Origin of the sequence: Lentzea miocenica, assembly GCF_033949945.1 — a bacterium.
In the GTDB taxonomy this organism is placed as follows: Bacteria; Actinomycetota; Actinomycetes; order Mycobacteriales; family Pseudonocardiaceae; genus Lentzea; species Lentzea miocenica.
The window spans coordinates 1-55,577 of the sequence record NZ_JAXAVW010000046.1 but is presented as its reverse complement, the minus strand read 5'-3'; the positions used below and the strand labels follow the sequence as shown (position 1 = coordinate 55,577).

Genomic DNA, 55,577 nt, shown 5'->3' with positions numbered 1-55,577 from the left:
CTGCTGCGGCTGACCGCCGAACTGGTTTCCTGGCGGCTGCGGAGCGTTCATCCGGTTTCCAACCCCCTTGGCTGGGCCGTGTACGAGTAAGACTGATGATGATCTGGGGCGTCACGCTATCGGACGCACCCGCCTCTACGCTCAGCGACCAGCCAAGAACCCCAGAATGTCCTGCCGAGTTACGACTCCGGCAGGCTTTCCGTCCTCCAGGACGAGGGCCGCGTCCGCGTTCGAGAGCGCGTTCATGGCGATTCCGACGGGCTCACCGGCGCCGAGCGTGGGTAGCGGCGGCGACATGTGCTTGTCGAGCCGGTCCGACAGCTGGGCCTTGCCGGTGAACAGCGCGTCGAGCAGGTCGCGCTCGTTGACCGCGCCGGCGACCTCTGCGGCCATGATGGGCGGCTCGGCGTTGACGACCGGCATCTGCGAGACACCGAACTCGCGCAGGATCGCGACCGCGTCACCGACGGTCTCGTTCGGGTGCGCGTGGACCAGGTCGGGGAGCATGCCGCCCTTGCGCCGCAGCACGTCGCCGACGGTCGCGCCGGTCGAGTCCGGCGGGAGGAAGCCGTAGGACGCCATCCAGCGGTCGTTGAAGACCTTGGACAGGTAGCCGCGGCCACCGTCGGGGAGGATCACGACCACGACGGCGTCTTCCGGCAGGTCCCTCGCGACGCGCAACGCCGCGGCGGCCGCCATCCCGCAGGAACCGCCGACCAGCAGGCCCTCCTCGCGGGCGAGGCGGCGGGTGACGTCGAACGAGTCCGCGTCCGAGACCTCGACGATCTGGTCGCAGATGGTCTTGTCGTAGGCCTCCGGCCAGAAGTCCTCACCGACGCCCTCGACGAGGTACGGGCGGCCGGTGCCGCCGGAGTAGACGGAGCCTTCCGGGTCCGCGCCGATGACCTGCACGGCGCCGTCCGAGACCTCCTTGAGGTAGCGGCCGGTGCCGGAGATCGTGCCGCCGGTGCCGACGCCCGCGACGAAGTGCGTGATCTTGCCTGCGGTCTGGCGCCAGATCTCGGGGCCGGTCTGGTGGTAGTGGCTCGCCGGGTTCTCGGGGTTCGAGTACTGGTCCGGCTTCCACGCGCCGGGGATCTCGCGGACCAGCCGGTCGGAGACGTTGTAGTACGAGTCCGGGTGCTCGGGCGCGACGGCGGTCGGGCACACCACGACCTCGGCGCCGTAGGCCTTGAGGACGTTGCGCTTGTCCTCGCTGACCTTGTCGGGGCACACGAACACGCACTTGTAGCCCTTGCGCTGGGCGACCAGCGCGAGCCCGACTCCGGTGTTGCCGGAGGTCGGCTCGACGATCGTGCCTCCTGGCTGAAGCTCGCCGGACTTCTCCGCGGCCTCGACCATGCGCAGCGCGATGCGGTCCTTCACGCTGCCGCCGGGGTTCAGGTACTCGACCTTGGCCAGCACCGTGGCCTTGATTCCCGTGGTCAGGGAGTTGAGCTTCACCAACGGCGTGTTGCCGACCAGATCGACGACGTGCTCGACGTACTCCACCGGACTACTCCCCACTCCCACTCTTCGAGATAGCGGAACGAAGCCTAGCTCTAGTCGCTGCGGAGGCTAATTCGAACAGCGGAACCGACGATTCCCCTGGAAAGGGGGTGTTGCGGATGATCGGACTGAGGACACTGCGAGCGGTGGCGATGACCGCCGCGACGCTCGGAGGTCTCTCGGGCGCGCTGGTCGGGTTGCTGAACGAGCAGGGCAGACGTGCTCGGACGGCCATCGGCGTGCTGGAGCACCTGTGGCCCGCACCGGACGGCGTCTACCGGGACGACGGCAGCGATCCGCTGCGGCTGGCGGTGCTCGGCGACTCGATGGCGGTGGGCGTCGGTGTGACGCATCCCTCGCAGATGCCGGGTGTGCTGCTGGCCGGCGCGCTGGCCGAGGAGGCCGAACGGCCCGTGCGCCTGTCCACCTACGCCATCAGCGGCTCGACCACGCGCGACCTGGTGCCGCAGGTCGACGCGGCCGTGCAGGACGCGCCCCAGGTGGCGCTGATCATCATCGGTGCGAACGACGTGACGTCGAAGATGGGCGTCCGCGAGTCCGCTTCGCTGCTGGGCGAGCAGGTGCGGAGGTTGCGCGCCGCCGGGTGCGGTGTCGTCGTCGGGACCTGCCCCGACCTCGGGATCGTGCGGCCGATCCCCCAGCCGTTGCGGATGATCGGGCACCAGTACAGCGTGCGGCTGGCGGCGGCGCAGACCGCCGAGGTGTCGCGGGCGGGTGGCGTGCCGGTGTCGCTGGGCAACCTGCTGGCGCCCGAGTTCATGGCACGGCACGTCGACATGTTCAGCTCGGACCGCTTTCACCCCAGCGCGGCCGGCTACGAGGCAGCGGCCGGCGTGCTGCTGGCACCGTTGTGCCAGGTCGCGGGACTGTGGTCGGTCTGGATCGCGCCCGCGTTGCCGGTGCGATCGGCGGCCGCCCTGGCCGTGCGGCCGTCACGCCTGCCCGGATGGCTGCAAAGACGGCACGCGTGAGTTCCGGAATTCTCGTCACGTGCGCTGGCCGGGGTGAGCGGGCGTTAACTAGGCTCGACGGCAACCTTGACTCTCAACGAGGAGTTTCGTGATGCCTGAGGCCGTGATCGTCTCCGCCGCCCGCTCCCCCATCGGCCGGGCGGGCAAGGGCTCCCTGAAGGACCTGCGCCCGGACGACCTGGCCGCACGGATGGTGCAGGCGGCGCTGGACAAGGTGCCGCAGCTCGACCCCGCGCAGATCGACGACCTGATGCTCGGCTGCGGCCTGCCCGGCGGCGAGCAGGGCTTCAACATGGCGCGCGTCGTGTCCGTGCTGCTCGGCCAGGACTCGCTGCCCGGCACGACCGTCACGCGGTACTGCGCTTCTTCGCTGCAGACCACGCGCATGGCCCTGCACGCCATCAAGGCGGGCGAGGGCGACGTGTTCATCTCGGCCGGCGTCGAGATGGTGTCGCGGTTCGCCAAGGGCAGCTCCGACTCGTGGCCGGACACGCACAACCCGCTCTTCGGCGACGCCGAGGCGCGCACGGTCGCCACCGCCACTTCGGGCGCTTCGGAGTGGGTCGACCCGCGTTCGCTGGACGTCGTGCCGGACGTCTACATCCCGATGGGCCAGACCGCCGAGAACCTGGCGCTGCTCAAGGGCGTCTCGCGCCAGGAGATGGACGAGTTCGGCGTCCGCTCGCAGAACCTCGCCGAGAAGGCCATCGCCGACGGCTTCTGGGCCCGCGAGATCACCCCGGTGACGCTGCCCGACGGCACGGTCGTCTCTTCCGACGACGGCCCGCGCGCCGGCGTGACGTACGAGGCCGTTTCCCAGCTGAAGCCGGTCTTCCGCCCCGACGGCCGCATCAACGCCGGCAACTGCTGTCCTTTGAACGACGGTGCCGCGGCCCTCGTGATCATGTCCGACACGAAGGCGCGCGAACTCGGCATCACGCCGCTCGCCCGGATCGTGTCCACGGGCGTCTCCGGCCTGTCGCCGGAGATCATGGGCCTCGGCCCGGTGGAGGCGTCGAAGCGCGCACTGGCCCTGGCCGGGTTGTCGGTTTCCGACATCGACCTCGTGGAGATCAACGAGGCGTTCGCCGCCCAGGTGATTCCGTCCTACCAGGACCTCGGAATCGATTTGGATCGTTTGAACGTGAATGGTGGCGCAATTGCCGTCGGTCACCCGTTCGGCATGACCGGCGCGCGCATCACCACGACCTTGATCAATTCGCTGCAGTTCCACGACAAGCAGTTCGGCCTGGAGACCATGTGCGTCGGCGGTGGTCAGGGCATGGCGATGGTCATCGAGCGCCTCAGCTGAGTTGGAATTTCCGCTCAAGATCTGCAAATTGACGCTTGCAAGTAGCTCCGCTTCACCCGAACGGAGCTACTTGCCTGCCCCCTTTCTGCCGATGAGATGAATCGTCGCGCAACGGCGTCATCCGGCGAGGGGAAGTCCGTCCCTACCGTTGAGCAAGGAGGGTCGGACATGCCGTACGTGTGGTGGCAAAGCGAATACGACCTGCAATGCCATGCTTTCTCCCTCGACCAAGCCAACGACGCGCGCAGCTTTTACGAGGCCGTCTGCGAACACTCCGTGCCTGATGAACGGGTGTCGCGGGCCCAGGTGGGCGCCCTTTGCACGACCTGCCTGATCAAGGTGGGCACCGAGATCCCGGACGTGCGCTGGCGGGCCTAAGCCCGTTTCATGCCGACCGAGACCGGTGCGCTCTCGACGAATCCGTGCCGCTCGTAAAGCCGACGGCCGGGCGGGTCGGCCAGCAGGTTGACGTACGCGTTCGGCGCCACTTCGCCTATGCGCTTCAGCAACGCGGCCATGATCGCGTCGCCGATGCCTTTGCGTTGATGGTCGGGCAACACCGCCATGTCGATGATGTGGAAGTACCAGCCGCCATCACCGAGCACGCGTCCCATGCCGACGGTTTCACCGGATTCCACGTGAATGACGCATGCGCTCGCCCACGCGCCGTTGATGCCGTTCTCGGCTTCCTCGCGCGTTCGCGCACTCAGGCCGGACTCCTTGCGCAGACGCAGGTAGTCGTCGACGGCCGGCGGTTCCATCTCCAAGCGGTACGCATGATCCACGCGTTCCAGCCTACAAACGCCGGAGGGGCGCCCCGCCGCAGCGGAACGCCCCTCCGGGAAACCCTGACGTCAGTCCGAGTTGAAGTACGACAGCAGGCGCAGGATCTCGGTGTACAGCCACACGAGGGTGACGGTGAGACCGAACGCGATCTGCCACGCGTACTTGGCCGGCACGCCGGCCCGGATCGCCTGGTCCGCCGCGTCGAAGTCGATCAGGAAGCTGAACGCCGCCAAGCCGATGCAGACGAGGCTGAAGATGATGGCGATCGTGCCGCCGGAGCGGATGCCGATGCCGCCGCCACCGTTGAAGAAGCTCAGGATCAGGTTGAAGAGCATCAGCACGCCGACGCCGATGATGGCGCCGGTGATCCACTTGGTGAACTTCGGGGTGACGCGGATCGCGCCGGTCTTGTAGACCACGAGCATGCCGAAGAACACGCCGAGCGTGCCGATCACGGCCTGGCCGATCACCGCGATGCCGTTGCCGGGCACCACGTTGTCGAGCGCGCGGCCGATGATGTAGCTGATGCCACCGAGGAACACGCCCTCGGCGACGGCGTACGCCAGCACGAGCGGCGGGCTCGGGACGCGCTTGAACATGATGATCAGCGCGAGCACGAGACCGATGATCGCCGCAGGGAACGCGAGGGCGTACAGGCCGGTCACGTAGGTGGCGACGGCACCCGCGGCCACCACGCCGAGCGTGATGCCGGTCTTGGTGACGACGTCGTCGATCGTCATGGGCCGCTCGCTGGTCAGCGGCGGCGGCTGCTGCTGATAGCCGGCTTCTGGCTGGCCAAAGCCTGCGTAGCCTCCGTACCCGCCGCCGGTCGGCAGGTTACGGAAAGCCGGGTTGCTGCTGGAGCGCACCTGGTCCTCCTGGGGCGTTGCTTTACGCCGTCACGGGTACAACGAGCACGCAGCGTGCCAGGTTCCCCGTCGGTAAAGGCGACTTTACCCCCGACAACGATCACACGTGCGCAAATACTGCGGTAACTCCGGAGCGTTATGAGACTACGGCGTGTCGCGGCGTGTCCTACTCAAAGTGCGTAAGCCCCGTCACATTCCAATCACGTTCACACTCTCCGTAGCGCCAGACTGCCCCCTTGTGGCGGCTTGCCCCCGATGTGGGGTACCGACAGGCTTGCGCGGGATTACCACAGGTCAGAGGGGATCACGATTCACCATGGGCTGGAAACGTCTGGCCGCCGTGGCGATGGTTTCGGGGCTCGCGCTCCTGACCGTCCCCGCGACGGCGACAGCAGTCGGCGTCAAGGGCATCGGCCACAACGCGTCAGGGCTCCAGCCCAACGCCACACCGGGTAGCGAGTGGCACGGGTCATACATCTGGCAGGACAAACAGGTGTGGTGCGTGCAGTACGCACTGCCCGCGCCGGACAGCAACGTCGGTTACAAGGAAGGCGACGCGCTGCTCACCAAGGCGGGCAAGGCGCTCGCCCCGGACATCGCGGCGAACATCTCCTACCTCCTGCTGCGCTACTCGACGACCAAGTCGCCGGACGAGGCCGCCGCCCTCGCGCACCTGCTGCACACCTGGACCTCCCCCGTCGACGGCGCGGTGAACCTCGACGCCAAGGACGCGGCGCACCTCGCCTACGACACGGCGTTCTACGCCTCGAAGCTGCCACCGGTCGTCATGGAGACGGTCGCGCGCCTGAAGTCCGACGCCGAGGCCAACCGCGGCCCGTGGTCGCTCAGCGCCGCCGCCCCGAAGGAACCGCTGATCATCGGCACCGAGTCCACCTGGACCGTGTCTCTGGTCAAGGCCAACGGCAAGGGCGTCACGAACGCCCCGATCGCCTTCACCCTGACCGACGCCACGCTCGCCGACGGCAAGACCACCGGCCAGGCCACCACGGGCGCCGACGGCGGCCCGGCCGTCGTGAAGATCGTCCCGACCGGCCCCAAGCCCTCGATCGCGGCCACCGCGGACTCGCCCGCCGACAAGCCGGTCGTGCACTTCCCGATCCAGACGGAGAACATGCAGCGCATGGTCACCACTGGTGGCGAGAAGAAGCTGAACGCCGCCGCCAACGGCCAGGCCAAGACCGCGCCCGGCATCGTGAAGATCACGAAGATCGACTCCGAGACCAAGAAGTCCATCGCGGGCGTCGCGCTGCGCGTCACGGCCAAGGACCAGACGAGCCCCGCGGTCAAGCAGGACGACACCCCGCTGGTCGGCACCGACGGCAAGCCGCTGGTGCTCCAGACCGGTTCCGACGGCACGGTGGCCGTTCCCGACCTGCGCACCCCGCAGGAGATCTGCCTGGTCGAGGTGGCCGCGCCGAAGGGTTATGAGGAGTTCTTCGACCCGAAGGCACCGCCGGCCGCGTGCGGCACGGTCGCGGCCGGGCAGACGCTCGCGCTCGAACTGGTGAACAAGCCGAACAAGCCGGTCGTGCCGAGCACGATCCCGGCGGGTGCGGACGGTCAGACGCCGATCGCCACCGCCTCGTTCGACACGCAGCTGCGTCCGGGTCTGATGCTCGCGGTGGGTGGCCTGGTGCTGCTCGGTGCGGCGCTGGCAGGCTTCCTGGTGTGGCGCAGGCAGTGAGTCCCAAGGCTTTTCTGACCGGCGTGCTGGTGGCGGGAGTCGCCGCCACCAGCGTGCTGGTCACCACGTCCGAGACCGCGGTCCTCAAGGGGCACGCGATCGCGGACGAGATCCCCGTGGTCGGACCGGGGCCGGTCGCTGACAGCCTCAGCACCGGCCGCGGTGCCGACCTCACCGGGCTGATCGGCGGGGCGAACACGAACAACGCCATGCCCGCCGAGCCCACCGCGCAACAACCCGCGCCACCCAAGGCAGGTCCCGGCTCGGTCCGGCTGCCCTCCGGCGGCTCGGCCACGCTGGTCCGCCGCGAGGTCAAGGACGGCGTGCTGCCCGTGCCCGACGGCATCGGCGAGGCCACCTGGTGGGGCGCCGAGCTGGCCGGCGCGGAAGGCGCCACGGTGCTCGCCGGCCACGTCGACTGGAAGGGCGCCAAGGGCCCCTTCGCCGAGCTGTGGCAGGCGCAGAACGGCCGTGAGGTCGTCATCGCCGACAGCGCGGGCAAGCAGTTCAAGTTCCGCATCAAGCAGATCGAGACCGTGCGCAAGGAAGAACTGCCGGCCCGTGCCGTCGAGTTCTTCGGCCCGCGCGGGCCGCACCGGTTGGTCCTGGTCACCTGCGGCGGCACGTGGATCGGCGGGCAGCAGGGTTACGAGGCGAACCGAGTGGTGATCGCCGAACCCGTTGTGTGACCAGTTGCTCTCATCGCGCAACCCCTTCGGGTGACCAGTCGTCTCCTTAAGTGTGAAACGGTGGGGATGGTTGACCACGGGCCTGGCACTCGTACTGGTTCTTGTGATGGTGGTGACCTTGGGGTCGCACGAGGACCCGGAGAACCAGGCTGATTCCGGTCCCTTACCGATGGCGCCGCGGTTGCCGGCGCCCAAGGACGTCGGGCCCACGCCCACAGTGCCCGCGCCCACCCCCGAACAGCTGCAGAAACAACCCTGGATGCACAAGCTCGGGCCTGGCGAGAAGCCGCCGCAGTTCGTGCTGTTCTCCTTCGACGGCGCGGTGTCCAAGCAGCACTGGGACAAGGTCCTGCCGATCGCGAAGGCGAAGAACGCGCACGTCACCGGTCTGCTGTCCGGCGTGTACATGCTGGCCGACCAGGACGGGAACCAGTACCAGCCGCCGGCCGGGCTGAAGCGAGGTCTCTCGGACATCTCGTTCGGTGGCACCAGGCAGGACATCGCCGCCCGCATCAGCTACCTGAACCAGGTGATCGCCGACGGGCACGAGATCGGCACGCACTACAACGGCCACTTCTGCACCAGCGGCAGCCAGCCGTCGGTCGACAAGTGGGACACCGCGGCGTGGAACGCGGAGCTCGACCAGTTCAAGCAGATCGTGGACAAGGCCCGCGCCGCCGGGTTCACCCTGCCGGCCGACGCCGTCCGGGGTGGACGGACGCCGTGCCTGGAGGGCAACTGGGACCAGGCTTTCCCGGCGATGGCATCGCACGGCCTCGTCTACGACACCAGCAAGGTCGCGCTCGGCGTGCAGTGGCCGTCCGTCCAAAACGGACTGTACGAGTTCCCGATGCCCGAGGTGCGGGTTCCCGGCCTGGGCAAGCAGGTCGTCATGATGGACTTCAACCTCTGGTACTCGCTCAACCAGGCCAAGGACGAGCCTGCCCGCGCAGCTGAGTTCACCCAGATCGTCTTCGACACCTACAAGTCGGTGCACCTCGCCGCGCTGAACGGCAACCGCGCGCCGATCGTCGTCGGCAACCACTTCAACGAGTGGAACGGTTCGGCGTTCTCCACGGCGATGGAGCAGTTCCTCGAGTACGTGTGCGACAAGCCGGAAACGGTGTGCGCCACCTACACCGAGGTGATCCAGTGGATGCAGCTGCAGGATCCGGCGGTGCTGGATCAGCTCCGCCGGATGCCCGCAGCGCGCAACTAGATCATCCGTCGGTGGAGATGATCCGGTCGTCGTTCGCACCAGGCGAACCGTTGGCGTCCTGGTTGGACGTGCCGAGCCACAACGTGCCGTCCGGCGCCGGAGTCACCGCGCGCACCCGGCCGTAGCTGGTGAACACCGCCTGCGGGGTGCCGAGCGAGGTGCCGTTGACCGGGATCTTCCACACGCGCTTGCCGGTGACCGCGCCGACGTACAGCGCGTTCTTGTAGTAGCCGATGCCGGCCGGACCGGCCTGGCTGGTGGACCACGTCTTCACCGGGTTGGTCATGCCCGCGGTGTTGCAGTTGCCTTCACAGGTCGGCCAGCCGTAGTTCTTGCCCGCCTCGATCCTGTTGATCTCGTCGGTCTGACTGTTGCCGAACTCGGTGGCGTACGCGGTGGTGCCGACCCAGGTGATGCCCTGGACGTTGCGGTGGCCGATCGAGTAGACGACGCTGCCGGCGCGAGGGTTGCCGGCAGCGGCCTTGCCCGCGGTGTCGAAGCGCAACACCTTGCCGCCCAACGAGTTCCAGTTCTGCGCGTTGCTCGTGTTCTGACCGTCTCCCGTGGTCGCCCACAGGAAGCCGTCCGGGCCCCACTCCAGGCCGCCGCCGTTGTGGTAGCGGTTCTTGGGAATCCCGGTCACGATCGGCTGCGGCGTACCGCCCAGCGCCAGCTTGGCGATGCGGTTGTCGCCGGCCGTCGAGTAGTAGATGAAGACCGAGTTGTCGGTCGCGAAGGTCTTCGACACGGCGAGGCCCAGCAGGCCGCCCTCACCGTTGGTCGTCTGGGCCTGTTCCACCGTGTCCAGTTCGGTCACGGTCGTACCCTTGATCTTCTTGATCTTGCGGGTGTCCCGCTCCGTGAAGATTCCGCTGCCGTCCGGCAGGAACTCGATGTCCCACGGGATGTCCAGCTTCGTGGCGAGCGTTCGCTCGGCCAGTGCCGACGGGCCGTCCTGTGCGGAGGCTCCGGGGATCACGCAGAGGGATGCGGCCACGGCAGTACAGGCTGCCGCCACCGCGATACGACGAGCACGCATGTGTGCTCTCCTTTGGGTCCGCTCGTGAATTAGTCTGCGGCGGCGGTGTTGCAGGGCGTATTTACCCAATCACACGCCGGAGTAACCCACAACGGTCATCGGATGTTCCGGGACGCCCCTCGCCTCCGAGCGGGTGAAGCGAGGGGCGTTCTCAACTACCTCAGGTAGCCGAGCCGGTGTGGTCAGCTGCCGTCGGCGAGGTGGATGCCGCCAGGCGTGATCACCCACAGTGAACCGTCGGGGCCGGCGACCTCATCACGGGTGCGACCGAGGTTGGTGTAGATCTTGCCGCCCGCACCGCTGGTGTTGATCTTGAACGTGCCGCCCTTGAGCGAGGCCATGTAGAGCATGCCCTTGTAGGTGGTGAGGCCGGACGGGGTGGCCTGCGAGGTCGGCCACTGCTTGACCGGATTGGTCATGCCCGCGGTGCCGCAGGAGCCCTCGCAGGTCGGCCAGCCGTAGTTCTTGCCGGCGTCGATCTTGTTGAGCTCGTCGACCTTGCTGGCGCCGATGTCGGAGATGTAGAGCTGGCTGCCGACCCAGGTCAGGCCCTGCACGTTGCGGTGGCCGTAGGAGTAGACGAGCGAGTTGAACGGGTTGCCCGGCGCGGGCTTGCCGTCCTTGGTCATGCGCAGGACCTTGCCGCCCAAGGAGTTCTTGTTCTGCGCGTTGTTCCCGTTCTGGCCGTCACCGGTACCTGCGTAGAGGAACCCGTCCGGACCGAACTTGATGCGGCCGCCGTGGTGGAACTGCGAGCCGCGCGGAATTCCGGTGACGATGGGCTTCGGGGCGCCGCCACCGATCTGCCACGTGGCGATCCGGTTGTCGTTCCCGGTGGTGTAGTAGAGGAAGAGCGTCTTGTCCGCGGCGTACGAGGGCGACACCGCGATGCCCAGCAGGCCGGCTTCCTTGGTCACCGAGACGCCGGGGATGTCGCCGACCTTGGTGACCTTGCCGTCCTTGGTGATGGTGGAGACGGTCTTGGCGTCCTTCTGCGTGAAGATGCCGGTGCCGTCCGGCAGGAAGTCGATGCTCCAGGCCTGCTTGAGACCGCTGGCGATGGTTTTCACGGCCATCGTGCCGACTTCGCCGCTCTCGGCCGCGGACGCCAGCGTGCCGCTGGACAGTCCTACCGCAAGTGCGAGGACGCCGACGTAAGCACTTCGACGAGCACCCATTGTGCTGACCCCTCAAACTTTCGCGTCGTGCGGCGACGGAGGAGGGCCTCCAGATACAACCACGGTGTGTAGTCGAGCCCGCATCCGCCGATCGGGTAACCCATCCGATGACTTTAGGTAACTTTATGTACGGTCTAGACCGTGACGGGGCGGAAGACATACCGTGTGGTTCGCCGCCGCGCCCCACGGAATAGAGCCGCGCGTGCCCACTTCGGGCGCGCAGGCCGGAGACCCGAGGAGTTGCGCCATGAACGTTGCCGTCACCACCACCGAGACGAAGCTTCCCGAGGTCAAGCGCGAGTGGGTCAAGCCCGACTTCCGCGACTTCGAAACGCCCATGGAGGTCACCGCCTACGCAGCCCGCAGCTGACGTCAGGCTTCGCCGGGGTTCCTGCTCTGCGCGGGAACCCCGGCCCCACTCCGAGGAGTTTCCGCCAATGACCGCCGTTCCTCCCGCGGAGTTCGTCGCCGAACTCCGCGCCCTCGCACCCCGGTACTGGGACAGTCATCCGTTCCACCTGCGCATGCACGCGGGCCAGCTGAGCAAGCACGAGCTGCAGGCGTGGGCCGCGAACCGCTGGTACTACCAGCGTTGCATCGCCCAGAAGGACGCCGCGATCCTCTCCAACTGCCCGCTGCCGGACATCCGCCGCCAGTGGCGCGAGCGGATCATCTGGCACGACGGCACGAAGCCGGGCGAGGGCGGCGCCGAGAACTGGATCCGCCTCGCGGAAGCCGTTGGGCTCACTCGGGAAGAGGTGCTCGACGAACGCCACGTGCTGCCCGGCACCCGGTTCGCCGTCGACGCCTACGTGAACTTCGCGCGCACCAAGCCGTGGGTGGAGGCCGTCGCCTCCGGTCTGACCGAGATGTTCTCGGGTGCGTTGATGCGCAAGCGTTTGGCGGCCTTGCGCGAGCAGTACCCGTGGATCGCCGAGGAGGGCTTCGCCTACTTCACCAACCGCATCCAGGCGGTCGCCGGTGAGGGGCGGGCCACCGTGGACATCGTGGTCGAGCACTCGGTTTCGCGTGAGCAGCAGCTGGCGGCGCTGTCCGCGCTGTCGTTCAAGTGCGACGTGCTGCGGGCCGTGCTGGACGCGGTCGACTACTACTCGGGCAAGGGCAAGCCATGACGTCGGTCGTCGCGCTGGACGCCGTGCCGCACATCCGGCGCGGCGTGAAGTGCACCTACGACCAGATCCGGTCCGCGCACGTCGTGCTGTTCCCCGAGGGTGTGCTGGTGCTCAACGAGACCGCTGCTTCCGTTGTGTCGCTGTGCGATGGCGTTCGGTCCGTCGGCGACATCGCTTTGGTTCTGGGTGACCAGTACGACGGCGTGCAGCCCGAGGACGTGGTCGAACTCGTGGTGCGATTGGTCGAGCGCAGGGTGGTGGACGTCGATGGCTGAGGCTCCTTTCGGTCTGCTGGCCGAACTGACGCACCGTTGCCCGTTGCAGTGCGGCTACTGCTCGAACCCGGTGGAGCTGGTGCGCCGCAACGCGGAGCTGGACACCGAGTCGTGGCGCCGGGTCTTCGACCAGGCCCGCGCGCTGGGCTGCCTGCAGATCCACCTGTCCGGCGGCGAACCGTTGCTCCGACCGGACCTGCCAGAGCTCGTGGCGCACGCGAACAGCCTCGGCTGTTACGTCAACCTGGTCACGTCAGGAGTAGGTCTGTCCCGGGACCGGTTGCGGGATCTGGCTTCGCGCGGTGTCGACCACGTGCAGCTCTCGCTGCAGGACGCGACTCGTGCCGGGAACGACCGGATCGCGGGCATCAAGGCGTTCGACCGGAAGGTGGAGGCCGCGGCGTTCATCCGCGACGAAGGCCTGCCACTCACCGTCAACACCGTGCTGCACCGGCAGAACCTCGACAACATCGCCGGCATCATCGCGATGGCAGAGGAGATGGGCGCCGAGCGCCTGGAGCTCGCCAACACCCAGTACTACGGCTGGGCGCTGCGCAACCGCGCGGTTCTCCTGCCCACCCGCGAACAGCTGGCGGTGGCCGATCCCATCGTCGCTGAGGCCCAGGCACGGTTGCGCGGGCAGATGGAGATCGTCTACGTCATCGCGGACTACCACGAGGCCCACCCGAAACCCTGCATGTACGGGTGGGGCGCACGACAGCTGACGGTGGCGCCGAACGGCGACGTGCTCCCCTGTCCCGCCGCCACGGTGATCTCGTCGCTTTCGATCGAGAACGTGCAGAACTCGTCGCTGCACGAGATCTGGCACAACTCGTCGTCGTTCAACGCCTTCCGCGGCTTCGACTGGATGAAGGACCCCTGCCGTTCGTGCCCGCGCAAAGAGATCGACTTCGGCGGCTGCCGCTGCCAGGCGTTCCAGCTGACCGGTGACGCCGCCGCCACCGACCCGGTTTGCTCACTGTCTCCTTCGCGGTCCACTGTGGACCTGATTCTGGAGACCGAGATGACGCCGGGCGTCGTGCCCGCGATGGCCATGAGGAAGATGAGTTGAAAGCGGTTCTGCTCGGCACGACGGCCGGTGGCGGCTTCCCGCAATGGAACTGCGCGTGCGACCTGTGCGTGCGCGCCCGTTCCGGTTCGCTGCCCTCGCGCTCCCAGGACTGCCTGGCGATCAGCGGCAACGGCACCGACTGGTGGCTCGTCAACGCGTCCCCGGACATCCGCACCCAGATCGCCGCCTGTTCCTTCTTGAACCCCGGGCCAGGCCCGCGCGACACGCCTCTGCGCGGTGCCCTGTTCACCGATGCCGAGCTGGACCACACGCTGGGCTTGCTGACGTTGCGCGGCGGGGCAGGCTTGACGGTGTGGGCTCCCGGCGCGGTCCTGCACGCGTTGAAGGACCAGTTCGACCTGCGCACGGTGATCGACGGGTACGCACCTGTGGCGTGGCGGGAGGTCTCAGACCAGTTCGATCTCGGCGGTCTGCTCGTGACGGCGATCCCGATCAGCGGCAAGCGCCCGAAGTACGCCCGTTCGTCCACTGTGGACGGCCCATGGGTGGTGGCTTACCGTTTCCAGGACCTCGTTTCGGGCGGTGTGCTGGTCTACGCGCCGTGCCTGGCGTCGTGGCCGGACGGCTTCGACGAGGTGGTGGCCGGCGCTCATTGCCTGCTGCTGGACGGCACGTTCTACGCGTCGTCGGAGATGGGCACCGCGACCGGCAGCTCGTCCGGGCAGGCCGCCATGGGCCACCTGCCGATCACCGCGAGCCTGCCCACGCTACGGCGGTTTCCTCACGTGCGGCGGATGTACACGCACCTCAACAACACCAACCCGGTGCTGGATCCTGAGTCCTCGGAGTTTTCGGCGCTGCGGGAGGCCGGTGTCGAGGTTCCGCTCGACGGCACGGTGATCGAGCTCTAGACAGGGCAGAATCGGCGGATGTCCTTTGTGATCGGTGGACGTCCGCTGGCCTCGCGTCTCCTCGCGGAGCTGCCGTCGTTCGTGCGGCTGGTGCTCGCGGAGATCACCGAACGCGTGCCCGCCTACCAGCAACTGCCCGCCGAGGAACTGACCGGCGACATCACCCGCGTGATCGAGGGAACGCTACGTGCGTTCGCAGAAGTACTACGCACCCGCGAGCTGCCGTCACCCGACGAACTGCGCTTCCTCCGCGAGTCCGCGGCACGACGCGCCGAGGAGGGCGTGCCGATCGACGTGGTGCTGACGGCGTACCACGTGGGCATCCAGGTGGTCTGGGACGTGCTGGTGCCCGAGGCGCGCCCGGAAGAGGTGGGCGAGGTGCTGGCGCTCAACTCGCTGGCCATGCGCTACCTGCAGGTCGTGACGCCAGTCGTGAGCGCCGGCTACCTCGACGAGCGGCAGACCATGTTCGACGACGAGCGGTCCGCCCGGCACACGTTGCTGACCGGCCTGCTGGACGGCACCCGCGACGCCGACGGCCCGATGGTCGTCCTGGCGATGCACGTTGCCCCGCACCCCGACGAACTGACCGACGGCGTGGACGCGGCGGTCGCCGGACGACGCAAACTCAGGAGGCTGCGCACCGAGCTGGAACGCCACAGTCGCGAGCCCGTGCTGTCCTCGCTCACACCCGCGGGCGGCCTGGCCCTGGTGCCCGGTGACGACACGCGCCTGGATCAGGTGGTGGCGGATGTGGGAAAGGCAGCCGACGCGGCCTTGACGGTGGCGGCGGTCGCGGCCCCTCCCTCCGGGGTCGCGGCCGCCGCTCGCCTTGCCCGCGAGGTGCTTGACGTCGCGGTGCGCTCAGGCCCCGGCCTGTACCGGCTGACCGACGTGCTGCTCGAGTACCAGCTGTCCCGGCCGAGCGCGGCGCTGGAGCCTCTGGCCGCGGTCGTCGCCCCGCTGTCCGACGAGCTGGTGGAGACGTTGGAGGTCTATCTCCAGCGCGGGTCGCGCCGGCCTGCGGCTACGGAGCTGCACGTGCATCCGAACACGGTGGACTACCGGTTGCGGCGGGTGGCGGAGCTGACCAGGCTGGATCCGACGCGGATCGAGCACGTCACGCTGCTGGCCGCTGCGTTGGCGGCGCGCCGGGCACGCTCTGGACAGCCGAGCTGACCGGGCTCGGCCCGACGCGGATCGAGCACGTCACGCTGCTGGCGGCGCGCCGGGCACGTTGACGCACGGGTACATCCTCCGGGAACACACTCATCCGCCAAGCGCCGAAAACTGGTCGGCTCGCCGTTGCACCCGCAGCCAAGAACGACGAGCTGCCCCGCCGACGAGCCGAAGCCGATCAAGCTGCGCCGCCCGCCCCGCCGTCGTCAGGCCGCGGCCTTCGCGGCCCCAGGCACGCTGACGCAGGGGTACCCCCTTGCTGGGAACCCCTGCGTTTCAACGTACTCACGGGGTCCGACAAGATCAGCCACCCAGCAGCGGCCACACCGGAGTCGAGCAGTCCGGCACCCGCGCGTTCGGCGGATCCAGCGCGCTGAGCACCTCGCGCAGCGCCACGTGGTCGAAAGCCAACGCCAGATGGTCGGCGAAGTCGTTGGCGCACAGGTCCTGCAGGACGATGTTGCGCCCGCCCTCCAGGAACTGCGACCGGTACGGCGTGACGATGCCGTCGTAGCGGGTGGCGATCGTCGTGTACCGCACGCCCGGCACAACGTCCGGCGTGCTGTTCATCCGGTTCATGAACGGCGAGCCGCGCAGTTGTTGCAGCGCAGCGGGATCGGTGGCGCTGATAATCCCTTCCAGCGCCGGGAACACCTGGAGCAGGGACCAGATCCACCTGTCGAAGCCGGCCGCGTCCGAACCGTGGCTCGTGGGCGCGAGTCCGACGACGTCGTGCACCTTCGCGGCGCCACCGAAGAATTTCACGTAGTACTGGGCGAGCAGTCCGCCCTGCGAGTGTCCGACGAGGTCCACTTCGGACACTCCGGACGCAGCCAGCACCCTGTCGACGAACGCGGCCAGTTCCGCGCCCGAGTCCTCGATCGGACCGGTTCCCGCGACCTGGCCGAACCGCAGGCCGCCGTAGTTCAACGCGAAGACGCAGTAGCCGTTGTTCTTCAGCAGAGGCGACAGTGCGTTCCAGTTGAGCGCCATGTTCGCGTGCGTGCCGTGCAGCAGCACGACCGGACGCTTGGAGCTTCGGCACGCCCAGTCGTTCGCACCGGGCGGCGCCGCACCGGGGTGGCTGATGCTGACGGCGACCGCGGGCAGCGAGTGGTAGGTGACCGGCAGCGGGACCAGGGTCAGCCCCGCCGCGAGCAGTAAGCCGATCACTTGGCGGCCTTGGCGACCGCGGTCCCGAACGCCTGCATGCCCGCCGCGTTCGGGTGCAGCGGCGCGGCGATCGTCGTCGGGATCAGGCCCTCCAGGTAACGGTCGGCGGGCGCCGCGCAGATGTCGTGCCCGACGGTCACCGCGGCGAAGTCCACGAACGTCGCGCCGCGCTTGGTCGCTTCGGCTTTGGCCGTCGCGCTGATCCGGTTCATCACGCTCTGCAGGTAGTCACCGTCGCGGCCCCACACCGGCTGGCGCGGGTAGCAGCCACCCGGCCTGATGTAGGTGCCGTAGCCGCTGACCAGCAGCTTCGCGTTCGGGGAACGGCGCTTGATCTCGTCCAGCGCGGCGCCGAACTCCGGCGCCCACGCCGCGACGGCGGCGGCGAGCTGGTCCGTGCCGCCCGCGTTGTAGCGGTCCTGACAGGAGAGGCCTGCCGGTTCGGGCAGGAGGTTGATGCAGCTCAACGCGGTCTGGAACAGGCCGATGTCGTTGGCGCCGATCGTCAGCGACACGAGGTCGGTGGACGGCTTCAGCGCGTCGTACTGCGGCGCGACGAAGCCGAACTGACGGCCCGCGAAGTCATCGGTCTTGGCGCCGGAGCAGGTGACGTCGGTGAGCGTCGCCCCGAGCTGTTTCGCCGCGACCTGCGGGTAGTTGCGGTCGCTGCGCAGGCACCACAGGGCCGGATCCTGGTTCGGAATCAGCGGACCGGCCGCCGCCGAGTCGCCGAGTGCCACGTAGTCGAAGGTGTCCGCCTGTGCTGTGGTTGTTCCAGCGACCAATGCCGCCACGAACACCAACCCGGCCACGATCCGCATCCCGAACCTCCAACATCATCGTCAGGTCTGCTCATCGTGGTGGCTCTGGTCACTTGAGCGGGTGGGACGTTGCCCAGAGTCATCCGGTCGTGTTTGTGACGCATCACAATGGAGCCGTGACTCCTGGGGAACTCCTCGCGCTGGCCGCGCAGTCCTGCGTGGATGCGGCGAAGCTGTTGCACGACATGCCGGTCGACGTCGCGTTGAAAGGCACGTTCGACCAGGTCAGCTCCGCGGACCTGGAAGTGGAGGCGTTCCTGCGCCAAGCACTCGTGGCCGGAGCCCCCGGCTCGGCGGTGGTCGGCGAGGAGCTCGGCAGCTCCACCGCGCGGACCACCTGGTACGTCGACCCGATCGACGGCACGCGGAACTTCGTGCGCGGCATCCCGCTGTCGTGCATCTCCGTCGCGGCGGCGGTCGACGGCACGCTGGTCGCGGGCTGCGTGCTCGACCCGTTCCGCGACGAGCTGTTCACGGCGGCTCATGGTGTGCCGTTCAGCGTGCGGTCGAGCGGCCTGACGATCACTCCGGGGGCGAGCCCGCGGCCGCTCGTGCTGACCGACATCCCGTTGCCCGGCAGCCCGTACCACGGCGAGATGGCCCTGCTGGGCGAGCTCATGGACATCGCCGACGTGCGCCGCGTCTACTCCACCGCCCTGTCACTCGCCTGGGTCGCGGCGGGCCGGGCGGACGCGGCGGCGAACCTCGGCATCCACCCGTGGGACGTCGCGGCAGGCGCCGTGCTGGTCCGCGAGGCAGGCGGCGTGTTCACCGACATCGGCCACAACGGGTTCGTGGCCGGCCGAGGTGACATCGTCGACTGGCTCACCGAACGACTGGAAGGCATCGTCACGTGATCGATCTCAGCGGCAAGGTCGTGCTGGTCACCGGAACCGACGGCACCATCGGCACGGGCATCGCGGCCCGATTCGAAGCAGCGGGCGCACACGTCGTGAAGCACCGCAGCATCGCCGACGGCGACCTGCGCACCGAAGCCCAGCGCGTGGTCACCACCGCCTTCGAACAGCACGGCCGCCTCGACGCCGTCGTCAACAACGCAGGCGTCCAACCCGTCGAACCGTTGCCGGACATGACGATCGAACAGTGGCAGTCCGTTGTGGACACCAACCTGACCGCCCCGTTCGCCGTCACCCAGGCCGCGGCACGTCTCCTTCCAACCGGCGGCTCGGTCACGCACATCGCATCGATCGAAGGCTCCCAACCAGCCCCAGGCCACGCCCACTACGCCGCGTCGAAGGCCGCCTTGATCATGCACGCGCGTGCGGCGGCGCTGGAGTACGGCCCGCGCGGCATCCGCGTGAACACGGTCTCGCCAGGCCTGATCGCCCGCCCCGGCATCGAAACGCAGTGGCCGGAAGGCGTCGCGCGATGGCAGGCGGCAGCACCGTTGAGCCGGCTGGGCTCTCCGGAGGACATCGGCAACGCGTGCGTGTTCCTCGCGTCGGACCTGGCGTCGTGGATCACCGGCCACGACCTGGTGGTGGACGGCGGCGTCACGTCCCGCCCGACCTGGTGACGTGACTACTGCGCGAGACACCCGCTGGCGGCGCCGGTGACGACGCACGCCTTGCCGGTGACGATCATGAGTTACTCCGCAACGAGATACCGGTATGTCATGGGCGTCAGGTTGGGCACCACGATCTGCCACGGGTGAATCACCTGCAACTCGCCGCCCGAGGCCGATGGCCGCGTGACGGAGCGATCGAGCACGATGCGACTGACGATCAACAGCATGTTGTTCGGATGCTCACGCAGGTGAAGATCGACCTCGTTCTTCGTCAAGATGATCTCGGACCTGTCCGTCCACGCAGTGGTGGTTCCCTTTACCTCGACGAAGAGCCGCTGGTCGCCGCGACGAGCATCAAGATCGTAAGACTTCGTGGCTCCGACGTCGGTGACCGCGTACCCCTGCTCTACGAGGTAGTCCGTCGCCACCGCGACCGCTCGACGTTCGATCGCGACGCGTTCCGCCGCGTTGAGCCGAAGCCCCTGCCCCCTGCGCGCCTTTCCTGCTGACCGATCAGCCTCGACCATCGCGTCAGCGATCTCGGGAGGCACTTCGCCAGGAAGATCGATCGCCTGCTGGACAAGCGGGTAGAGCTCGCTGAGGACGGCGACGAGGAAGCTCAAGTCATCTCTGAGCACGTCGTCGGAGGGCAACTCGTGCAGCGAATACTCAAACGCCACAACATTTCCAGCCTCGTACGCCCGCCCGAGATTCGACTTGCGCGCTTCGAGCGCGATCACTTCGACCAGGTCGGGACGTGCACTCAGAGGCGTTGCCAGCACTTCTCGCGCCCACCGTGCACGGCGACGAAGCTCCGACTGAGGGCGGGAGCGGAACTCTCCGTTCTGCCACTCGGTCGCACCCTGCATCAACGAGAGATAGACGCGATCACCCTGAGCTCCGAACAGGTAGACGACGTACCAGCCGGTGGTCGCGGACGGCGAGAGGCCGACCGAATGCACTCGCACCCACGGAATCTCAGACTTGAGTCCCGTGCCATCACGCGCTTCCACACTCCAGTCATCGATCTCGACTGGTGCGGCCGACTTGAGCGCGGGCAACTGTTCCCGCAGCCAGCCCGCTACTTCGTGTCGGACCAGCCGACCACGCTCCTGCATCGCAGGCGTGTTCTCAGAGGTCCACTTGGGCTGAAGCAGGAGGACATCCCGAAGAAGCTCACGCATGGGGAACGGGCCACCACCCTCACGACGGCTCAGGGCCGACCGTTGGCACGATCAGTAACCACAAGATCGCACATAACCCATCTAGGTGTTACCCGACAGAGTGAGGCTCGCCCGCCAGGCGGCACGTGCGTAATCGCTCCAGCGATCTCGCAGCGGGTTGTGATCACCGCCATAGGCGGCGATGGGCGGCACGAACTCGGGCGCCACTTCGGCGCAGATGGCTGCGAGAAGCCGCGCACCGCAGGTGTCACCAGGAGTTACAAGATCATCCCGAAGCCGCGTCTACGCAGGTCAGAGGGTGATCCATACAGGTGAACGGTGGTGCCCCCGACACGGTGCGCCCTGCGTCCTTCCCAACTCGCACCCGACGTGAACTGCAGATATCTGCCACCGTTCCGATCACGCATCGCCGTCGACGCCGTAGCGGTGGTGGTACCCGATGAGGCGTCGGGACTGGTCGCTGCGGCTCCAGTGCGCCTGTACTGGGCTAGTCGCACTCGGCGCGGCGTACGCGTCGTATCGCCATGGCCGGGAGTTCGCGCTTCGATACGGCGCCGATGCGACAACCGCGGCGATCTGGCCACTGATCGTGGACGGGCTGCTCACCTCGGCGACGGTCGAGCTGTGGAAGAGCGGTGCCGGCTCCCGCTGGAAGGCGTGGTCGGCCTTCGGGTTCGGCATCGTGCTGTCGCTGTGCGCCAACATCGCATCGGCTCCCGAACTGACGGTGTTCGCGGTCGCGGTTGCTGCCTGCCCGCCGCTGGCCCTGCTGCTCGCGGTCGAACTGCTGAACCACTCGCTCAAGCGCCGCCGAGCCGAGATCTTGACCGAGACCAGCGACGAGACGACCGAGACAGACCCGGTGGTGCGTCTCGCCGACGGCTCGGACACGGAGGCCATCCGCGAACCAACCGCCGAAGAGCAGATGTGGGCCTACTTCCAGATCCAGCGCGCCCGTGGCCGTTGGCCGAGCGGTGCCGAACTCGACCGCGTTGCCGGGACCAACAACTACGGCCGAAAGCTGCTCCGCCGCTGGAAGGAGGAAGGCCGCGCGGAGAACGACTGCGCACCGACGATTCAGAACCACTCGAACGTGTGAGCAAGTACTCGGTGCATCGGTTGCACTTGTTGGGCGATCCCTTGCGGGATCGAACGACAGACCGACAACGTCATGTCATGGTCAAAGAGGTGGTCAGCAGCCTGTGCTCCGGGTGAAGGTGGTGCGCCATGTCGAAAGGCACGTCGTCTGGCTTGCTCGACACGCCGAAGGCGCAGTCAGTCTTCAAGCACGCCATCCTCAAGCGCTACGTGATCCCGTTTGCCGTCATGACGGCCTCGAAGATCCCCGATCGGCGGGCAGTGCTCCTGGACGGCTTCGCCGGCCGTGGACGCTACGACGACGGTCGACCCGCATCGGCGGAGCACCTGCTGATGGCTGCTGAAAAGACGAGCAGCTCGACAAACGTGGAAGTGTTCCTCGTTGAACGGAACAAGAGTGACTACGAGCTGCTTACAGCTGTCGCCGACGAGTACCGACACTGTGGCGTGAAGGCCACGACTAGACATGGGGTAGTCCAGGACCACCTTCCAGAGGTACTGGCACAGGCCTCAGAAGCGCCGCTGTTCCTGTTCCTGGATCCGTGCGGTGCGAACCTTCCGTTCGCGACGTTGACCAAGATCCTTGGCCAAGATCGCCGCAACGAGTGGCCTCGAACTGAGGCACTGCTCAACATCAGCGCTGAGCTGATCCGTCGCGCAGCCGGTGCGGTCGCCAAGGGACTCGCCGACCACGACTCAGTCCCCGTGTTGAACGCAATGTGCGGCGGAGATTGGTGGCAGGAAACCGCTCTAAGAGCACATGCGACTTCGCCGACACCCGACTGGGAGTCGGCCGCTGACGCCGTAGTGGACGAGTACACCGACCGTCTAGCTAAGGCGTGTCGGATGAAGACCGTCGTGGCGCCGGTTCGCCGTAAGACACATCACCAGCCCGTGTACTACCTGGTGTTCTTCACGAGAAAGAACCACGGGTTGTGGGTCTTCGGCGATGCAGTAGCTGAAGCGCGCCACAGGTGGCTTGAGTTCCTCGGCCCAAGCGACGAGGAGGTTGAGGGCATGCTGTTCAACATGGTCGAGAGCCAGATTGAAGCCGAGACTGAAGCGGCACTCCGCAAGATCAAGCAGAACCTGCTGGACCTTGCTACGCGAGGGTGCAGGCAGAAGCTGGTCGACCATACGGAAGCGGTGTTCGACGGCTTCTACGGAACTGCGCTAGAGAAGACAGTCCGCACGGCCATGCGTGAGCTACAGCGGGAAGGGGTCCGAGTCGACACCACCCCGAGGCAAGTCCGAGATTGGCTGATCGGCTAGACCTACAACGCAAGCGCACCAGGCATCTCATCCCAGAGACGCCCATCGAGTTCACGTCCCAGAGCCTTCGGTGTCCTTCCGCCCCACTGCTTGAAGAAGAAGGGCACGCCCGCATCCTGGCAAGCATCACGGATGCCACGTGCCCAAGCGAGCTCCATTGGGCGGTATCGAGGTCCCGATTCCCCTCCGGCAATGACCCAGTTGATTCGATCGAGGTTGATGTCATCCAGCGCACCGAGCAACGGCTCACAGGAGAGGAAGCGCACCGCAGCCGGGACCGCTCGCAGATCGTCCACACGAGACAAGACATCGGCGCTCTCGACTGACACACCCATCCACAGGTTCGTAGGCCAGTCAAGCTTGTCCGCGACCTTCTTCAAGCGTGCAGAGCGTTTGGTGAGCACCTGGTAGGTGTGACGCGGGGTCTCGGCGATCACTTGGAAGACATCGCGCACAAAGCCCAGCGGCACCTTCGCGTGGAAGAGATCGCTCATGGAGTTCACGAAGACGGTCCGCGGATTGCGCCAGCGATAGGGTTCCTGCAGCGCCTCAGGATGGATCGTCACCCCGAACCCAGGCCCAGAGGTACGTGGATCGCCGTCGTTCTGATACTTGTCGGCACCCATGGCCTTCAGCCGCTTCGCGAGCGTCAACGCGTAGCAGTTGTCGCAGCCTGGGGACACCCGGTCGCAACCGGTCGTCGGGTTCCAGGTGACTTCGGTCCACTCGATCGCGGTCCGCTGCTTAGTCATCGCGTGATGCCTTCTCCCGCTCGTCCACGTCGAGCCGCTTCTCGGCTTCACGGCCAAGACGCAGCCACTCAGTGATGCGCTCCACCGGCACTATCGCCAGAACTCCGGGGTTCCGCTCGTCTTCCAGGACATACACCTGGTCGCCTGGCTGCAACCTCACACGGTCGGTGAGCGCCTTGGGCAGCGCGATCTGGCGATTCACGCTGATCTTGATAGGCCCGTGCGGCTCCGACACATCGAAATCATACAAGTTTTCGTAGTACTTGTATTCACAAGCCGCGAGGTCCGCTGATCCGCCAGTTGCGGACGTCAACGATCGCCAGCGAGCGCGAGGAGTCGATCAAGCAGGGGCGTGCCCGGTGAAGCACACAGGCGATGGACCGTCAGGCCCTAACGCTTACCAAAGCGACGGCAGAGCTCACGAATGATCAGCAACGAGCCGAGCAAGGCCGCGAACACACCCCATCGGGGCGACCGCGCGCTGTTGGGAAGCCCAGATACGGCCGCGCGTGGCAACCGCTCTTGGCCTGGGACCGAACCAGTGGCAGGAGACGGCACAGCTACTCCGAAACGAGTCTTCACCACCTCGAACAGCATGCTCGCGAGCAAGGAACCGCCGAGCCCCAGGGCGATGCCCGCAACAGCGAGCAGGTCTTGCCTACCAGCCATTGCATCGACGTTCGTGATCCGAACCGTCGCTGCGATCGGGCTAGTTTGGTCCCAGGCAATCGAACTAGCGTTGGACAGCGGTGGAACGGCAACGTCGACGACTGCTCTGGGGAGAAGTGGGCCTACGGTCACTTTTGAACTTAACCGTCGGGGTATCAACCAAGATCCCCGAAGGGGCCCGTCACCTTCGAAGAAGCCACGATGTGCGTCCGCCACACCGGGAAGCCCACCCACACGAGGCCAAACCTGGCTATGCCGCCCGGTCTCCAGTCCCATATAGGTCGCCGGGCGCTGGATCGGCGCTCGTACGCGACCTGAGACTGAGTAGCCAGAGCCAACAAAGTCCTTGCTTCCCAGCTCGGAGACGCAAGGTGTCGCGGGAGCAATGTTGACCTCCGCAATCTGGACGGAGCCAAGGTCGATCTTCTCCTGAGAGCCTGTCAACGATCCACTTTCAAGTTCTACGAACTTGGCTGCGGCCTGATCCGGCGAAGACGTAAGCAGAGGCTGGTCCAGACGGGCTTGTCCTCCAAGCAGGAGCACCCCGTGGAACGGCTGGCTCCCACAGATAAGGAGTGAGTACTCCAGGAACGGGCGGTCTCCCGCAACGTCTGTTCCAGCCGGCCGCACCGACAGAACGACCTGCTCAGGTCCTGTTTCATCCCTCATCTGAAGAGCCGCCACCCAGCCATCGAACGGCTGCGTCTGCGGCTGCGCATTCACTAACCCGGCGGCAATGACATAGAAGAAGACAGAACCGAATCCGATGACCAGCACGAGCGTCACAGCGGTAGCCCGCAGCCACTTCATCGCGCACATGCTCCCTAGTGGTGAGCAACGAGATACTCAATCAGTCGCGCGCCGTCGACACCGCGTTACTGCTGCAGACCAGCACCGGCACGAGTGGGAGCACCCGTCTCGCCAGAGAGCGCTTCAGTGGTTCAGTCCCTTCGGCCCCCATGTCACCGTGCATGTTTTCGATTATGTCGGGCCGGTCACCGCGTTCCAGCACTCTGCAGACTTGCATGGAACGGTGCAGCCAGAGGAAATGGCAACTTTAGCCGATCAATGGCACTTCCCACGACGCAACTTTCGCAATAGCCTTCTTCGCGGCAGATGTCCTTTTACCTGAGAGGTCAAAAACGACACAATGCCAGGGTTCCGCGCCCGTAGGTGAAAATTTGATTCCCTGCGGACACGGAGAGCCGTCAAGCTTGCGGAGATTGCGAAGATCCCCAGCCTTCACTCTTATCAAGCCATAACCATCAAATCCATCGAGCAAATCTACAGGCTTCTTGTCTTTTTGAAGCAAAACGAGACCAAGACCGACAGACATGCAAGCCCCTGGGTAGCCCAGCTCGATGGCCTTCGCTTCCGGATAGTCAGAGAAGCAGTTGCCATTTATCTCCGCTTCTTCGCCTTGCGCACAGCCTTTTTTGCCGCCGATTTTGTCCCAGTCCACGCGGCGATACAAAATGGCCTCGTCCGGAACGACCTCACGGTTGTCATCACCGGGAGCGAAGGGACTAGCCATTCCGTCTCACCTCAGTAGATAGAGGATGCGCGCCACAACCACTTCTCGATAAGCTCACCCTCGTGCAGATGCCCCTCCCACTCGCGAGCAATACTACTGTCACTGTAGTAGACCCACGGAAGCTCTTGAGGGTTGAAAGTAAGCTCAACAGACGACTCGGCATTATTCCAGCTAAAAAGCAATCCACCTTCGCCTGTCAGCGATATAAGCGGCGCGCTCTGGATGGCATATCTGAACCGGGCAAGAAAATTCAAGGAAGCTACGATTGCGTTGTTCGAGAGCCTACTCGCTCCGTAGCTATCCCAGTTATCAGGACGAGTCCGCAGCTCGCTGATGCGCTCAATAGTCTCATAGAGCCACGGCCAAAGAAGGTTTGTTCCGTGCTCCCCAGGGGTCACAGGCAGGACTTCACGAGCCGAAGCGGCAGAAGTGGACTCAACTTTCCGCACCGAGCGCAACCTAGAAAATAGAGCACCAAGCGAGTTGGATAGCACGTTGGACGCCTCGAAGGCAAGAGAGCTAGCACCCATCCTGGATCCCCCACTCTCTATGCATCATCTCACTCGTTATCGCCACGAATGCTTTGTCGATCGCCGTACGCCCACTGTCCAAGAACTCCAGAATCGAGGGCAGGCCAGCCCCGTCTGGAACGCCACGGACAGTCAGGTCAAGTACATACAAGGGCCTTCCATCCCTGCCAATGGCTGGGGAAATTTTTGTGTGCAAGAGCTTTGAGCCGCCCTCATCGAGCGGCTGCTGCATTTGCAGAGCAACTTGCCCGACAGGCAGCCCAGTTAGCGGCGCCAACACAGGTTTGAAAATTTCGTCAAACTTCGCGTGAGTCTTTGCGACGTCGTGGTGGTAGATATGGTTAACATAGGTTACTTCACACTGATTGACCGAGAGCGCGGAGACCCCTTCGCCCTCAAGGTACTCAGCCAATTGCTCGTACCATTTTGCAAAACTCGCGCGGCGCTGCAACCACCGGTCGTATTCGTGCTCCGGCTTCACCTTCCGCCAGTTGCACGCGAACCAGCCAGGCTGAAGCTGCAGGACCTCGTCATCATTGTGGCTTGTCGCCCATAGACGCGCCCACGGGAAGGTTGCCCCGAAGTCGCCGTCAAGCATTCCCAACTGCGCTTGTTCAACTTCTAGTCGCGGCGAATAGGGGGGCTGCTGCTGAACGTGAGGAAACGTATCACGAAGACGTTCCTTCCAGAACGCCGACAACAACGGTCCTACTTCAGCACTGCGACTCACGAAAGAGACACCTGCAACTACCTCGACGACCGGAGGAGATGCGAAGGTGACAACATGATCATCCACCTCTCCTGCGCTCCTCCCTGATCGGTGGCCAGCCAAGCCCTCTAACACAGAGTAGCTGGGTCAGTCCATCTTCGGCAGCAGCAAATCGGAGGGCAGACGTCCCCCACATGGCCCTGTTGCCCTGCCGGTTACGGACCCGTGATCCTGACGGAACCGCTAGCCACGAAGCGAGTGGACTTCATCCATATAGCCCTGGCACCTAGGTCGGACGTCCGAGAAGACGAGCCGACGCTGTGAGCATCACTTCGTTGCACCACGACGGCTCGTCCATCCGTCATCGGCCACGACCAGGGGCATGACATCGCGATCGAAGCCGGGATCGACACGACATGTATTTACTTCAGAGTCCGAAGCCGCCGGACCTTGCGTGCGCAAGAAACATGGTCCATGTGCTCGCGCTGACCACAAACGACCCACCATCAGGATCTTTGCTGTCCCGCATCGCGGTCTCGGCCACGCCGACAGCAAGTTCAACGCAGTTGTTGTCAGGAGCGGTGTAGCTGGACTTGCGCCACGTCTTGTCAGGGTTCGTCATGTCGCTGGAGTCTCTCCTTGAAGAGTTCAGCCTGTTCGCGGATGACCTTGAGCGACTCTTCGGGCGTGAAGGCCAGCTCCTCCGCGATCTCGTTGAACGACTTGCGGAACTTCTCTACGTCAACGTCATTCTCCACCCACTTGCCGCCTCCCCTGGTCTCCAGGTAGACGACGTCGGGGAAGTCCTCGTCGTCGAAGCTCAGGATGGTCACGCCGTCGATGGCGTAAGCGCCGGCGTCCTCACCGATCACCTGGATCGTCACGTTCGGCAGGGCCGCGGCCGCCATCAGGTGGAGCAACTGCGCGTACATGGCAGCAGGTCCGCCGACTGCACGGCGCAGAGCCGCGATGTCGATCAGGAAATGAGCCTGCAGCGGAGCGTCTCCGTGTAGCCGCATCTGGCGGCTCTGCCGAGCGGCGACGGTGCGGTTGGCGGGAACCTTCGGGTTGACGAACCGGTGCGCCGCTTCGCGGAGCGCGAGCGTGTACTCCGGGACCTGCAACATGCCTGGGATCCAGACCGCTTCCACCTGCTTCAGCTGTGAGGCATCGGCTTCAGCACGGGCGTACGAGCGAGCCGCCTGGTTGTACGCGGCTGGATGTTGGACGCGCGTGCTGTCCTGTTTGGCGTCTTCCCAGTACTCGGTCGCCTTGCGCCGGCGGTCTTCGTCCGCCTCGACGAGGTCGAGGTACAGGCCGAGGTCGGCCCAGCCGAGGAGGTTCGTGCCGTTCAAGCACTTGGAGAGGTGCGCCTCGGTCTTCCGAAGCTCGCTTGCGAGGTACCCGAGGTCCTTGCCCGCGTCCTTGCGAAGCTGATCAAGCAGGCGACCCAGCTTGGACTTCCTGTACGTCTTGTCGCTCGGCACCCAGTTGCCTCCTCGCACTACGGCACGCGTGATCACCCTAACCACGTCGCAGGTCAGGACGTATTCACACGATCCGGGTATCGCATATGGGGTTAATTAACCCCTACTGCAGGCGCTGTCGACGGGATCCTTGGCCCCTTGCGGGGAGATGACCCGGACGGGCGTGTCCGGTTCAGCTAGCGCGCCACGCCCGAGGATCCCGTCGGCCCAGGTCGATCCCAACGGAGGGTTCCGGTGATGGCGCATCTTGAGGATGTCGTTCCGGTCGTCGTGAACCTGACACGGGCACAGACGGCAGTGCTCGCGCGAGCTGCTGTGGTGGTCACTTCGGCTCTGGACTGCAGGGAAGCGAACGCCGCGGAGCAAGGACTTCTCTTGTTCCGTCAGGCGGTTGCGCTCGCCTTCGTCAACGACAGGACATCGAACTCAACCGAGCAGCCGCGGCAGGTTGGGCACTCCCGCCTCCGAGCCAGTTAGCAGCCGAAGGGCGTGCAGCCATGGGCAACCTGGTCTTGTTTTCCGAACTACGCCGACGACTCGTGGAGCACTTGGACCTCGTGTCACGGATCGCCTCCGACGGCGACGGTGCGTCCGCGTTGTCGATGGCGAGGCAGGAAGTCCCGCGGTTGGTGGCCGCGCTGCGTGTGTTCGTCGACCAACACCAGCCTGACGAGAACGGCTGTTGCAGGAAGTGCCGGAGCGGACCGGTCTGGCGAAGGGTGTCCGCGCCCTGCCGCATGTTGCTCGACGTTCATCTTGCCGCCCAGGCGGCGACTGCAACGACGCGTGAACGCACGTGCTGGCAGCCGAAGACACACCGGGCATGAACGTCGGAACGGACTCACGGATCAAGAACAGGCTTGATGGCACATGGCGCTACAACTGGTCAACGGGAGAGCAAGCCTGGAGGTCCGCGCGTTGAGCCGGACTGTGCTGGGCTGGCGGACGAAGCGCGGTTGGTCTCTCACGGAGTTGGGCGATCGGGTTGGATTCTCGGCCGCGAAGCTGTCGCACCTCTGCCGGGCTGCTCAGCGCATTTCGCCGAGTGAAGTCGTGACGATCGGCGCCGTGTGCGGCGCCGCAGACGACGAGATCGAACTCTGCGTCCGTGTCGCGCAGCGGGCCATGGATCCTCAGATGTGGGATCGGATCAACGGCGATGCATGGGCACGGCTCACGTGGACACCGTGGGACGTCATCGCCGAAGCCAGCGAACTAGCGATCGTGGCGACCGACGCGCTACCTGAGCTTGTGCGCATCAGCGCGTACCACGATGCCCTTGTCGAGTCCGGCGCAGCAGTGAGCAACCTCGATCTCGATCTGCAACAAGACGCCCTGCGACGCTTGGGGTTGGGAGCGAAGGAAGCTGCCCAACCAGGAAGTCCGCGGCGGTTGAGCGTCCGGTTGATCGTGACGGAGTCAGTGCTCAACAGCGGCGCCGGCGGTTCGCGAGTGATGGCGGACCAGCTGGAGCACCTGGACGAGCTGAGCGAGCTGCCTGGGTTCGAACTCCGGATCGTTGATGGTGAAGCAGGGCCATACCTCGGCATGGGTACACCGTTCACAGTGATGCGGTTCGCTGAGAAGCGCTTTGACGATGTCGTCCTTCTTCGAACCCTGCACGGCGGCGACACCTGGCTCGAGTCCGCCGCAGAACGCGCGCCCTACGAACGCGCCCTCGTGGCAATTGGCGATGTCGTCCGGCCTGAAGAACTGTCTTCGCTCTGGCTGAACGAGGCCTCACTACGACTTCAAGATCCGTCGCGAGTCTCAGGACGGCACTTGCAGCTGGTTACCGATCAAGCGAGGAGCTAGGCATGCCGAAGAGGTTCTCCACCGCGCGTGGTCGCGAGTTTGGCGCCGGCGTACGAGCAGCCATCGCGGGCGCTGGCCTGACCTCGCGCGCAGCCGCCGAGATCGTGGACTGGGACGAGGCCAAGGTCTCGGACGTGGTGAACGGCAAGGGCGGCGCCACCCTGGTCGAGATCGCTGCATTGCTGGGTGCTTGTCGTGTCAACGCCGACGAACTGGCTCACCTGTTGGCGCTGTACCCCAAGACGGGCGTCTTGGGCTGGTGGCAGCAGCACGGTGTGTGTTCACCTATCCGGCTTCGCACGGCGGTTGAACACCTCAAGGTGGCGAAATCGCTGACTTGCTGGCACACGCACATGGTGCCGTTGTTTCTGCAGACGACCGACTACATGCGCGAGGCGCTTCTCGCTTCCGCTACGTCACCCGCAGACGAGCTAGAGGACCGGATGCAGGCCCGGCTCGCGATGCAGAAGCTGATTCGGAACGGCACGAAGTGCACCTTCTTCATCCACGAGCTGGCTCTACAGCTCAGGATCGGTGGTGTCGAGGTGCAGCTCGGACAGCTGTTGCACCTCATGTTCATGGCGAACCACCCGAACATTCGGATCCGGATCGTGCCGGTCGCGCGTGGCGCGCACGCGGGGCTGGCCGGGCCGTTCACGCTGTTGACCTTCGCGAAGTACGAATCCCTGGTATGGGTTGAGACCGAGAACTCCAGCCTTTTCGCTGAGGCGAAAGACTCAGTCGAAGGCTACGAGACTGTCGTACGTGCACTTGAGCAAGAGAGCCTGGACGAGGCCGGGTCCAAGGACTTGCTTGTCCGCCTGTGCGACGACTTGCGCACGACCGACTGATGTCGAACCGATAACTATCGAAGTCCCACTGTCCAATCAGGCCTCGAATTCCGGAGTTAAGGGGTGCACGAGCGACTACGGCTCGGCAGCTCCGGAGGGAGACAGCCATGGACAGCAGTGCGGATGGGTCAGCGCATGGCCCTGCGCATGGGGAAGCGGATGCAAGGCGTTCTGAATCCGCTACCCCATCCGCCAATGCTCGAACCCCTCGATCCGCAGGTCAACGGTGGTACCGCGGAGGCTCGGCCGAAAGCCGACTGAGGGGTGACATCAACGGAACTCGCCACATTCGTGGGCGCGGCGGCAGCCGGGCCGGGGAGCCCGATGCGTCCCTGTGGTTCCGGCTGGTCGAGCGGGATCGACGGATCCTCGCTCTGCTTCACGAGCACAAAGTCCTCACCACCAACCAGATCGCGGCGATCGAGTTCTCGTCGGTGCGGCGCGCACAGGATCGGTTGCGGCAGCTGCGCGGACTCGGCGTGGTGTTCGCGTTCCGCGACTCGTACAGCACTGGCGGCACAAGTCAGACGCGATTCGCGCTCGGTTACCGCGGTGCACGACTGATCGCGGCGCAGCGGGCAGCGAAGCCGCCGGCGCCTGGTGCGTACGCGGAACGCTTGGAGCGGTTGGGCTTGTGGCCGAAGCTGGCGCACCAGCTCGGCGTCAACGACTTCTTCTGCGGCCTGGCCGCGCATGCACGCACGCGACCAGATGCCCAACTCACACAATGGTGGCCGGAGAAGGTCTGCACGGAGTTTTTCTGGAACAAGACCACCAAACTCCGGCCAGATGCGTACGGCTGCTGGTAAGAGCATGGGCGACGGGTGCGGTTCTTCCTGGAACACGACACGGGCACCGAGCCGCTGTCCAAGGTCGTGGCCAAGCTCAGCGACTACACCAGGTTTCGCACCGACGCGTTCGGAGTTCTGCTGTTCTCCGTCCACTCCTCGCAACGCGAACGGAACCTCCGCTCGGCGCTGCGACAGCAACTCGGCTACGAGGATCCTCGCCTCCTCATCGCGACGTCGTCTCGTGATCACAACCATCCCGACGGTGCGGCAGGGCCGATCTGGGCTACTTGGTCTTCACGCGAACAGGTCAGGGAACGGCAGCGGTTGAGTGAGCTACCGCAACGCGGCCCGAACATCGCGCTGCACATGCCACTCAACGGCATTCCGTTCAGTGAGGCGGCATGGGATCCCGAGGATCACGCCATGACCCGCCAGGCCATGGGAGATGAGTGGCGATGGGAATGAACAGCGTTCCTCCGCCTCGAAAACCACCCATTGGTGACACAGAATCCTTGCGCGACAAGGATTACAGCCTGAACGAGCGGCAGTACAATCAGATGCGAAACCGCACGAAGAACTGGACCTCTTCCGGTCACGTGCGCTATGTCAGCGGCGCTGAAGGCGATCGTCTGCGCGGCGAACTGGCCGCCGTGATCAGAGACCTCCTCGACTGGGCTTCAACCCAGCGCGTCGAACAGGCCGACGATCAGGAGGCTGCCTGATGAACCAACCGCGGCTGCACGCCGTGCCGTCTGGGCCGTCCGGCCTGTCGGACTACGCGGTCTCGCCGCTCGGCATGCCGGTTGCGTTGCTGCGCAACGAAGTTCGAGTGGCGTTCCTGGGGCGGACATCCACCGACGATCAGCAGGATCCACGACAATCCATGCTGCGGCAGCTGGGGAACTGCAAGGCCGCCATCCCAGAGTCGTGGGTGATCGTCGCGCACTTCTACGACGTTGAGTCTGGCCGCATGGAGCTGGACCAACGCGGTCGCGGTGAGAACTACGAGCGCTACGACATCCCGATCGCCCGTGACGGCGGCGTCGCCGACCTGCTCGACGAGGCCACGCACAAGGGCCGCAGGTTCGATGTCGTGATCTGCGAGAGTGTCTCGCGCGTGGCTCGCCGAACGTTCGAGGGACTCTCGATCGAGCGAGAACTGGAGCGAGCCGAGGTCCCGCTGTTCGCTTCCAACGAGCCGATCACGCTGACCGGCAGCCGAGCGCAACGCATCCTGCAGCGGCGGATCAACCAGTCGGTGGCCGAGTACGAGGTCCTCAACACCCTGGAGCAGTCATGGGGTGGGTTGTGCACCCACGTGCGCGAAGGCTGGAACATCGGCAAGCCGCCGTACGGCTACAAGGCCAAGACCTATCGCCACCCCAACCCCACCAAGGCCGCGAAGGGCCAGACCAAGACGCGCCTGGAGCCCGACGGCCTCAAGGCCGAGACGGTCACTCAGATCGCGGCCTGGCGCTATCACGAGGGCCTCGGCTACGGCACGATCGCCGACCGGCTCAACGCGGACCCGGCCAAGTACCCGCCGCCGGAGCCGCCGAGCCCGGCGAGAGCGAGGGGCGCTTGGAGCAAGTCCAGCGTCGGCGACCTCCTGCGGAACCCGAAGTACACCGGCTTCCAGGTGTTCAACCGTCGCGCGACGCGGTCGAAGCGAGGCAAGGTCAACTCGCCCGTGCTGTGGGTGTGGTCGAACGAGCCGGTCCACGAGCCGCTGATTCCGAAGTGGATGTTCGACGAGCTGGCCGCGACGAGACAGGCCAAGCGAGGCTCGCGAGACAACGACGAGAAGAACGTCCATCCGATCGCCACGCGCACGTACCTGCTCCGCGGGATGGTGTTCGACGCGTGCGGCCGGCGGATGTACGGCAGCTACCGCCACGACCGCGTCTACTACATGTGCTCAGCGCGCAGTAACAACCGAGGACGGCCCGACAGGTACTCCGGGCATGCCGAGGTGGTCTACGTCCGCGAAGACGCGCTTATGGAGGCCATAACGGCCTTCTTCGCAGACCGCGTGTTCGGTCCTGAGCGCCGTGCGCTCCTCGAAGCCGATCTTGCGACGGTTGACGACCGCGCAACCCATGAACAACAAGCCGAATTGGAGCGCCTCCAACGCACGCTCGACGACATCGAGCGGCGCCAGGCGACGATCCTCCGTCAGGCCCAGGAAGGCGACGACGCGTTCAGCCGCGGACTGCGGCAGACCTACAACGAGCTGGAGGAGCAGAAGCGGGATCTCGTGACGAAGGCCACACCGTGCGACACGCCGGAGCCAAACAAACCCACCGCCGAGGATGCCGCACTCCTGGACGCGCTCCCATGCCTCGCCATGAACCTCAGCGACGCCCCTGACCTGCTGCTACGACGTCTGTTCAAGATCACTCAGCTCAGCGTCCACCTAAACGATGATCATGATCAACTTCTGGTTACTCTCCGGCTTCCCTCCGAAGCCCTTTCGGAGGTAGCGGACACGGCCGAAAGGATCGTCGAAGCCATGCCTACGCCGAGCAAAACGCCTGTTCAGGCACCAGATCCTTGTTTGGATGCAGATGGTGCCCCCGACGGGATTCGAACCCGTACTGTGATCCTTTTAAGGGACCTGCCTCTACCGATTGGGCTACGGGGGCGACGCGGAGCCTAAGCCTTGATCGTCGGCCTGTGTGAGCGGATGGTCGTTTCTCGCCCGCACGGCCCAGCGAATTGGACTAGAACGAGCATCCGGGTAAGCGTCGAACGGACCCGAACATCAGCGGCCCCTTCCGGCTCCGAGCAGCTCCTTGAACCTCAGCGCCACCCAGTCGTGCACGGCGGCGGAGACGGAGTTGTCGCCTGCTCGGTGCTCGAACCAGCGCCAGTCGCAGTTGACGTTGATCTCCAGGAACACGTGGTCGTTGCCGGTGACGAGCAGGTCGAACGCCGCCACCTGCACGCGCCAGTGGCGGGCCAGCGCCAGCAGTCGGTCTTGCAAAGAAGACGGCACGGACGTTGGCGTCACGCGCACTGCGTCGGGGTCCACCCAGAGTTGGGCCGGGTCGAGTTTGTCGACCTGGAAGGCGATGCAGCGTTCTCCCACCACGAACACGCGCAGTTCGGTGTCCGACGGCACGTACTCCTGGACGATCACCGGGGCTGGTTCGGGGGCGTCTGAGGCGCGCGAGGTTTCCAACGGGCGTGGGAACAGGCCGTGTTGCACGCCGGGGCGCGGTTCCAGCAGGTGACGGCCCGCGGTTTTCACGATGCACCGGCCGCCGCCGGGGCGGGTGCGGCCTGGGCGCGTTGTCACGGCTGTGCGGGGGACGCGGAGGCCGAAGGAAGAAGCGTCGGAAAGCTGCGTCAGACGGTCCAGATGCGTCGAGAAGCGCGAAGGGTTCACATGAGCCCAGTCGGAGCGTGAGGACAGCCAGTTGGCCACTGAGGCCCACTGGTCGACTGCGTAGGCGCCGGCCAGGGTTCCGGGTTCGACGGGGACCGCGGAGAGTTCGAAGTGGCGGCGCCAGACCAGTAGTGGGCGCAGCAGCCAGCGGTCGAGTTCGATCAGCGGCTGGTCGGTGTAGACGGAGAGTGGAAGGTCGACGCAGCGGTCGGCGTCGATGCGGGCCATGCGGATGCCGCGCTCTGCCAGGGCGATGGAGAGCTCGTTCATCTCCATGTCGGCGGCGCGGGCCAAGACCAACACGCAGGGTTGGGGGTTGCCGTCGCCCTCGTCGACCATGCCGAGGCGGTGGACCTGTTCCTGGAAGTCCAGGCATTTGGGCGGTGAGCGGAAGAGGTACTCCTGGCCCTGCAACAACAGGGGCCTGGCAGCCTCGGACGGGGCACCTGGCACCCGCCCGTCAGCCGACCTGCTCAATCGTCCTTCTTGCTGCGGAAACTCTGCCCCGCCTGCGCGTACTCTGCGGCGTACTGCGCCAACGCGGGGTCCTCGATCTCACCGCGACGAAGCTGTGCGGCCAGCTCCTCGAGAGACATCGGGATCACCTCTCTCCCCACACGGCGAATCACGCATTCAGGTGATGCACCAGCCGTAGTCTCAGGTTCACGTAACGCAATGTCAAGGCAGCCCTCAGAGCTTTACTCCGATTGGGCGCTCAAGTTCCGCCTCCGGCCCACAGCAGTGCCCCGAACGAGATAACGTCCGGGGCACCTGTGCACTCACGCGGAGTAAGTAGCAATACAGAGCGTCAGCTCCGCATCGCGCAGCGAATCAGCTCTGCACCGCGCGGTCGAAGTCCGACTTCGGGTCGTTGATCTGGCCGAGCGCCACGACCTCGCGACCGTAGAACAGCGCCTGCGTCCAGTCCATGAGCACGCGCAGCTTGCGGTTCACGGTCGGCATGAACGCCACGTGGTAGCTGCGGTGCATGAACCACGCGGGCAGGCCCTTGAAGCGCAGGCCGAAAACGTCCGCCACGCCCTTGTAGAGGCCGAGGCCGGCGACCGAGCCGAGGTACTTGTGGAAGTAGTCCTTCGGCTTCTGGCCGCGCATCGAGGCGACGATGTTCTTGGACAGCAGCTTCGACTGACGGATGGCGTGCTGCGCGTTCGGCACGCACGTCGCCGTCGGGTCCTCCTCGGTGCGCGAGAGGTCCGGCACCGCGGAGCAGTCACCGGCGGCCCACACGCCGTCGAGGCCCTGGACCTGCATGGCGGCGGTGCACCGGACGCGGCCGCGCTCGTCGAGCGGGAGGTCCGTGTTGCGCAGCACCGGGTTCGCCTTCATGCCGGCGGTCCAGATGATCGTGTCGGAGTCGAACTCGGTGCCGTCGTCGAGGGTGACGTGGCCACCCTCGAGCGACTTCACGCGCGTGTCGAGGTAGATCTTGATGCCGCGCTTCTCCAGCGCCTCGACGGTCCACGCGCCGAGCTTCGCGGACACCTCCGGCATGATCCGCCCCATCGCCTCGACGAGGACCCAGTTCATCTCTTCCGGCTTGACACCCTCGTAGTACCGAAGCGCATACCGCGTCATGTCCTCGAGCTCGGCGAGCGTCTCGATGCCCGCGAAGCCGCCACCGATCACGACGAAGCTCAGCAGCTTCTTGCGCAGGTCCGCGTTGTTCGTGCTCGCAGCCTGGTCCAGGCGCGACAGCACGTGGTTGCGGACGTAGATCGCCTCGCCGATCGTCTTCATGCCGATGCCGACCTCGGCCAGGCCGGGGATCGGAAGCGTGCGGGAGATCGCACCCAGCGCGGAGACGAGCACGTCGTACTCGATCTCCTCGACGTGGCCGTCCGACAGCTCGGCGGTCACGATCTTGCGCGCGTGCTCGATCTTGGTGACGCGGCCGGTGACGACGTGGCAGCGCTTGAGCACCTTGCGCAGGGGGGCGACGACGTGGCGCGGCTCGATGGAGCCGGCTGCCGCCTCAGGCAGGAAGGGCTGGTAGGTCATGTGCGGCTGCGGGTCGATGACGGTGACCGACGCCTCACCGGAGCGCAGCTTCTTCTGCAGTCCGAGAGCCGTGTACATCCCGACGTACCCACCGCCGACAATGACGATTCGCGTGGGTTGCGACTTCACAGCAGCCATACACATATGGTCGCACCACGACCCCCTTTTTCGCGCGTCCAGAGGGGCCGTTGTGACTACCGTCGCCGGGTGATGCCGAACACCCCCGCGACTGACCTGCGGCTTGAGCCGGATTTGAGGAGTTCTCGCTGAGAGAGTCGATTCAGATCCTCAGCGCGACGACCATGATCACGACCGTCAGGGCCCCCAGTCCGAGCAGCTCCACAAGGCCGATATGAGGCCCCGATGGGACGAACGCCGCGAAGCCCGCGACAACGAACGAGAGTGCTTGGACAATGGCGAACCGGCGCGCTGGTGCTTTCAGCGCAGCGGGCTCGATTTTCGTTTTCACCGGAACGACCGCGGCGAGTGCGGACGTCACGTGAATCAGATGTAACGCCGGGATCATCAACAGCACGCCCAGCCGCAGCGGGTGCCCGTCGGCGAACGCCATCGCCAGCGCCGCGTACCCGATCAGCAACGCCGCGCCCGCGCTCCCCGGCATCAGCACCGTGAGCGCCGTCAGCACCGTGACGATGATCAGCGGCGCGATCGTGTCGGCTTCCAGGTGCAGGATCAGCGCCACCGGCAGCGCGGCGAGCACGATCGCCAGTCGCATCAGCATTCCGGCGTCACCGCCACCCCGTGCCCGATCATGCGCTTGAGCCGCAGCCGGTGTTCCGCGGCGATCATCTCCGCGGCCACCTCACCCCACGGCGTCTCCGGGTCGGGCTTCAACGGCAACGGCAGCGTGTTGATCGCCAGCACGACGTGACCGTGCTTGCGCGTCTGCACGGCCAGTTCGGCGATGTCGTCGTCGAGGAACGGCGACAGCAGCACGACCACCGACCCGTGCGGGAGTTTCCGCAACGCCACGCGTGACGCCCACCCCGCGGCCTGCACGCACACGACGAGCTGCGTGCGGATGCGCATCAGGTGCCGGCGGCCGACCCCGGAACGGACGTTGAGCTGCGGCCGGCTCAGGTCCATCAACGCCACCCGGTCGCCTTGGCGCAGATACCCGGCGGCCATCGACGCCGCCCTGCGCACCGCGCGGTCCAGGCTGCCGTTCGGACGCGTGGTGGCGCCGTAATGAGGAGACGACCAGTCCGCCACGTTCGCGCCGACGTCGGTCCGCGTGTCGATGGCCAGCACGATCTCCGCGTCGGCCTCCGCGTGCCGTTCGCGGACGTGGACCGTGCCGGTGCGGGTCGTGACGCGCCAGTCGATGCGCTTCAGGCGGTCACCCGGCTGGAACGCCCTGATGTCACGCAGTTCGGTGGAGTCGCCCGCACGCGGTGAACGGTGGATGCCGACCAGGCCGGCGGGGCGCGGCGGCAGCGGACCGGACGGGTGGTGCTCGACCGGCGGCAGGATCGTGCGGACGTGCTCGGCACCGACGATCGGGCCGTAGACGTGCATGCCGTCCGGTCCCGCGAACAGGTGGTCCAGCCGCAGGTCGACGCCAGGACCCCACGCGTCGCGCCGGATCTCCACGGGCAGATCGGGCGAGTGCGCGGGAACCGCCTTGGACCCGCCCGGCAGCCTGACCACCGCGATCTCCGCGTCCGCGCCGTCGACGTGCGCGACGGTGTGCACGACACCGGCTCCTGCACCACGCGGCACCGGACGGACGCTGACCGTCGGCGTGCCCTTCGGTTTGTTCGTGAGCAACACGCTGAGGACGAGCGGGACGCCGAACAGCACCATCTCGACCTGGTGCAGGAACAGGCCCGCGACGACGAGCCCGACACCGAGCCACACGGCGCGCGTGTACGCGTCTGTGGCGTGCCAGTGGGCGCCGTGCGACTGGGCGAAAGCGTCCCTGATCTTGTCCGCTCTGCTCATGAGCTCGGCGGGCCCGGAACCTTGCCGAGCAGCTCGGTGACGACCTGCACGCCGCTGACGCCGGACGTCCACGTCTCCGGCTTCATCACGAGCCGGTGCGCCAGCACGGCGACAGCGCACTCCTTGACGTCCTCGGGCGTCACGTAACCGCGTCCGTCCAAAGTGGCCACAGCGCGGGCGACGAGCACGAGCGCCTGCGCACCTCGTGGCGATGCGCCGACCTCGACGGACTGGTGCTGCCGCGTCGCGACGGCCAGATCCACGCAGTACCGCAGGAGATCGTCGTCCACGGCGGTCTTCTCGAGCTCGGCCTGGAGTTCGAACAGCCGCCCTGCCGCGAGGACCGGCGCCACCTCGGCGTCCTCCTGCTGCCGCGCGATCCGCCGGCGCAGGACCTCGACTTCTTCCTCCGCGGGCGGATAACCGATGTCGAGGCGCACCAGGAACCGGTCGAGCTGCGCCTCGGGCAACGGGTAGGTGCCCTCGTACTCCACGGGGTTCGAGGTGGCGAGCACGTGGAACGGCCTGGGCAACGGGAACGTGCGCCCCTCGACCGTGACCTGCCGCTCCTGCATGGCCTCCAGCAACGCGGACTGCGTCTTGGGCGGCGTCCGGTTGATCTCGTCGGCCAGCAGCAACCCGGTGAACACCGGCCCCTGGTGGAACTCGAACTCGCGGCTGCCGGGGTCGTAGAGGAACGACCCGGTGACGTCCGCGGGCAGCAGGTCCGGCGTGCACTGCAGGCGGCGGAAGTCGAGGCTGAGCGCCTGCGCGAGCGACCGCGCGATCAGCGTCTTGCCGAGCCCCGGCACGTCCTCCAGCAGCACGTGCCCACCGGCCAGCACGGCCGCGAGCGCGAGCCGCACGGTCCGGGTGCGCCCGACCACGACCTTGCCGATCTCGGCGAGAACGGCTTCGGCCTCCCCCGCAATGCTGTTGGTCACTCGACCCTCCTGAGCCTTTCCGCGAGTTCTTTCGGGTCCGGCATCTCGGATGCCTCGATCCCCAGTCGTGCGAGCCGGGCGCGGAACCGTTCCTGGTAGCGCCTCGGGTTCTCCGCCGCCTCCGCCAGCCTGGTCGCGAGCGTGCTGGCGTGCGCGGAACTGATCGAGCCTGGCGGTGGCGGCGCCGAACTCCACACGATGTCCGTGGCCCGCGGTAGCCGGGACACCAGCACGGCGAACGCGGTGGGCGGCACGGCCAGCGCCGTCGCCCACATCGGTGAGGCGCCGAGCCACCAGATGACGACGCCGATGATCACCCCGATCACCAGTGCCAGCGCGGTTCTCATGCGAGCTCCCGGACGATGCGGCCCAACTCTTCCTGCGCCTGCCGAGCCTGCGCGGCGGTCACGTCCTCGTGCCCGAAGCGCGCCCGCTGGTAGAGATCCTTGAGGACGGTGGCGTCGACGCCGAGCTTCTCGGTGAACTCGGTCGGCGTCTGATGCGGCAAGCGCTGCTCGGCCTCCTCCAGCGCGAGCCAGGCGGCGATCACGGCGTCCCGCGGCGGCCGTTGCGGATGTTCGGTGAACTCCTGCAACGCCTTCTCGACGCGCTGGACCACCGACGAGGTCGGCGCCATCTCGAAGCCCTCGATCTCCACCCCGCGCACGCCACGACGACGGCGCCAGCGCGGCAGCTCGATCGCCAGGATGATCCCGACCAGTCCGAACAGAACAAGTCCGGCGAGGAACAGCACCAACACCGTCAACGGCAGGGCCACCACGTCAGGCAGCTCCTGCGGCGCCGGCACGTCCAGCGCGACCCCGCCGTTGTCCGGCGGCGGCCGGTCGTCCAGGCGGTTGACGAGCGTGATCGGCGACGAACCGCCGGTCGCCACGACGACGATCAGCAGTGCCGCCACCGCCACCACCGCCCGCCACCACTTCATACGGGTCAGCCTTACACGCTGTGGCCGGATTCGGATGATCCTTTGGCCATCTTGCACGTGTCAGACGGGAAAGGGCAGGAACGTCCAAACAGGCGCTTGCGGATCCACGTCGACGAGGTGCGGCACCACCTTGCGCAACGCCGCCGAATGCTCGCCGATGCGCTTGCGCACGACGTGCCCGCTGCCCCCTCCTTCAGGCACGTCCCGCTCAGGCCCCAGCCCGCACGCGACGTAGAGGGCCCTCAGCCCGGCGCAGGCGCTCCGCTCGCGGACCCACACCGTCGTGGTGACGCCCCGGTCGCTGCCGTACCCGCTCCACACGTCGATCTCGATGCTCAGCTTGCCGCGCTCGTACCGAATACCGCCGTGCTCGGTGTAGCCGCTGGGCTCGATGGTGTGCGGGCCGGTGAACCCGTGCTGGTCGACCAGGAACGAGAACGCCGCCGGCCCCTCGGTCCACAGCACGTGTGCAGGACTCCGCTTGCCCATCAGCTCACCACCCAACGACCCCACCGTGAACACTCACCTCTACGGATACGCAGGGCGGCCGCTCCGGGCCGCTCGCGCTTCAGCCCACGTTCACGAGACCGAACTCATTCAGCAGATCACCCACCAGGACCACCATCGACATCTTGATCTCATCGGGATCACCAAAACCCGTCTCGGCATCGGCGGCAAGTCTCGGCAGCAGGTCTTCCGGCCGTGTCGCGAGGGTTCGGAGCTCGTCGAGAGCTTGCTTCGTCACCGCGGCCGAGAGCGGGTCCGAGGCAAGCGGGTGCAAGCTGTACGCCAACCGGCCCGAATCATCCGCACGAAGCAATCGCAGCACGTCGAGCCCATCCTTGGGCTTCAGCCGGTGCGGTTGATCGCGTCGTTCCGCGATCTTGATGACTTTTGAGACCAGAAGTGCCGCAGGACCCGCCACCTTGATCTCGAACGATCTGGGATCACCTGGGTCCAGCGCGCGGATGGTTCGGACTTCGTTGTCCACAACCGCGGCTTCCAGCCCGAACGTCTTGCGTGCGGTGATCTTGTCTTGGTGAGGAGGCTGAAGACGCGCGGACCGCTGCCCTCCTCGACCACACAAGGCTTCAGGCGCCATCAGATCGACAACGATCCCCCCGTAGCCGAGCCAGCTCCCAGGCTGTTTCCCCGGCACGAAACCTGCGGCACGCATCGCAGCCACGACCGAGGGCTCGTCCGCGAGCCGATCTGGAATCAACGCGAGGTCCGCATCGGTCGTCGTCGGCGCAGTTGCGAAGTCAGCATCGTCCGCGTGCACATAGACACCTGTGCACCAACAAGAACGACCGCACTTCGGTGCGCACCCAGCCCTTCGAGGGCGTCCAGCAACACGGCCCGCGCCTGGACGTACTCCTCCGAAATCATCGATCCCAACCTGGTTCACTCGATTCGAGCACTGCTATCAGCTGCTCTGCTTCTTCACTCGACCTGCCTGGCCCTGTCAACAGATCCGCCACCACCTGTGCAGGGGCGGCGTAGTCGATTCCGTTGATGTGCCGCGACTTCACGTGGACAACTTCGTCGTACGGTCGCAGGACAAGCACGTTTGTTCCTCGTTCGACCGTCTTCAAACCCAGTCGATCCATCAACTCGAGTGGATCTTCGGTGTACAAGCTCAGTGAGACGAGTGGCGACACAGGAGTCATGTCGTCCGGCAGGTATGCACGGGCAGCTGCAGAGCCCGTCACCACAACCCGTGCCTCCACAGTCGACAGTGCCTTCATCGCATGACTGAGCCCACGTGGGTCCAAGGCCGCGACAATCTCGTTCGATGCCATGACCTTGTAGTCCTGCGTCCAACGATCGATCAGTGACCGTTTGCGCACAGCGACCACCGTTCCGTCTTGACTCCTGACGATCGTTGCCTCTCGATCAAGAAGCTCAAGCACACGCACACTCGTGGCTGCGCCGACCTGCGCTCGTGCGGCGAGATCCCGCACGCCGACCGGTAACGAGGTCTCACACAACTCGAGTACGACCTTGGCCGCTGCCGGACCACGGAGAGACTTGAGCAAGCGGTCTGCCGGATCCCTGAACCCGCTTCGATCCGCACCCACCCGGTCCAGGAACACCGCGGGCCGATCGAGCCTGAGGCGCAGATTTCCGGTCAAATCGAACCAACCGAGCCCGTGCTGATCCAACTGTGCGCGCGTCGTCGGCGACACGAATGGGGTCGCGAGCATCATCCCCCCAACTTGAACACCACGAACCGCTGCAGCAGCCGCGTACTCCGCGAGTTGCTGAGCCACCCTGGTGACGTCTCGCGGCACGACAACGCCCTTGCCTTCGACCAGCACCCATGTCTCAACACCGTCCGGTGCGGCGATCATGAACTGACCATCGGGCCGAAAGCCACGACGTGAACCAGGCTCCAGAAGCGACCTCGCAGGCTCGACCAACCACGCCGCCGGCAGCACCGCTCGAACCGCCTCCTCGGCGGAACGAACCAGCTGAGCCTCGGTCGTTCCATGTTCCGCTCCGTTCCGCGACACACGGAACATGCTACTTTGCGGAACAAGCGATCAAATGCGCGTTGCATGACACGTTCGGGTGCAAGCTCGATCTGCGCCCGGATCAGGACGTGGGTTCGGCCGCTGTGGCGCGGGCCAGCACCCCTTGAAGCATCTCCTGGGTGAGCTTCCCGGTGAAGGTGTTCTGCTGCGAAACGTGGTAGCACCCGAACACCCGCAACCCGCCCAGCGACACCTCCACCCCGTGCCCGAACTTGGGCCGCGCGGACCCGAGCAACGGCAGGAACGCCTGCCACCCGAACGCCCCGAGCACCACCACGGACCGCAGTGACGTCAGAAGCCCGAGCTCCTCGCGCAGGAACGGCGAGCACCGGTCCCGTTCCTCCGGCGTCGGCTTGTTCGCGGGCGGCGCGCATCGCACCGGCGAGGCGATCCGGACGCCGTACAGCTCCAGGCCGTCGTCCAGGGCCCAGGCTTCGGGTTGTGAGGCCAGTCCGACCTCGTACAGCGCGCGGTAGAGGAAGTCGCCGGAGCGGTCGCCGGTGAACATCCGCCCGGTCCGATTCGCCCCGTGTGCGGCGGGCGCGAGGCCCACGATCAGCAGCGACGCGTCCATCGGCCCGAAGCCCGGAACCGGCTTGCCCCAGTACTCCTGATCGCGGAAGGCAGCGCGTTTCACGGCGGCCACCGACTCCCGCCAGGCGACCAGGCGCGGGCACGCTCGGCAGGCCGTTATTCGATCGTCGAGTTCCGTAGTGTTGCTCCTATGTCCGAGGAGAAGACCGAAGAGAAGCCCGAGTCTCCCGCTGATGACCTGGTCACCACCCAGCACAGCATCAACGTCAAGGGCCGCGAGCTGAACTACACCGCCGTCACCGGGCGTGTCGTGCTCAAGGAAGAAGTGATCAAGGACGGCGTGTTCGAGGGCCACAAGCCCAAGGCCGAGGTGTTCCTGACCGCGTACACGCTCGACGGCGCCGACCCTCTCAAGAGGCCGGTGACGTTCGCGTTCAACGGTGGGCCCGGATCCGCCAGCGTCTGGCTGCACATGGGGCTCCTCGGGCCTCGCCGGGTGCTGAGCGGCGACGTCGGCAACCTCACCGCGCCGCCGTACGGGATCGCGGACAACGAGGAAAGCCTGCTGGCCGAGAGCGACCTCGTGTTCATCGACCCGGTGTCGACCGGCTTCAGCAGGGCGGCGAAGGGCGAGAAGCCCGGCAGCTACCACGGCTACCAGCCCGACATCGACTCCATCGCGGAGATCATCCGGCTGTGGACCTCGCGCAACGGCCGGTGGATGTCGCCGAAGTTCATCTGCGGCGAGTCGTACGGAACGCTGCGCGCGGCCGGTCTCGCCGAGCACCTGCAGAAGAAGTACGGCATGTACCTCAACGGGCTCATGCTGATCTCCTCGGTGCTGGACTTCGCGACGCTGGAGTTCAACGAGGGCCACGACCTCGGCTACACGCTCTTCCTGCCCACGTACACGGCCATCGCGCACTACCACGGCCTGCACGGCGACCGTCCGCTCAAGGAGGTGCTCGCCGAGGCCGAGGAGTTCGCGGTCCGCGACTACCCCTACGCGCTGGCCCGCGGCAACCGGCTCAGTGACGTCGAGCGCGCCGCGACGGTCGAGAAGCTGGCGCGGCTGACCGGCCTGTCCGAGGAGTACGTGGACGCGGTCGACCTGCGCATCGAGCACATCCGGTTCTTCACCGAGCTGCTGCGCCGCGACCGCAAGACCGTCGGCCGCATCGACGGCCGGTTCACCGGCTGGGACAAGGACTACGGCCGCGAGGAGATCTCCGCGGACCCGTCCATCGACGCCATCCTCGGCCCGTACGCGTCCTCGCTCAACCACTACCTGCACGCCGAGCTCGGGTACTCCAACGACCTGCCGTACGAGGTCCTCTCGCGGGCCATCGAACAGTGGTCCTACAAGGAGTTCGAGGGCCGGCACGTCACCACCGCGGGCAAGCTCTCGGCGGCGATGCGGGCGAACCCGCACCTCAAGGTCCACGTCGCGTTCGGCTGGTTCGACGGCGCCACGCCGTACTTCGCGGCCGAGCACCTCCTCGCGCACCTGCAGATCCCGAAGGAGCTGACGGCGAACATCGAGTCGGCCTACTACCCGGCCGGCCACATGATGTACGTGCACGAGCCCAGCAGGATCCAGCAGTCCGAGGACCTGGCGAACTTCGTGCGGAACTCGTCCAACACGTGATCCTGGACCTGTCCGACGACGCCGTCCTGCACGAGTTGTGGACGGTGCAGCGGCTGGCTTATGCCGTCGAGGCCGAGATCATCGGCTTCGACGGCATTCCCGCGTTGCACGAGACGCCAGAGGAGCTCAAGGCGTCCAGCGAGACGTTCCTCGGGCTCTACGACGAGGAAGGGCTCGCCGGCGCGGTGTCCTACGAGCTCGAAGGGTCCACTGTGGACATCTGCCGCCTCGTCGTGCACCCGCGGGCGCACCGGAGAGGCATCGCGACGAAGCTGCTCGACGCGTTGCCGGACGGGCCGCAGACCGTCAGCACGGGCAGCAGGAACGAACCCGCGCTCCGGCTGTACCGCGGGCGCGGGTTCGTGGAGACCGGCGAACGCGAGGTGGCCCCCGGCGTGTCGATCACCGATCTCGCCAGGGACAGTCCGCGCAGGGATTGAGCGAACCCGCGCCCGGAAGCGCGGGCTCGTCGAGCTAGGCCCACTTGGTGTCGAAGCAGTTCGCGTCCACGTAGTCGCGGACCAGCGCCGGGTCGCCGGACGAGGCTTTCGCGGCCGCGTCCCGCACGAACTGGCGCCCTGCCGTGTCGTCCTCCGGCGGATACCGGGTCACGAGGTGCTCGATGGCGTCGAGTGCCGTGGCCGCCTGCGCCTTGTCGTCCCGTAGCACCGCCACGTCCCACGAGCGATACCAGGCACAGGTGTTCACGACCGCCAACGCCTGGTGCGCGAAGCCCTGCTCACCCTCGGCCGGAGCGGTCGCCTTGATCAGCGCGTCCAGATCAGGACGAACATCGGCCGGCCACTTCATCGTCGAATGAAGTGAGCGAACCTCGTCTGGATATCCCAACGGCTCAGCGGCGTTCGCACCACAACCCGCGACGAACAACAACAGCAGGAAAACGAACCGCATTTGTCAGCTCACGTTCCACCGGACGTTGCCGTTCCACGTGTCCGTGGCGTTGCTGCCGTAAGACTTCGCGGAAAGGCAGAAAACGGTGCTCGCCCGGAAACCGGAGCCGATCCGGACGTACGGCGTCGGGTCGGCGTTCTGCAGTCGCACCGCCGAGCCCTCTGCCCCGCCTGCGCAGCGGCGCCACTTGACGTCGATCTCGGGGCCATCGGTCTTGCGCACGTAGATGTTGGTGCCGCCGACGGTCACCGTGCGCTGAGTGCCGTAGTGAACCCACTCGCCTTTCCGCAGATTTCCGGAAAGCCCGCTGTCGGTCGCGCTGGCGGGCACGGCCGTGGCGACCAATGCGCCGATGATTCCGAGCGCGACCAGGAACGTTTTCTTCATCGCTGTTTACTCCCCAGGCATCGGGAAACCGAACGCGATGAAAATTAGTGATCGGCCACCGACGGGGCATACCGCCGGAAGAGCAGCAGCTCGCCAGGTAGATGGCTACTTGGATAATAACCAACTACCCCGAAGGCGTGACGGCAATCCACCACGCGGGTGCTGCCGCACACCGTGAACGCTAGAACCACCAGCAAAACGAAGGAGGGGCCGCGCTCACAGCGCGACCCCTCCTCCAGATGAACTTCAGACGACCGCGCGCTCCTCGGCGAAGTGGCACGCGGCGGGGTGACCGTCGTTGCGCACCACGAGCTCGGGAACCTCGGTCGCGCAGATGTCCTGCGCCTTCCAGCACCGCGTGCGGAACCGGCAGCCCGACGGCGGGTCGATCGGCGAAGGCACGTCGCCCGTCAGACGGATGACGTCACGCCGGCCGCGCTGGGTCGGGTCCGGCACCGGCACGGCGGACAGGAGTGCCTGCGTGTACGGGTGCATCGGGCGCTCGTAGATCTCGTCCTCGGTGCCGATCTCCACGATCTTGCCGAGGTACATCACCGCGACGCGGTCCGACAGGTGGCGCACCACCGACAGGTCGTGGGCGATGAAGACGTACGAGAGGCCGAGCTCGGACTGCAGGTCGCCCAGCAGGTTCATCACCTGCGCCTGGATCGAGACGTCCAGAGCGGACACCGGCTCGTCGCACACGATCACCTTGGGCTTCAACGCCAGAGCGCGGGCGATGCCGATGCGCTGGCGCTGACCGCCGGAGAACTGGTGCGGGTACCGGTTGATGTGCTCCGGGTTGAGGCCGACGGTCTCCAGCAGCTCCTGAACCTTGCGCCGCCGGTCGCCCTTGGGCGCGACCTCGGTGTGGATCTCGTAGGGCTCACCGACGATGTCGCCGACCGTCATGCGCGGGTTCAGCGACGTGTACGGGTCCTGCAGCACGATCTGGATGTCGCGGCGCAGCTTGCGCAGCTCCGCGCCCTTCATCGCGAACATGTCGCGGCCCTCGAAGCGTGCGAGGCCCGCCGTCGGCGGCTCCAGGCGCATCAGCACCTGGGCCAGCGTGGACTTGCCGCAACCGGACTCGCCCACCACACCAAGGGTTTCGCCCTTGTTGAGGGAGAACGAGACCCCGTCGACGGCCTTGACGTGGCCCACGGTGCGCTTGAACAGCACGCCGACGCGGACCGGGAAGTGCTTGACGAGGTTCTCCACCTCGAGGATCGGCTCAGCCACGAGCGACGACCTCCTCCGCGATGTGGCACCGGCTGGTGCGGCCCATGCCGAGGTTGTGCACAGCGGGTACCTCGGTGGAGCACCTGTCGAACACGCGCGGGCAGCGCGGGTTGAACGGGCAGCCGGGCGGGATGTTGGTCAGCGACGGCGGCAGGCCCTTGATCGTCTTGAGCTCCTGGCCGCGCAGGTCCACGCGGGGCAGGGACTCCAGCAACGACTCCGTGTACGGGTGCCCCGGCGCACGGAACAGCTCGTAGACGTCGGCGTGCTCGACGATGCGGCCCGCGTACATGACCGAGATCCGGTCCGCGACGTCGGCGACCACGCCGAGGTCGTGGGTGATCAGGATCATGCCCATGTCGCGTTCCTTCTGGATCTCCGCCAGCAGGTCCATGATCTGGGCCTGCACGGTGACGTCCAGAGCGGTCGTGGGCTCGTCCGCGATCAGCAGCTCCGGGTCGAGCGCCAGCGACATCGCGATCATCGCGCGCTGCCGCATACCGCCGGAGAACTGGTGCGGGTAGTCCGAGACGCGACCCTTGGCGTTCGGGATCTTCACCTGGTCCAGCAGCTCGATCGCGCGCTTGCGGGCGTCCGCTTTGGACATCCCGCGCCGGACCTTGAGCTGCTCCTCGATCTGGAACCCGATGGTGAACACGGGGTTGAGCGCCGAAAGAGCGTCCTGGAAGATCATGGCGATGCCCTCGCCACGCACCTGACGCCGCTCTTCCGCCGTCTGCTTCAGCAGGTCCTCACCGCGGAACTTGATCGACCCGTTGGTGATGAACCCCGGTGGCGTGTCCAGGATGCCCATGATCGTCTGAGCGGTCACGGACTTGCCGGAACCGGATTCACCCAGCACAGCAAGGGTTTCGCCCGCCGAGACGTGGTACGAAACGCCGTTGAGCACCTTCGCGACACCGTCGCGGGTGCGGAATTCCACGTGGAGATCCTCGACCTCCAGCAATGGCTGAGTCACAGGATTCCCCTAACGGGACTTGGGGTCGAGGGCGTCGCGCACGGCGTCGCCCAGCATGACGAAGGCCAGCACGGTGATCGTGACGAAGCCCGCGGGGAACAGCAGCATGTGCGGAGCCGACTGGAAGTAGTCGCGTGACTCCGAGATCATCACGCCCCACGACACGACCGGCGGACGCAGGCCGATGCCGAGGAACGCCAGCGTCGCCTCGGCGCCGATGAAGGCACCCAGGGCGATCGTCGCGTACACCAGCACGGGCGCCACGGTGTTCGGCAGCAAGTGCCGGAACACGATCCGCAGCGGCGACGCACCAAGCCCGCGGGCGGCCTTGACGTAGTCCTGCTGCTTCGCGACCAAGGTCGCCGAACGCATGATGCGCATGGCCACCGGCCACGACAGCACGGCGATCGAGAGCACCACCTGGGTGATGATCCGGAAGACGCCGGGGTTCTCCGTCGGCGCGTTGAGCGTCGTCAGGATGACGATCGCACCGAGCACGAACGGGATGCCGGCGAAGATGTCGCTGAACCGCGACAACACGCTGTCGATCCACGTCTTCGCGTAGCCGGCGATGATGCCGACGGTCGACCCGATCAGCACGGTCAGCAGCGTCGCGAAGATACCGACGAGCAGCGACGCACGAGCGCCGTGCATCGCACGGGCGTAGACGTCGTAACCCTGCAGGTCATAGCCGAACCACGCGCTGCCGGAAGGCGGCTGCAACGACTTGTCGAGATCCGCGTGACGCGGGTCGACCGACGTGAACAGCGTCGGCCAGATCGCCATCAGCACGATGACCGCGATGATCACCAGCGAGATGATGAACGTGGGCTTGGTGCGGAGCTCGCCCCACGCGTCGCTCCAGAGCGAGCGGGGCTTGCGCTGCTTCTGCGACGAGTCGTCGAGGTGGCTGGCCTGGTCGACACCGGCCGCCGCGGACGCCTCGAGTCCGGCTCCACCGGACACGGATCCTGGGTCACTCATAGCGAATCCTCGGGTCGAGAACGGCGTACAGGAGGTCGACGATCAGGCTCATCAGCAGGTACACCAGCACCAGCAGGGTCACGATGCCCGTGACCATGATGCCTTCCTTCTCCTGGATGCCGCGGAAGATCAGGCCGCCGATGCCGTTGATGTTGAAGACGCCCTCGGTGACGATCGCGCCGCCCATGAGGCTGCCGAGGTCGGTGCCGAGGAACGTGATCACCGGGATCAGCGAGTTGCGCAGCAGGTGGATGCCGACGACTCGGGTCTGCGGCTGGCCCTTCGCGATCGCCGTGCGCACGTAGTCGGCGCGGCGGTTCTCCACGATGCTCGAACGGGTCAGCCTGGCCACGTAGGCCATCGAGAGACTGCCGAGCACGAAGCCGGGCAGGATCAGTTCGCCGAACGTCGGATCGGAACTGACCGAGGTGTCCATGAGGTCGAAGCCCTGCGGGCCGAGGTAGAGCCGCAGCACGAAACCGGTGACGAACACCGGCAGCGAGATCAGGAACAGGGTCGAGACCAGGACCAGGTTGTCCAGGAAACCCTGCTTGCGCAGACCGGTGAGGACACCGGCGGTGATGCCGATGATCGCCTCGATGATCAGCGCGATGAGGCCCATCTTGAGCGTGATCGGCCACGAGGTCGCGATCTGCTCACCGACGGACACGCCGTTGAAGGTGGTGCCGAAGTCACCGGTGATGAGGTTGCCGAGGTACTTGAAGTACTGGAGCAGCAACGGGTCGTTGAGGTTGAGCTTTTGGCTCATCTCCGCGATGTAGGCCGGATCGCACGGCCGCTGGCCGCACTTGCCCGCGAACGGGTCCTGCGGAATCGCCCAGACCAGGGCGTAGATCAGGAAGGTGGTCCCGAGGAAGACCGGTATCAGCTGCAGCAGACGGCGCAGCACATAGCGACCCATTAGGTCGGCTCCTTGCGTGGTGGGGGGCGCTCCTGATCCTGAACACCGCTCCGGCCCCACGCCCGTGAACGCTCGACGGACGCAGGGCCGGAATGGTCAATCAGAACTCAGGTGTTCGGCAATCAGGCCTTGACGCGGAACGACTCCAGGGCGCCCTGACGCTTGAACGACATCTTGGCGTCGAGCAGGTTCTTGGAACGACCGCCGATGCCCTTCTCGTTCCAGGTCGGCATGGAGGGCAGGTCCTTGGCGATGAGGTCCTCTGCCTGCTGGTAGATCTTGATCGCCTCGTCCTCGTTGGCCGTCTGGTCGGCCTTCTTGAGCAGGGCGTCGACCTCGGGGTTCGAGTAGTTCGAGTCGTTCGACGAACCACCCGTGCGGTACAGCGGGTTGAGGAAGTTCTCGATCGACGGGTAGTCGGCCGACCAGTCCGAACGGCTCATGCCGGTCAGCTGCTTGCCGTCGACGATCTGGCGGAACGCACCGAAGTTGGTGGCACCGACGAACTCGCAGTCAACACCGAGCGTCTGCTTGATGCTGTTGCACGCCGCCTCAAGCGGCTCCTTGCGGCCACCGTCCTGGTTGGACTGGATGGTCAGCTTGCCGGTGAAGCCCGACTCGGCGAAGAGCTGCTTGGCCTTCTCCGGGTTGAACTTGCAGAACTCGCCGCAGGTGTCCGGGCGGTAACCCTTGATGCCGGGCGAGACGAAGCTGGTGGACGGCACGTACGAGCCGGCCAGCACGGTCTTCGTGATCTGCTCCCGGTTGATGGACATCGAGACGGCCTGGCGCAGCTTGACGTTCTGGAACGCCGGGATGTACTGCGGGAACGCGATCGCGCTCTGGCCCAGCAGGTTCGCGGTCACGACCTGCTCACCGAGGTCCGCCTTGTACTTCTCGCCGACCTTGGCCGACGGCGGCAGGGCCTCCATGAAGTCCAGCTTGCCCGCGACCAGGTCCTGGTACGCGGTCTCCTGGGAGGAGTAGATCTTGTAGTCCAAGGTCTTGAAGTGGACCTTGTCCTCGCCCTTGTAGTCGTCGAAGCGCTCCATCTTGATCAGCGCGTTCGGCGTGCGGGAGACGAACTTGAGCGGGCCGTTGCCGATCGGCTTGGCCTCGGCGGCCTTCGGGTCGGCGAAGAACGAGTCGGCCATCGGCGAGAACGGCGTGTAGCCGATCATCGTGGTGAAGACCGAGGTCGGGCCGTTGAGGGTGACCTTGAACTCGTAGTCGCCCACCAGCTCGAGACCGGACATCTTGTCCTTGGCCGGCTTGGCGTTCTCGTCGGCCGGGTGCACGTCCTCGAAGCCCGCGATCGGGGCGAAGAACGATGCCGCCTGCTGAGCGTTCGGCGCGTACGCGGCCCAGTTCCAGGCGTCGACGAAGTTCTTCGCCTTGACCTCGGTGCCGTCGTGGAACTTCCAGCCCTGCTTGATCTTGATGTTGTAGACCTTGGCGTCATCCGACTTGATCGAGTCGGCCATCAAGTTGTAGGGCGCGCCGTCCTCGGTCTTGTAACCGACCAGCCGCGAGAACAGCGAGTCGGTGACCTTGCCACCGCCTGCCTCGGTCGTGTTGGCCGGGAACAAGGTGCTCTTGGGCTCGGTGCCGTAGATGGACACCGTGCCGTCCGGGTTGTCCTTGCCATCGGTGGCGTTGGTGCTACCGCCACCGCCGCCGCATGCGCTGAGCGTCATGGCGAGCGCGGCTGGCAAAGCCACCCACGCAACCCGTGATCGCGACATCAGTCTCTCCCGCCTTTCCCCGGCGCCGCTCCGCAGATATTGCGTGCGCGCGCCTCCCCGGGAGGTCTCGTCCACCTCCCAAAACGTGAGAGGACGTTAACCGGGGCGTCCAGCAGTACGCGCTCTGAAATCGGTCACAAAATTGTCACGATCACCTCAAGCCGACCTTAATTCGGCTTCAGACCAGCGAAAACGCGATGCCGTCGAGGATGTCGTGCTCACTGCACACGAGCGTGCGAATACCCGCGCGATTCGAGAGCTCCTCGGCAATCGCACGCAGAACCACTGCTCCACCGCAGATCACATCCACTCGACCGGGGTGCATGGGCCCGAGCGAGGCACGCTCATCATGCGTCATGGAGAGGATACGGTCGGTGATTTCGTGAACATTGTCAAGTGTGATCCTGCTGAGGTGAATATCGTCGCTGTTGTACACCTCCAGGCCTTGGACCAGGGCTGACAACGTCGTAACAGTGCCGGCGACGCCAATCCAGGTCTTCGCCTTCTCCACGGGCACCACTTCGAACGCTTCTTTGATCGCCGCGCGCGCAAACGCTTCCGCTTCCGCGATTTCCGCCTTCGAGGGCGGATCGGAGTGGATGAACCGCTCCGTCAGGCGCACGCACCCGATGTCCATCGACCTCGCGGCCTCGACCTCCGTGCCGCCGCCGAGGACGAACTCGGTCGAACCTCCACCCAGATCGGTGACGAGGAAGGGTCCCTCGTCCGGGGCAAGATCGGCCACCGCGCCGAGGTAGGACAGCCTTGCCTCCTCGTCCCCGGTGATCACCTCCGCGGGCGCGCCGAGGATCTCCTCGGTCATCCCGAAGAACTCGTCCCGGTTGCTCGCGTCGCGCGTCGCACTCGTGGCAACCATGCGCGCGGTCTCGACGCCCTTGCGTTGCATCGTGCGCGCGTAGTCGAGGAGTGCTTCTTTGGTCCGTTGGATCGCGTCGGGGTGCAACCGCCCGGTCGCGTCCACGCCCTGCCCGAGCCGGACGATCTTCATCTCGCGGTGCACGTCCCGCAGCCACGCGGTGCCGTCGTCGCGCTTGGTCACGTCCGCCACGAGCAGTCGGATCGAGTTGGTCCCGCAGTCGATGGCCGCAACCCGCGACATGATCACCCCTACTTCAGCTGCCGATACTCCTCGGCAAGCATGGCGTAGACGAAACCGTCGGCCCACTCGCCCTTGAACCCGAGCCTGAGCGCCGGCAAAGGCCGAGTTGGGTGCAGGTAGCGGCGGTTCGATCATGAGTTGGTGGTACTTGCACACGCCAACCAGCAGAAGCGACTTTGCCAGGGGCCAGGGCGAGCCGGGCAGTCTTGATCGGGAAGTCAGGCTTGAGCACGTTCGTACTCCTCGGCGAGCAGCGCGTAGACGTAGGTATCGCCCCAGGCGCCCTTGAACATCTCGGACTCCCTGAAGTGCGCCTCCCTGCGCATGCCGAGCCGTTCCATCAACCGCCACGACGGCTCGTTGCGCGGGTCGCAGATGGCCGTGATCCGGTGCAGTTCCAGCTCCTCGAACCCGACCTTGAGCATGGCCTCGGCGGCCTCACGCGCATAGCCCTTGCCTTGGTGGGCGGGGTTGAGCGTGTAGCCGACCTCGCCCTGGCGGTGTTGTTCGCTGACCCACTTGAGGACGACGTCGCCGATGACCTCGTCGTCCAGCACGACCGCCAGCACGAGCCACTGACCTTCTTCGGTCAACTCGTCCATGGCCAGGCTCCGCTCGAGGCGCTCGGCGGACTCCTCCGGCGTGGCGGCCTCGCCGTAGAGGTAGCGGCAGACCTCGGGGTTCGAGCGGTAGGCGTGCAGGTCGTCGAAGTCGCCCGGTTCGAAGGGGCGGAGGAGGAGGCGGTCGGTTTTCAGCGGGTAGTCGGGGCGCACGCCTTCACAATGCCAAGGAACGCCGCCCACGCCTCACGATTTACGGCGAGGTGGGTGACGGGGGACTTGCTGTCGCGGATGCCGATGCCGTGACCGACCTCGACGCAGTCACTCGCAGAAGGGCTGTAGCTGCTCTTACGCCATACGGACATACGGCACGCCTCCTCAGGCAAGCATGGTGGTGATCAGCCTCCTCGATTGTTCCGCATCCAAGGCGTCCTGATCCAACCGCTTCAACACGTCGGCGTAGCTGGCCAACGACCGCTTGTCTTCGAGGAAGAGCCCGGAGTTCTCGCTCTCGATGAACACGACTGGCTCGAACTTGTCGAAACTGAGCTGCGTGAACGAACCGGACATCCCAGAGTGAGCGCCGATCGCGGTCGGGATGATCCGGAAGGTGAGGTACTGCCGCACCAGCATCACGTGGATGTGGGTGAGCTGCGATCGCATCACGTCTGGCCCACCGACAGGCAACCTGAGCGCCTG

The 55,577-nt window shown here is 66.0% G+C and carries 61 protein-coding genes, 1 tRNA gene and 2 pseudogenes (1 of these 64 running past the window's edge); 23 read left to right on the top strand and 41 right to left on the bottom strand.

Translation table 11 applies throughout. The features are described from left to right. Positions 1-51 carry the start of an RDD family protein gene (locus tag SK803_RS40950; RefSeq protein ID WP_319971595.1) on the bottom strand. The gene continues 1,035 nt to the left of window position 1, outside the view, so only the first 51 of its 1,086 coding nucleotides appear in the window; the start codon lies at positions 49-51; its stop codon lies beyond the left edge, outside the window. 90 nt (positions 52-141) lie between these two features. After that, complete coding sequence (locus SK803_RS40945; RefSeq protein ID WP_319971594.1) at positions 142-1,512, bottom strand: cystathionine beta-synthase; 1,371 nt, start codon at positions 1,510-1,512, stop codon at positions 142-144. 116 nt (positions 1,513-1,628) lie between these two features. Here SK803_RS40945 and SK803_RS40940 point away from each other — a divergent pair, with 116 nt between their 5' ends. From SK803_RS40940 to SK803_RS40930, 3 genes are all read left to right on the top strand, one after another. Further along, entirely contained in the window at positions 1,629-2,501 is an 873-nt protein-coding gene (locus SK803_RS40940; RefSeq protein WP_319971593.1) for an SGNH/GDSL hydrolase family protein, read from the top strand. Between the two features lie 91 nt (positions 2,502-2,592). Next, positions 2,593-3,813, top strand: coding sequence for an acetyl-CoA C-acetyltransferase (locus tag SK803_RS40935; RefSeq protein WP_319971592.1), 1,221 nt, complete (start codon positions 2,593-2,595; stop codon positions 3,811-3,813). A 168-nt stretch (positions 3,814-3,981) separates the two neighbouring features. Beyond that, positions 3,982-4,191: a hypothetical protein gene (locus SK803_RS40930; protein WP_319971591.1), complete on the top strand. Its 210-nt coding sequence runs from the start codon at positions 3,982-3,984 to the stop codon at positions 4,189-4,191. On the opposite strand, the gene SK803_RS40925 is transcribed toward SK803_RS40930, so the two are convergent. Continuing rightward, a complete protein-coding gene (locus tag SK803_RS40925; protein WP_319971590.1) occupies positions 4,188-4,598 on the bottom strand; it encodes a GNAT family N-acetyltransferase in 411 nt (136 codons plus the stop codon). The two genes, SK803_RS40930 and SK803_RS40925, sit on opposite strands and share 4 nt — an antisense overlap. Before the next feature lie 69 nt (positions 4,599-4,667). Then, positions 4,668-5,468 (bottom strand): Bax inhibitor-1/YccA family protein, encoded by an 801-nt coding sequence (locus tag SK803_RS40920; protein ID WP_319971589.1) that lies wholly within the window; start codon positions 5,466-5,468, stop codon positions 4,668-4,670. 316 nt (positions 5,469-5,784) lie between these two features. Between SK803_RS40920 and SK803_RS40915 the strand changes: the two genes are divergently transcribed. The 3 genes from SK803_RS40915 (at position 5,785) to SK803_RS40905 (ending at position 9,081) form a co-directional block, all read left to right on the top strand. Further along, the gene (locus SK803_RS40915) at positions 5,785-7,173 is read left to right on the top strand and encodes an MSCRAMM family protein (protein WP_319971588.1); all 1,389 of its coding nucleotides are present in this window, start codon (positions 5,785-5,787) and stop codon (positions 7,171-7,173) included. Beyond that, positions 7,158-7,862, top strand: a complete 705-nt coding sequence (locus SK803_RS40910) for a class F sortase (RefSeq protein ID WP_319971587.1) — start codon at positions 7,158-7,160, stop codon at positions 7,860-7,862. Before SK803_RS40915 ends, SK803_RS40910 begins: the two co-directional genes overlap by 16 nt. A 106-nt stretch (positions 7,863-7,968) precedes the next feature. Further along, a complete protein-coding gene (locus tag SK803_RS40905; RefSeq protein WP_319971586.1) occupies positions 7,969-9,081 on the top strand; it encodes a polysaccharide deacetylase family protein in 1,113 nt (370 codons plus the stop codon). A 1-nt stretch (position 9,082) separates the two neighbouring features. On the opposite strand, the gene SK803_RS40900 is transcribed toward SK803_RS40905, so the two are convergent. Both SK803_RS40900 and SK803_RS40895 read right to left on the bottom strand, forming a co-directional pair. Then, positions 9,083-10,120, bottom strand: a complete 1,038-nt coding sequence (locus tag SK803_RS40900; RefSeq protein WP_319971585.1) for a PQQ-dependent sugar dehydrogenase — start codon at positions 10,118-10,120, stop codon at positions 9,083-9,085. A 182-nt stretch (positions 10,121-10,302) separates the two neighbouring features. Next, positions 10,303-11,298, bottom strand: coding sequence for a PQQ-dependent sugar dehydrogenase (locus SK803_RS40895; protein WP_319971584.1), 996 nt, complete (start codon positions 11,296-11,298; stop codon positions 10,303-10,305). 247 nt (positions 11,299-11,545) lie between these two features. On the opposite strand from SK803_RS40895, the gene pqqA reads away from it, so the two are divergent. From pqqA to SK803_RS40865, 6 genes are all read left to right on the top strand, one after another. After that, positions 11,546-11,668: a pyrroloquinoline quinone precursor peptide PqqA gene (gene pqqA / locus SK803_RS40890; protein WP_166045134.1), complete on the top strand. Its 123-nt coding sequence runs from the start codon at positions 11,546-11,548 to the stop codon at positions 11,666-11,668. 67 nt (positions 11,669-11,735) lie between these two features. After that, on the top strand, positions 11,736-12,431 hold the full coding sequence (gene pqqC / locus SK803_RS40885) for a pyrroloquinoline-quinone synthase PqqC (RefSeq protein WP_319971583.1): 696 nt from the start codon (positions 11,736-11,738) through the stop codon (positions 12,429-12,431). Continuing rightward, a complete protein-coding gene (pqqD, locus tag SK803_RS40880; RefSeq protein ID WP_319971582.1) occupies positions 12,428-12,706 on the top strand; it encodes a pyrroloquinoline quinone biosynthesis peptide chaperone PqqD in 279 nt (92 codons plus the stop codon). Before pqqC ends, pqqD begins: the two co-directional genes overlap by 4 nt. After that, the gene (gene pqqE, locus SK803_RS40875; protein ID WP_319971581.1) at positions 12,699-13,778 is read left to right on the top strand and encodes a pyrroloquinoline quinone biosynthesis protein PqqE; all 1,080 of its coding nucleotides are present in this window, start codon (positions 12,699-12,701) and stop codon (positions 13,776-13,778) included. The genes pqqD and pqqE overlap by 8 nt, the downstream gene beginning before the upstream one ends. Continuing rightward, positions 13,775-14,650: a pyrroloquinoline quinone biosynthesis protein PqqB gene (pqqB, locus tag SK803_RS40870; protein ID WP_319971580.1), complete on the top strand. Its 876-nt coding sequence runs from the start codon at positions 13,775-13,777 to the stop codon at positions 14,648-14,650. Before pqqE ends, pqqB begins: the two co-directional genes overlap by 4 nt. Positions 14,651-14,668: 18 nt before the next feature. Beyond that, positions 14,669-15,829 (top strand): PucR family transcriptional regulator, encoded by a 1,161-nt coding sequence (locus SK803_RS40865; RefSeq protein WP_319971579.1) that lies wholly within the window; start codon positions 14,669-14,671, stop codon positions 15,827-15,829. Positions 15,830-16,132: 303 nt separating this feature from the next. On the opposite strand, the gene SK803_RS40860 is transcribed toward SK803_RS40865, so the two are convergent. Beyond that, positions 16,133-17,002, bottom strand: coding sequence for an esterase/lipase family protein (locus SK803_RS40860; protein ID WP_319971578.1), 870 nt, complete (start codon positions 17,000-17,002; stop codon positions 16,133-16,135). Next, a complete protein-coding gene (locus SK803_RS40855) occupies positions 16,999-17,823 on the bottom strand; it encodes an SGNH/GDSL hydrolase family protein (RefSeq protein WP_319971577.1) in 825 nt (274 codons plus the stop codon). The genes SK803_RS40860 and SK803_RS40855 overlap by 4 nt, the downstream gene beginning before the upstream one ends. A gap of 116 nt (positions 17,824-17,939) precedes the next feature. Here SK803_RS40855 and SK803_RS40850 point away from each other — a divergent pair, with 116 nt between their 5' ends. After that, complete coding sequence (locus SK803_RS40850; protein WP_319971576.1) at positions 17,940-18,680, top strand: inositol monophosphatase family protein; 741 nt, start codon at positions 17,940-17,942, stop codon at positions 18,678-18,680. Continuing rightward, complete coding sequence (locus SK803_RS40845; RefSeq protein ID WP_319971575.1) at positions 18,677-19,360, top strand: SDR family NAD(P)-dependent oxidoreductase; 684 nt, start codon at positions 18,677-18,679, stop codon at positions 19,358-19,360. Before SK803_RS40850 ends, SK803_RS40845 begins: the two co-directional genes overlap by 4 nt. 71 nt (positions 19,361-19,431) lie before the next feature. Here the strand turns inward: SK803_RS40845 and SK803_RS40840 are convergent, their stop codons facing one another. Next, a complete protein-coding gene (locus SK803_RS40840; protein ID WP_319971574.1) occupies positions 19,432-20,535 on the bottom strand; it encodes an MrcB family domain-containing protein in 1,104 nt (367 codons plus the stop codon). A gap of 439 nt (positions 20,536-20,974) precedes the next feature. Here SK803_RS40840 and SK803_RS40835 point away from each other — a divergent pair, with 439 nt between their 5' ends. Then, entirely contained in the window at positions 20,975-21,634 is a 660-nt protein-coding gene (locus SK803_RS40835) for a DUF2637 domain-containing protein (protein WP_319971573.1), read from the top strand. A 128-nt stretch (positions 21,635-21,762) separates the two neighbouring features. Further along, the gene (gene tcmP, locus SK803_RS40830; protein ID WP_319971572.1) at positions 21,763-22,905 is read left to right on the top strand and encodes a three-Cys-motif partner protein TcmP; all 1,143 of its coding nucleotides are present in this window, start codon (positions 21,763-21,765) and stop codon (positions 22,903-22,905) included. 2 nt (positions 22,906-22,907) lie between these two features. Here the strand turns inward: tcmP and SK803_RS40825 are convergent, their stop codons facing one another. The 8 genes from SK803_RS40825 to SK803_RS40790 all read right to left on the bottom strand — a co-directional run bounded on the left by SK803_RS40825 (position 22,908) and on the right by SK803_RS40790 (position 28,586). Beyond that, positions 22,908-23,657: a DUF5131 family protein gene (locus SK803_RS40825; protein ID WP_319971571.1), complete on the bottom strand. Its 750-nt coding sequence runs from the start codon at positions 23,655-23,657 to the stop codon at positions 22,908-22,910. After that, positions 23,650-23,859: a hypothetical protein gene (locus tag SK803_RS40820; RefSeq protein WP_319971570.1), complete on the bottom strand. Its 210-nt coding sequence runs from the start codon at positions 23,857-23,859 to the stop codon at positions 23,650-23,652. The genes SK803_RS40825 and SK803_RS40820 overlap by 8 nt, the downstream gene beginning before the upstream one ends. A gap of 188 nt (positions 23,860-24,047) precedes the next feature. After that, positions 24,048-25,136: a hypothetical protein gene (locus SK803_RS40815; protein ID WP_319971569.1), complete on the bottom strand. Its 1,089-nt coding sequence runs from the start codon at positions 25,134-25,136 to the stop codon at positions 24,048-24,050. 247 nt (positions 25,137-25,383) lie between these two features. Next, positions 25,384-25,860, bottom strand: a complete 477-nt coding sequence (locus SK803_RS40810; protein WP_319971568.1) for a hypothetical protein — start codon at positions 25,858-25,860, stop codon at positions 25,384-25,386. An 11-nt stretch (positions 25,861-25,871) separates the two neighbouring features. After that, positions 25,872-26,309 (bottom strand): hypothetical protein, encoded by a 438-nt coding sequence (locus SK803_RS40805; RefSeq protein ID WP_319971567.1) that lies wholly within the window; start codon positions 26,307-26,309, stop codon positions 25,872-25,874. A 70-nt stretch (positions 26,310-26,379) separates the two neighbouring features. Further along, a complete protein-coding gene (locus SK803_RS40800) occupies positions 26,380-27,186 on the bottom strand; it encodes a TIGR04255 family protein (protein ID WP_319971566.1) in 807 nt (268 codons plus the stop codon). A 340-nt stretch (positions 27,187-27,526) separates the two neighbouring features. After that, a complete protein-coding gene (locus SK803_RS40795) occupies positions 27,527-27,721 on the bottom strand; it encodes a DUF397 domain-containing protein (protein ID WP_319971565.1) in 195 nt (64 codons plus the stop codon). Then, entirely contained in the window at positions 27,708-28,586 is an 879-nt protein-coding gene (locus SK803_RS40790) for a helix-turn-helix domain-containing protein (RefSeq protein ID WP_319971564.1), read from the bottom strand. Before SK803_RS40790 ends, SK803_RS40795 begins: the two co-directional genes overlap by 14 nt. Positions 28,587-29,456: 870 nt before the next feature. Between SK803_RS40790 and SK803_RS40785 the strand changes: the two genes are divergently transcribed. From SK803_RS40785 to SK803_RS46680, 5 genes and pseudogenes are all read left to right on the top strand, one after another. Then, on the top strand, positions 29,457-30,401 hold the full coding sequence (locus SK803_RS40785) for a Scr1 family TA system antitoxin-like transcriptional regulator (protein WP_319971563.1): 945 nt from the start codon (positions 29,457-29,459) through the stop codon (positions 30,399-30,401). Between the two features lie 2 nt (positions 30,402-30,403). Next, positions 30,404-31,252: a helix-turn-helix domain-containing protein gene (locus SK803_RS40780; RefSeq protein ID WP_319971562.1), complete on the top strand. Its 849-nt coding sequence runs from the start codon at positions 30,404-30,406 to the stop codon at positions 31,250-31,252. Positions 31,253-31,359: 107 nt separating this feature from the next. Next, positions 31,360-32,508 (top strand): annotated as a pseudogene (locus SK803_RS40775) (replication-relaxation family protein). A gap of 47 nt (positions 32,509-32,555) precedes the next feature. Then, complete coding sequence (locus tag SK803_RS40770; protein ID WP_319971561.1) at positions 32,556-32,765, top strand: hypothetical protein; 210 nt, start codon at positions 32,556-32,558, stop codon at positions 32,763-32,765. Further along, positions 32,765-34,000 (top strand): annotated as a pseudogene (locus tag SK803_RS46680) (recombinase family protein); the annotation flags it as partial. The gene SK803_RS40770 and the pseudogene SK803_RS46680, both read left to right, overlap by 1 nt. A 611-nt stretch (positions 34,001-34,611) precedes the next feature. On the opposite strand, the gene SK803_RS40760 reads toward SK803_RS46680, so the two are convergent. The 13 genes from SK803_RS40760 to SK803_RS40700 all read right to left on the bottom strand — a co-directional run bounded on the left by SK803_RS40760 (position 34,612) and on the right by SK803_RS40700 (position 44,539). After that, positions 34,612-34,688, bottom strand: a tRNA-Leu gene (locus tag SK803_RS40760). A gap of 119 nt (positions 34,689-34,807) precedes the next feature. Beyond that, positions 34,808-35,911 (bottom strand): ATP-grasp domain-containing protein, encoded by a 1,104-nt coding sequence (locus SK803_RS40755; protein ID WP_319971559.1) that lies wholly within the window; start codon positions 35,909-35,911, stop codon positions 34,808-34,810. After that, positions 35,908-36,030 (bottom strand): hypothetical protein, encoded by a 123-nt coding sequence (locus SK803_RS40750; RefSeq protein WP_269083663.1) that lies wholly within the window; start codon positions 36,028-36,030, stop codon positions 35,908-35,910. Before SK803_RS40750 ends, SK803_RS40755 begins: the two co-directional genes overlap by 4 nt. Positions 36,031-36,265: 235 nt before the next feature. Continuing rightward, positions 36,266-37,591 (bottom strand): NAD(P)/FAD-dependent oxidoreductase, encoded by a 1,326-nt coding sequence (locus tag SK803_RS40745; protein ID WP_319971558.1) that lies wholly within the window; start codon positions 37,589-37,591, stop codon positions 36,266-36,268. A 142-nt stretch (positions 37,592-37,733) separates the two neighbouring features. After that, complete coding sequence (locus SK803_RS40740; protein ID WP_319971557.1) at positions 37,734-38,174, bottom strand: hypothetical protein; 441 nt, start codon at positions 38,172-38,174, stop codon at positions 37,734-37,736. A gap of 14 nt (positions 38,175-38,188) precedes the next feature. After that, positions 38,189-39,418, bottom strand: coding sequence for a DUF58 domain-containing protein (locus SK803_RS40735; protein WP_319971556.1), 1,230 nt, complete (start codon positions 39,416-39,418; stop codon positions 38,189-38,191). Continuing rightward, complete coding sequence (locus SK803_RS40730; RefSeq protein ID WP_319971555.1) at positions 39,415-40,362, bottom strand: AAA family ATPase; 948 nt, start codon at positions 40,360-40,362, stop codon at positions 39,415-39,417. Before SK803_RS40730 ends, SK803_RS40735 begins: the two co-directional genes overlap by 4 nt. Continuing rightward, the gene (locus SK803_RS40725; protein ID WP_319971554.1) at positions 40,359-40,709 is read right to left on the bottom strand and encodes a hypothetical protein; all 351 of its coding nucleotides are present in this window, start codon (positions 40,707-40,709) and stop codon (positions 40,359-40,361) included. The genes SK803_RS40730 and SK803_RS40725 overlap by 4 nt, the downstream gene beginning before the upstream one ends. Next, a complete protein-coding gene (locus SK803_RS40720; RefSeq protein WP_319971553.1) occupies positions 40,706-41,308 on the bottom strand; it encodes a DUF4129 domain-containing protein in 603 nt (200 codons plus the stop codon). The genes SK803_RS40725 and SK803_RS40720 overlap by 4 nt, the downstream gene beginning before the upstream one ends. Before the next feature lie 60 nt (positions 41,309-41,368). Then, positions 41,369-41,821, bottom strand: a complete 453-nt coding sequence (locus SK803_RS40715) for a hypothetical protein (RefSeq protein WP_319971552.1) — start codon at positions 41,819-41,821, stop codon at positions 41,369-41,371. A 55-nt stretch (positions 41,822-41,876) separates the two neighbouring features. Continuing rightward, on the bottom strand, positions 41,877-42,590 hold the full coding sequence (locus SK803_RS40710) for a hypothetical protein (protein ID WP_319971551.1): 714 nt from the start codon (positions 42,588-42,590) through the stop codon (positions 41,877-41,879). A gap of 103 nt (positions 42,591-42,693) precedes the next feature. After that, positions 42,694-43,662: a type IV toxin-antitoxin system AbiEi family antitoxin gene (locus SK803_RS40705; RefSeq protein ID WP_319971550.1), complete on the bottom strand. Its 969-nt coding sequence runs from the start codon at positions 43,660-43,662 to the stop codon at positions 42,694-42,696. A gap of 244 nt (positions 43,663-43,906) precedes the next feature. Further along, complete coding sequence (locus SK803_RS40700) at positions 43,907-44,539, bottom strand: uracil-DNA glycosylase (protein ID WP_406601658.1); 633 nt, start codon at positions 44,537-44,539, stop codon at positions 43,907-43,909. A 30-nt stretch (positions 44,540-44,569) separates the two neighbouring features. Here SK803_RS40700 and SK803_RS40695 point away from each other — a divergent pair, with 30 nt between their 5' ends. Beyond that, entirely contained in the window at positions 44,570-46,027 is a 1,458-nt protein-coding gene (locus SK803_RS40695) for a S10 family peptidase (RefSeq protein WP_319971549.1), read from the top strand. Next, positions 46,024-46,467, top strand: coding sequence for a GNAT family N-acetyltransferase (locus SK803_RS40690; protein WP_319971548.1), 444 nt, complete (start codon positions 46,024-46,026; stop codon positions 46,465-46,467). The genes SK803_RS40695 and SK803_RS40690 overlap by 4 nt, the downstream gene beginning before the upstream one ends. Before the next feature lie 34 nt (positions 46,468-46,501). Here SK803_RS40690 and SK803_RS40685 read toward each other — a convergent pair whose 3' ends face one another. The 11 genes from SK803_RS40685 to SK803_RS40635 all read right to left on the bottom strand — a co-directional run. Next, positions 46,502-46,939, bottom strand: coding sequence for a hypothetical protein (locus SK803_RS40685; protein WP_319971547.1), 438 nt, complete (start codon positions 46,937-46,939; stop codon positions 46,502-46,504). A gap of 3 nt (positions 46,940-46,942) precedes the next feature. Then, entirely contained in the window at positions 46,943-47,326 is a 384-nt protein-coding gene (locus tag SK803_RS40680) for a hypothetical protein (protein WP_319971546.1), read from the bottom strand. Between the two features lie 246 nt (positions 47,327-47,572). Continuing rightward, complete coding sequence (locus SK803_RS40675; protein ID WP_319971545.1) at positions 47,573-48,568, bottom strand: ABC transporter ATP-binding protein; 996 nt, start codon at positions 48,566-48,568, stop codon at positions 47,573-47,575. Next, entirely contained in the window at positions 48,561-49,547 is a 987-nt protein-coding gene (locus SK803_RS40670; RefSeq protein WP_319971544.1) for an ABC transporter ATP-binding protein, read from the bottom strand. Before SK803_RS40670 ends, SK803_RS40675 begins: the two co-directional genes overlap by 8 nt. Positions 49,548-49,556: 9 nt before the next feature. Continuing rightward, a complete protein-coding gene (locus tag SK803_RS40665) occupies positions 49,557-50,531 on the bottom strand; it encodes an ABC transporter permease (protein ID WP_319971543.1) in 975 nt (324 codons plus the stop codon). Next, positions 50,524-51,453 carry an ABC transporter permease gene (locus tag SK803_RS40660; protein ID WP_319971542.1) on the bottom strand — a complete coding sequence of 310 codons (930 nt, stop codon included), beginning with the start codon at positions 51,451-51,453 and terminating at the stop codon, positions 50,524-50,526. The genes SK803_RS40665 and SK803_RS40660 overlap by 8 nt, the downstream gene beginning before the upstream one ends. Before the next feature lie 122 nt (positions 51,454-51,575). Then, positions 51,576-53,198 (bottom strand): peptide ABC transporter substrate-binding protein, encoded by a 1,623-nt coding sequence (locus tag SK803_RS40655; RefSeq protein WP_319971541.1) that lies wholly within the window; start codon positions 53,196-53,198, stop codon positions 51,576-51,578. Between the two features lie 178 nt (positions 53,199-53,376). Then, positions 53,377-54,318, bottom strand: coding sequence for a Ppx/GppA phosphatase family protein (locus SK803_RS40650; protein WP_319971540.1), 942 nt, complete (start codon positions 54,316-54,318; stop codon positions 53,377-53,379). A 218-nt stretch (positions 54,319-54,536) separates the two neighbouring features. Beyond that, complete coding sequence (locus tag SK803_RS40645; RefSeq protein ID WP_319971539.1) at positions 54,537-55,091, bottom strand: GNAT family N-acetyltransferase; 555 nt, start codon at positions 55,089-55,091, stop codon at positions 54,537-54,539. Next, positions 55,070-55,243: a DUF397 domain-containing protein gene (locus SK803_RS40640; protein WP_319971538.1), complete on the bottom strand. Its 174-nt coding sequence runs from the start codon at positions 55,241-55,243 to the stop codon at positions 55,070-55,072. The genes SK803_RS40645 and SK803_RS40640 overlap by 22 nt, the downstream gene beginning before the upstream one ends. A 13-nt stretch (positions 55,244-55,256) precedes the next feature. After that, positions 55,257-55,577: DUF5753 domain-containing protein (locus SK803_RS40635; RefSeq protein ID WP_319971537.1), on the bottom strand; the 321-nt coding region annotated here is incomplete at its 5' end.

What these genes read in the sequence shown, in the direction of transcription:
- SK803_RS40680 (WP_319971546.1), bottom strand. Translation starts at nt 47,326, where the DNA reads ATGAAGAAAACGTTCCTGGTCGCGCTCGGAATCATCGGCGCATTGGTC.
- SK803_RS40750 (WP_269083663.1), bottom strand. Translation starts at nt 36,030, where the DNA reads ATGTCTCTCGAGGAGCTGGCCGCACAGCTTCGTCGCGGTGAGATCGAG.
- SK803_RS40840 (WP_319971574.1), bottom strand. Translation starts at nt 20,535, where the DNA reads ATGCGTGAGCTTCTTCGGGATGTCCTCCTGCTTCAGCCCAAGTGGACC.
- SK803_RS40895 (WP_319971584.1), bottom strand. Translation starts at nt 11,298, where the DNA reads ATGGGTGCTCGTCGAAGTGCTTACGTCGGCGTCCTCGCACTTGCGGTA.
- SK803_RS40795 (WP_319971565.1), bottom strand. Translation starts at nt 27,721, where the DNA reads ATGACGAACCCTGACAAGACGTGGCGCAAGTCCAGCTACACCGCTCCT.
- SK803_RS40930 (WP_319971591.1), top strand. Translation starts at nt 3,982, where the DNA reads ATGCCGTACGTGTGGTGGCAAAGCGAATACGACCTGCAATGCCATGCT.
- SK803_RS40660 (WP_319971542.1), bottom strand. Translation starts at nt 51,453, where the DNA reads ATGGGTCGCTATGTGCTGCGCCGTCTGCTGCAGCTGATACCGGTCTTC.
- tcmP (WP_319971572.1), top strand. Translation starts at nt 21,763, where the DNA reads ATGTCGAAAGGCACGTCGTCTGGCTTGCTCGACACGCCGAAGGCGCAG.
- SK803_RS40665 (WP_319971543.1), bottom strand. Translation starts at nt 50,531, where the DNA reads ATGAGTGACCCAGGATCCGTGTCCGGTGGAGCCGGACTCGAGGCGTCC.
- SK803_RS40900 (WP_319971585.1), bottom strand. Translation starts at nt 10,120, where the DNA reads ATGCGTGCTCGTCGTATCGCGGTGGCGGCAGCCTGTACTGCCGTGGCC.
- SK803_RS40650 (WP_319971540.1), bottom strand. Translation starts at nt 54,318, where the DNA reads ATGTCGCGGGTTGCGGCCATCGACTGCGGGACCAACTCGATCCGACTG.
- SK803_RS40720 (WP_319971553.1), bottom strand. Translation starts at nt 41,308, where the DNA reads ATGAAGTGGTGGCGGGCGGTGGTGGCGGTGGCGGCACTGCTGATCGTC.
- SK803_RS40785 (WP_319971563.1), top strand. Translation starts at nt 29,457, where the DNA reads ATGGCGCTACAACTGGTCAACGGGAGAGCAAGCCTGGAGGTCCGCGCG.
- SK803_RS40705 (WP_319971550.1), bottom strand. Translation starts at nt 43,662, where the DNA reads ATGATCGCCGCACCGGACGGTGTTGAGACATGGGTGCTGGTCGAAGGC.
- SK803_RS40865 (WP_319971579.1), top strand. Translation starts at nt 14,669, where the DNA reads ATGTCCTTTGTGATCGGTGGACGTCCGCTGGCCTCGCGTCTCCTCGCG.
- SK803_RS40940 (WP_319971593.1), top strand. Translation starts at nt 1,629, where the DNA reads ATGATCGGACTGAGGACACTGCGAGCGGTGGCGATGACCGCCGCGACG.
- SK803_RS40935 (WP_319971592.1), top strand. Translation starts at nt 2,593, where the DNA reads ATGCCTGAGGCCGTGATCGTCTCCGCCGCCCGCTCCCCCATCGGCCGG.
- pqqE (WP_319971581.1), top strand. Translation starts at nt 12,699, where the DNA reads ATGGCTGAGGCTCCTTTCGGTCTGCTGGCCGAACTGACGCACCGTTGC.
- pqqA (WP_166045134.1), top strand. Translation starts at nt 11,546, where the DNA reads ATGAACGTTGCCGTCACCACCACCGAGACGAAGCTTCCCGAGGTCAAG.
- SK803_RS40640 (WP_319971538.1), bottom strand. Translation starts at nt 55,243, where the DNA reads ATGTCCGTATGGCGTAAGAGCAGCTACAGCCCTTCTGCGAGTGACTGC.
- SK803_RS40815 (WP_319971569.1), bottom strand. Translation starts at nt 25,136, where the DNA reads ATGAAGTGGCTGCGGGCTACCGCTGTGACGCTCGTGCTGGTCATCGGA.
- SK803_RS40695 (WP_319971549.1), top strand. Translation starts at nt 44,570, where the DNA reads ATGTCCGAGGAGAAGACCGAAGAGAAGCCCGAGTCTCCCGCTGATGAC.
- pqqD (WP_319971582.1), top strand. Translation starts at nt 12,428, where the DNA reads ATGACGTCGGTCGTCGCGCTGGACGCCGTGCCGCACATCCGGCGCGGC.
- SK803_RS40725 (WP_319971554.1), bottom strand. Translation starts at nt 40,709, where the DNA reads ATGAGAACCGCGCTGGCACTGGTGATCGGGGTGATCATCGGCGTCGTC.
- pqqC (WP_319971583.1), top strand. Translation starts at nt 11,736, where the DNA reads ATGACCGCCGTTCCTCCCGCGGAGTTCGTCGCCGAACTCCGCGCCCTC.
- SK803_RS40810 (WP_319971568.1), bottom strand. Translation starts at nt 25,860, where the DNA reads ATGGCTAGTCCCTTCGCTCCCGGTGATGACAACCGTGAGGTCGTTCCG.
- SK803_RS40825 (WP_319971571.1), bottom strand. Translation starts at nt 23,657, where the DNA reads ATGACTAAGCAGCGGACCGCGATCGAGTGGACCGAAGTCACCTGGAAC.
- SK803_RS40685 (WP_319971547.1), bottom strand. Translation starts at nt 46,939, where the DNA reads ATGCGGTTCGTTTTCCTGCTGTTGTTGTTCGTCGCGGGTTGTGGTGCG.
- SK803_RS40745 (WP_319971558.1), bottom strand. Translation starts at nt 37,591, where the DNA reads ATGGCTGCTGTGAAGTCGCAACCCACGCGAATCGTCATTGTCGGCGGT.
- SK803_RS40735 (WP_319971556.1), bottom strand. Translation starts at nt 39,418, where the DNA reads ATGAGCAGAGCGGACAAGATCAGGGACGCTTTCGCCCAGTCGCACGGC.
- SK803_RS40915 (WP_319971588.1), top strand. Translation starts at nt 5,785, where the DNA reads ATGGGCTGGAAACGTCTGGCCGCCGTGGCGATGGTTTCGGGGCTCGCG.
- SK803_RS40855 (WP_319971577.1), bottom strand. Translation starts at nt 17,823, where the DNA reads ATGCGGATCGTGGCCGGGTTGGTGTTCGTGGCGGCATTGGTCGCTGGA.
- SK803_RS40780 (WP_319971562.1), top strand. Translation starts at nt 30,404, where the DNA reads ATGCCGAAGAGGTTCTCCACCGCGCGTGGTCGCGAGTTTGGCGCCGGC.
- SK803_RS40905 (WP_319971586.1), top strand. Translation starts at nt 7,969, where the DNA reads ATGGTGGTGACCTTGGGGTCGCACGAGGACCCGGAGAACCAGGCTGAT.
- SK803_RS40835 (WP_319971573.1), top strand. Translation starts at nt 20,975, where the DNA reads ATGAGGCGTCGGGACTGGTCGCTGCGGCTCCAGTGCGCCTGTACTGGG.
- SK803_RS40655 (WP_319971541.1), bottom strand. Translation starts at nt 53,198, where the DNA reads ATGTCGCGATCACGGGTTGCGTGGGTGGCTTTGCCAGCCGCGCTCGCC.